The 57,671-nt window shown below is 61.2% G+C and carries 51 protein-coding genes (2 of these 51 cut by a window edge); 25 read left to right on the forward strand and 26 right to left on the reverse strand.

The features are described 5' to 3' along the window. Window positions 1-26: the start of an argininosuccinate synthase gene (locus tag AC07SU_RS17445; RefSeq protein WP_010212738.1), read on the reverse strand. 1,192 nt of this gene lie to the left of the window's left edge; only the first 26 of its 1,218 coding nucleotides appear in the window; its start codon is at window positions 24-26; the stop codon falls past the left edge of the window. Between the two features lie 129 nt (window positions 27-155). Next, a complete protein-coding gene (locus tag AC07SU_RS17450; RefSeq protein WP_176994856.1) occupies window positions 156-1,064 on the reverse strand; it encodes a flagellar protein MotY in 909 nt (302 codons plus the stop codon). A gap of 156 nt (window positions 1,065-1,220) precedes the next feature. On the opposite strand from AC07SU_RS17450, the gene pyrC reads away from it, so the two are divergent. Together pyrC and rnt are read left to right on the forward strand one after the other, a co-directional pair. Further along, on the forward strand, window positions 1,221-2,267 hold the full coding sequence (gene pyrC, locus AC07SU_RS17455; protein WP_176994857.1) for a dihydroorotase: 1,047 nt from the start codon (window positions 1,221-1,223) through the stop codon (window positions 2,265-2,267). Next, complete coding sequence (gene rnt / locus AC07SU_RS17460) at window positions 2,264-2,935, forward strand: ribonuclease T (protein ID WP_016970751.1); 672 nt, start codon at window positions 2,264-2,266, stop codon at window positions 2,933-2,935. Before pyrC ends, rnt begins: the two co-directional genes overlap by 4 nt. 65 nt (window positions 2,936-3,000) lie before the next feature. On the opposite strand, the gene AC07SU_RS17465 is transcribed toward rnt, so the two are convergent. Beyond that, a complete protein-coding gene (locus AC07SU_RS17465) occupies window positions 3,001-3,603 on the reverse strand; it encodes a peroxiredoxin (protein WP_003172097.1) in 603 nt (200 codons plus the stop codon). 244 nt (window positions 3,604-3,847) lie between these two features. Here AC07SU_RS17465 and AC07SU_RS17470 point away from each other — a divergent pair, with 244 nt between their 5' ends. Both AC07SU_RS17470 and bfr read left to right on the forward strand, forming a co-directional pair. Beyond that, window positions 3,848-4,066 carry a bacterioferritin-associated ferredoxin gene (locus AC07SU_RS17470; protein WP_176994858.1) on the forward strand — a complete coding sequence of 73 codons (219 nt, stop codon included), beginning with the start codon at window positions 3,848-3,850 and terminating at the stop codon, window positions 4,064-4,066. 201 nt (window positions 4,067-4,267) lie between these two features. Beyond that, window positions 4,268-4,738 carry a bacterioferritin gene (gene bfr, locus AC07SU_RS17475; protein WP_494997725.1) on the forward strand — a complete coding sequence of 157 codons (471 nt, stop codon included), beginning with the start codon at window positions 4,268-4,270 and terminating at the stop codon, window positions 4,736-4,738. A 150-nt stretch (window positions 4,739-4,888) separates the two neighbouring features. On the opposite strand, the gene grxD is transcribed toward bfr, so the two are convergent. Further along, window positions 4,889-5,233 (reverse strand): Grx4 family monothiol glutaredoxin, encoded by a 345-nt coding sequence (gene grxD / locus AC07SU_RS17480; protein WP_494997726.1) that lies wholly within the window; start codon window positions 5,231-5,233, stop codon window positions 4,889-4,891. Window positions 5,234-5,319: 86 nt separating this feature from the next. Beyond that, entirely contained in the window at window positions 5,320-7,428 is a 2,109-nt protein-coding gene (locus AC07SU_RS17485; RefSeq protein WP_494997727.1) for a molybdopterin oxidoreductase family protein, read from the reverse strand. 434 nt (window positions 7,429-7,862) lie between these two features. On the opposite strand from AC07SU_RS17485, the gene argF reads away from it, so the two are divergent. Both argF and AC07SU_RS17495 read left to right on the forward strand, forming a co-directional pair. Next, on the forward strand, window positions 7,863-8,783 hold the full coding sequence (gene argF, locus AC07SU_RS17490; protein ID WP_494997728.1) for an ornithine carbamoyltransferase: 921 nt from the start codon (window positions 7,863-7,865) through the stop codon (window positions 8,781-8,783). After that, window positions 8,780-9,889, forward strand: a complete 1,110-nt coding sequence (locus AC07SU_RS17495) for an ABC transporter ATP-binding protein (protein ID WP_176994861.1) — start codon at window positions 8,780-8,782, stop codon at window positions 9,887-9,889. Before argF ends, AC07SU_RS17495 begins: the two co-directional genes overlap by 4 nt. 128 nt (window positions 9,890-10,017) lie before the next feature. Here the strand turns inward: AC07SU_RS17495 and ybaK are convergent, their stop codons facing one another. Then, window positions 10,018-10,488 carry a Cys-tRNA(Pro) deacylase gene (ybaK, locus tag AC07SU_RS17500; RefSeq protein WP_176994862.1) on the reverse strand — a complete coding sequence of 157 codons (471 nt, stop codon included), beginning with the start codon at window positions 10,486-10,488 and terminating at the stop codon, window positions 10,018-10,020. Window positions 10,489-10,815: 327 nt separating this feature from the next. On the opposite strand from ybaK, the gene AC07SU_RS17505 reads away from it, so the two are divergent. From AC07SU_RS17505 to glpD, 4 genes are all read left to right on the forward strand, one after another. Next, the gene (locus AC07SU_RS17505; RefSeq protein WP_178922054.1) at window positions 10,816-11,673 is read left to right on the forward strand and encodes an MIP/aquaporin family protein; all 858 of its coding nucleotides are present in this window, start codon (window positions 10,816-10,818) and stop codon (window positions 11,671-11,673) included. A gap of 78 nt (window positions 11,674-11,751) precedes the next feature. Beyond that, complete coding sequence (gene glpK / locus AC07SU_RS17510; RefSeq protein ID WP_176994864.1) at window positions 11,752-13,257, forward strand: glycerol kinase GlpK; 1,506 nt, start codon at window positions 11,752-11,754, stop codon at window positions 13,255-13,257. A gap of 95 nt (window positions 13,258-13,352) precedes the next feature. Further along, window positions 13,353-14,108 carry a DeoR/GlpR family transcriptional regulator gene (locus AC07SU_RS17515; RefSeq protein ID WP_176994865.1) on the forward strand — a complete coding sequence of 252 codons (756 nt, stop codon included), beginning with the start codon at window positions 13,353-13,355 and terminating at the stop codon, window positions 14,106-14,108. A 259-nt stretch (window positions 14,109-14,367) separates the two neighbouring features. Continuing rightward, window positions 14,368-15,906, forward strand: coding sequence for a glycerol-3-phosphate dehydrogenase (gene glpD / locus AC07SU_RS17520; protein ID WP_494997729.1), 1,539 nt, complete (start codon window positions 14,368-14,370; stop codon window positions 15,904-15,906). A gap of 47 nt (window positions 15,907-15,953) precedes the next feature. Here the strand turns inward: glpD and AC07SU_RS17525 are convergent, their stop codons facing one another. Next, window positions 15,954-16,664 carry a tetratricopeptide repeat protein gene (locus AC07SU_RS17525; protein WP_494997730.1) on the reverse strand — a complete coding sequence of 237 codons (711 nt, stop codon included), beginning with the start codon at window positions 16,662-16,664 and terminating at the stop codon, window positions 15,954-15,956. A gap of 194 nt (window positions 16,665-16,858) precedes the next feature. Here AC07SU_RS17525 and AC07SU_RS17530 point away from each other — a divergent pair, with 194 nt between their 5' ends. The 8 genes from AC07SU_RS17530 to AC07SU_RS17565 all read left to right on the forward strand — a co-directional run bounded on the left by AC07SU_RS17530 (window position 16,859) and on the right by AC07SU_RS17565 (window position 26,508). Next, window positions 16,859-19,114 (forward strand): TonB-dependent receptor, encoded by a 2,256-nt coding sequence (locus AC07SU_RS17530; protein ID WP_494997731.1) that lies wholly within the window; start codon window positions 16,859-16,861, stop codon window positions 19,112-19,114. Window positions 19,115-19,490: 376 nt separating this feature from the next. Then, the gene (locus AC07SU_RS17535) at window positions 19,491-20,417 is read left to right on the forward strand and encodes a glutamate/aspartate ABC transporter substrate-binding protein (RefSeq protein ID WP_176994869.1); all 927 of its coding nucleotides are present in this window, start codon (window positions 19,491-19,493) and stop codon (window positions 20,415-20,417) included. 194 nt (window positions 20,418-20,611) lie between these two features. Beyond that, a complete protein-coding gene (locus AC07SU_RS17540) occupies window positions 20,612-21,358 on the forward strand; it encodes an amino acid ABC transporter permease (RefSeq protein ID WP_010212762.1) in 747 nt (248 codons plus the stop codon). Further along, window positions 21,358-22,029, forward strand: a complete 672-nt coding sequence (locus tag AC07SU_RS17545) for an amino acid ABC transporter permease (protein ID WP_010212763.1) — start codon at window positions 21,358-21,360, stop codon at window positions 22,027-22,029. The genes AC07SU_RS17540 and AC07SU_RS17545 overlap by 1 nt, the downstream gene beginning before the upstream one ends. Continuing rightward, complete coding sequence (locus AC07SU_RS17550) at window positions 22,026-22,760, forward strand: amino acid ABC transporter ATP-binding protein (protein ID WP_176994870.1); 735 nt, start codon at window positions 22,026-22,028, stop codon at window positions 22,758-22,760. The genes AC07SU_RS17545 and AC07SU_RS17550 overlap by 4 nt, the downstream gene beginning before the upstream one ends. A 174-nt stretch (window positions 22,761-22,934) precedes the next feature. Then, window positions 22,935-24,836: a two-component sensor histidine kinase AauS gene (aauS, locus tag AC07SU_RS17555; RefSeq protein ID WP_176994871.1), complete on the forward strand. Its 1,902-nt coding sequence runs from the start codon at window positions 22,935-22,937 to the stop codon at window positions 24,834-24,836. Then, a complete protein-coding gene (aauR, locus tag AC07SU_RS17560; protein ID WP_176994872.1) occupies window positions 24,833-26,170 on the forward strand; it encodes a two-component response regulator AauR in 1,338 nt (445 codons plus the stop codon). Before aauS ends, aauR begins: the two co-directional genes overlap by 4 nt. Next, window positions 26,170-26,508, forward strand: a complete 339-nt coding sequence (locus AC07SU_RS17565) for a GlpM family protein (RefSeq protein ID WP_176994873.1) — start codon at window positions 26,170-26,172, stop codon at window positions 26,506-26,508. Before aauR ends, AC07SU_RS17565 begins: the two co-directional genes overlap by 1 nt. Before the next feature lie 273 nt (window positions 26,509-26,781). On the opposite strand, the gene AC07SU_RS17570 is transcribed toward AC07SU_RS17565, so the two are convergent. The 6 genes from AC07SU_RS17570 to AC07SU_RS17595 are packed head-to-tail and all read right to left on the reverse strand — an operon-like array spanning window position 26,782 to window position 34,050. Continuing rightward, on the reverse strand, window positions 26,782-28,179 hold the full coding sequence (locus tag AC07SU_RS17570) for a sigma-54-dependent transcriptional regulator (protein ID WP_494997732.1): 1,398 nt from the start codon (window positions 28,177-28,179) through the stop codon (window positions 26,782-26,784). After that, a complete protein-coding gene (locus tag AC07SU_RS17575; protein WP_494997733.1) occupies window positions 28,169-29,947 on the reverse strand; it encodes a sensor histidine kinase in 1,779 nt (592 codons plus the stop codon). Before AC07SU_RS17575 ends, AC07SU_RS17570 begins: the two co-directional genes overlap by 11 nt. Next, window positions 29,947-31,071 (reverse strand): GNAT family N-acetyltransferase, encoded by a 1,125-nt coding sequence (locus AC07SU_RS17580; protein ID WP_494997734.1) that lies wholly within the window; start codon window positions 31,069-31,071, stop codon window positions 29,947-29,949. The genes AC07SU_RS17575 and AC07SU_RS17580 overlap by 1 nt, the downstream gene beginning before the upstream one ends. 15 nt (window positions 31,072-31,086) lie before the next feature. Next, entirely contained in the window at window positions 31,087-31,953 is an 867-nt protein-coding gene (locus tag AC07SU_RS17585; protein ID WP_176994877.1) for an alpha/beta hydrolase, read from the reverse strand. Then, a complete protein-coding gene (locus AC07SU_RS17590) occupies window positions 31,950-33,344 on the reverse strand; it encodes an aspartate aminotransferase family protein (RefSeq protein WP_494997735.1) in 1,395 nt (464 codons plus the stop codon). The genes AC07SU_RS17585 and AC07SU_RS17590 overlap by 4 nt, the downstream gene beginning before the upstream one ends. Continuing rightward, the gene (locus tag AC07SU_RS17595; protein ID WP_176994879.1) at window positions 33,337-34,050 is read right to left on the reverse strand and encodes an MtnX-like HAD-IB family phosphatase; all 714 of its coding nucleotides are present in this window, start codon (window positions 34,048-34,050) and stop codon (window positions 33,337-33,339) included. Before AC07SU_RS17595 ends, AC07SU_RS17590 begins: the two co-directional genes overlap by 8 nt. A 230-nt stretch (window positions 34,051-34,280) precedes the next feature. Here AC07SU_RS17595 and AC07SU_RS17600 point away from each other — a divergent pair, with 230 nt between their 5' ends. Then, complete coding sequence (locus tag AC07SU_RS17600) at window positions 34,281-35,051, forward strand: MipA/OmpV family protein (RefSeq protein WP_176994880.1); 771 nt, start codon at window positions 34,281-34,283, stop codon at window positions 35,049-35,051. A gap of 151 nt (window positions 35,052-35,202) precedes the next feature. Further along, the gene (locus AC07SU_RS17605; protein WP_494997736.1) at window positions 35,203-36,075 is read left to right on the forward strand and encodes a fatty acid desaturase family protein; all 873 of its coding nucleotides are present in this window, start codon (window positions 35,203-35,205) and stop codon (window positions 36,073-36,075) included. Between the two features lie 139 nt (window positions 36,076-36,214). Here the strand turns inward: AC07SU_RS17605 and AC07SU_RS17610 are convergent, their stop codons facing one another. From AC07SU_RS17610 to AC07SU_RS17630, 5 genes are all read right to left on the reverse strand, one after another. Next, window positions 36,215-36,631: a DMT family transporter gene (locus tag AC07SU_RS17610; RefSeq protein WP_494997737.1), complete on the reverse strand. Its 417-nt coding sequence runs from the start codon at window positions 36,629-36,631 to the stop codon at window positions 36,215-36,217. Next, complete coding sequence (locus tag AC07SU_RS17615; RefSeq protein WP_176994883.1) at window positions 36,628-37,008, reverse strand: DMT family transporter; 381 nt, start codon at window positions 37,006-37,008, stop codon at window positions 36,628-36,630. Before AC07SU_RS17615 ends, AC07SU_RS17610 begins: the two co-directional genes overlap by 4 nt. Beyond that, complete coding sequence (locus AC07SU_RS17620; RefSeq protein WP_494997738.1) at window positions 37,005-37,925, reverse strand: arginase family protein; 921 nt, start codon at window positions 37,923-37,925, stop codon at window positions 37,005-37,007. Before AC07SU_RS17620 ends, AC07SU_RS17615 begins: the two co-directional genes overlap by 4 nt. 203 nt (window positions 37,926-38,128) lie before the next feature. Next, window positions 38,129-38,782 (reverse strand): DsbA family oxidoreductase, encoded by a 654-nt coding sequence (locus AC07SU_RS17625; protein WP_494997739.1) that lies wholly within the window; start codon window positions 38,780-38,782, stop codon window positions 38,129-38,131. Between the two features lie 55 nt (window positions 38,783-38,837). Further along, the gene (locus tag AC07SU_RS17630; RefSeq protein ID WP_494997740.1) at window positions 38,838-39,857 is read right to left on the reverse strand and encodes an alpha/beta fold hydrolase; all 1,020 of its coding nucleotides are present in this window, start codon (window positions 39,855-39,857) and stop codon (window positions 38,838-38,840) included. 186 nt (window positions 39,858-40,043) lie between these two features. Here AC07SU_RS17630 and metR point away from each other — a divergent pair, with 186 nt between their 5' ends. Beyond that, window positions 40,044-40,961: a transcriptional regulator MetR gene (gene metR / locus AC07SU_RS17635; RefSeq protein WP_494997741.1), complete on the forward strand. Its 918-nt coding sequence runs from the start codon at window positions 40,044-40,046 to the stop codon at window positions 40,959-40,961. Window positions 40,962-41,072: 111 nt separating this feature from the next. On the opposite strand, the gene AC07SU_RS17640 is transcribed toward metR, so the two are convergent. The 6 genes from AC07SU_RS17640 to AC07SU_RS17665 all read right to left on the reverse strand — a co-directional run bounded on the left by AC07SU_RS17640 (window position 41,073) and on the right by AC07SU_RS17665 (window position 46,360). Continuing rightward, window positions 41,073-41,579, reverse strand: coding sequence for a GNAT family N-acetyltransferase (locus AC07SU_RS17640; RefSeq protein WP_494997742.1), 507 nt, complete (start codon window positions 41,577-41,579; stop codon window positions 41,073-41,075). Further along, window positions 41,576-41,983, reverse strand: coding sequence for an NUDIX hydrolase (locus AC07SU_RS17645; RefSeq protein ID WP_494997743.1), 408 nt, complete (start codon window positions 41,981-41,983; stop codon window positions 41,576-41,578). The genes AC07SU_RS17640 and AC07SU_RS17645 overlap by 4 nt, the downstream gene beginning before the upstream one ends. 166 nt (window positions 41,984-42,149) lie before the next feature. Next, window positions 42,150-43,490: a response regulator c-di-GMP phosphodiesterase, NosR family gene (gene nosR, locus AC07SU_RS17650; protein ID WP_494997744.1), complete on the reverse strand. Its 1,341-nt coding sequence runs from the start codon at window positions 43,488-43,490 to the stop codon at window positions 42,150-42,152. A 168-nt stretch (window positions 43,491-43,658) separates the two neighbouring features. After that, window positions 43,659-43,931: a type B 50S ribosomal protein L31 gene (locus AC07SU_RS17655; protein ID WP_176994891.1), complete on the reverse strand. Its 273-nt coding sequence runs from the start codon at window positions 43,929-43,931 to the stop codon at window positions 43,659-43,661. A gap of 100 nt (window positions 43,932-44,031) precedes the next feature. Beyond that, window positions 44,032-45,357 (reverse strand): APC family permease, encoded by a 1,326-nt coding sequence (locus AC07SU_RS17660; RefSeq protein ID WP_494997745.1) that lies wholly within the window; start codon window positions 45,355-45,357, stop codon window positions 44,032-44,034. A 181-nt stretch (window positions 45,358-45,538) separates the two neighbouring features. Next, on the reverse strand, window positions 45,539-46,360 hold the full coding sequence (locus tag AC07SU_RS17665; RefSeq protein WP_176994893.1) for a carbon-nitrogen hydrolase family protein: 822 nt from the start codon (window positions 46,358-46,360) through the stop codon (window positions 45,539-45,541). Window positions 46,361-46,453: 93 nt separating this feature from the next. On the opposite strand from AC07SU_RS17665, the gene AC07SU_RS17670 reads away from it, so the two are divergent. The 3 genes from AC07SU_RS17670 to AC07SU_RS17680 all read left to right on the forward strand — a co-directional run bounded on the left by AC07SU_RS17670 (window position 46,454) and on the right by AC07SU_RS17680 (window position 50,277). After that, window positions 46,454-47,218, forward strand: coding sequence for a helix-turn-helix transcriptional regulator (locus AC07SU_RS17670; protein ID WP_494997746.1), 765 nt, complete (start codon window positions 46,454-46,456; stop codon window positions 47,216-47,218). Window positions 47,219-47,324: 106 nt separating this feature from the next. Then, on the forward strand, window positions 47,325-48,944 hold the full coding sequence (locus AC07SU_RS17675; protein ID WP_494997747.1) for an FMN-binding glutamate synthase family protein: 1,620 nt from the start codon (window positions 47,325-47,327) through the stop codon (window positions 48,942-48,944). Window positions 48,945-49,110: 166 nt separating this feature from the next. After that, entirely contained in the window at window positions 49,111-50,277 is a 1,167-nt protein-coding gene (locus AC07SU_RS17680; RefSeq protein ID WP_494997748.1) for an OpgC family protein, read from the forward strand. Here AC07SU_RS17680 and AC07SU_RS17685 read toward each other — a convergent pair. Then, on the reverse strand, window positions 50,269-51,687 hold the full coding sequence (locus AC07SU_RS17685) for an amino acid permease (protein WP_176994898.1): 1,419 nt from the start codon (window positions 51,685-51,687) through the stop codon (window positions 50,269-50,271). The two genes, AC07SU_RS17680 and AC07SU_RS17685, sit on opposite strands and share 9 nt — an antisense overlap. A gap of 380 nt (window positions 51,688-52,067) precedes the next feature. On the opposite strand from AC07SU_RS17685, the gene AC07SU_RS17690 reads away from it, so the two are divergent. Then, window positions 52,068-55,208, forward strand: coding sequence for a transglycosylase domain-containing protein (locus tag AC07SU_RS17690; protein WP_494997749.1), 3,141 nt, complete (start codon window positions 52,068-52,070; stop codon window positions 55,206-55,208). On the opposite strand, the gene AC07SU_RS17695 is transcribed toward AC07SU_RS17690, so the two are convergent. Next, window positions 55,143-57,671: the 3' portion of a hypothetical protein gene (locus AC07SU_RS17695; protein WP_494997750.1), read on the reverse strand. The gene runs 2,028 nt beyond the window's last position; only the last 2,529 of its 4,557 coding nucleotides appear in the window; the start codon falls outside the window, past its right edge; it ends in the stop codon at window positions 55,143-55,145. The genes AC07SU_RS17690 and AC07SU_RS17695 overlap by 66 nt on opposite strands.

Below are 57,671 nucleotides of genomic sequence, written 5' to 3' on the forward strand. Positions count from 1 at the left end.
AGAACGACCTTGTTTACGTCGGCCATGCCATCACTCCACGGGGTTGTACGGAAAGGCGTCGATTCTACCGACCAAAACCGTGAATTTACAGAGGCGCGACAGCAAATGAAGATAAAGCGACAGATTATGTCGAGCGGGCGACCGATGGTCGCACCTTACGACGTGTGCGCGGGGTTGCTCGGGCCGGTGGCCGTGGGCGCCGGTTTCTCGGGGGCTGCCACACGCTCAAGCTGAATGTTGACGCGGCGATTGCGGGCCCGGTTTGCCGCGTTGGTATTGGGCGCCAATGGGTAGCTTTCGCCATGAAAGCGCAAGGTGATCTGCGATTCCTGGATACCGTTGGCCTTCAGGTAATCCATTACTGCCAGGCCGCGACGGCGCGAGACATCCCGGTTGGTCAAACGGTTGCCGCTGTTGTCCGAATGGCCATTCAATTCGATATGGTTGACCGTGGGGTCGGCTTTCATGAACGCGAGTATCACATCCAGCTTCTTCTTGGCGGCCGCGTCCAGTTCGATGCCACCCCCGGGGAATCCGACTTCGGTCTGCTTGACCTGGTCGTAATTCATCGGCAACAGCTTGGTGGTGCACAACTGGTAGTCGTTGTAGGCCTTGCTGAATTTCACCGGCAACAGGCGAATTTCCGAGTACCCCCCTTCGCGCCCGTAATGTCGGACCGTCGGGCTGCGCCCTTCAAGCAAACCGGTGAACAGTCGCCCGGCCTGGGCCTGGGAGCTGTTGAACAGCACATCGCCACTACCTGCACGTACGGCGCCAAGGTTGATATCACCGCGCCCCGGCTGCCAGGGCGCCGCAGCGGCCAAGAGTGTCGCGGAACCTGCGCCCAGCGAGCCGTTATAGGCTTTCAGGCGGAACGTCGCCTGCTCACCGGCCCGGCGCACGAACTCACCCGAACCGAAATCCGTGATCGGCTGGGTCAGGCGGCACTCGAACTGGTCGCCTTCCACCTTCCACTCAATATTCTCCAGACGTGTCTGGAACGTGAGGGCCATCGCAGGCAGGCTGGCGAACACACTGAGCAGGGCTAGATAATGCTGGCGCACGGGAGGCTCCACTGGTTTCTACAACACTTCAAAGCGTCATACATCGATAAGGCATACAAAAGGCTATCGGATGCATCCCGCAAAACTTGATAGCGAGTGCCTGATAGAGTCTTTTCCGGTAGCATTCCCACCAGATTGACCCGCCTGGAATCCCCAATGTCCGACCGCCTGACCCTGCTGCGTCCCGACGACTGGCATATTCATCTTCGCGATGGTGCTGCGTTACCCCACACCGTGGCCGATGTAGCGCGCACGTTTGGCCGCGCCATCATCATGCCTAACCTGGTACCTCCGGTGCGTAACGCCGAGCAAGCCGATGCCTATCGCCAGCGAATCCTCGCTGCACGACCGGCCGGCAGCCGCTTCGAACCGTTGATGGTGCTCTACCTCACCGACCGCACCCAGCCCGAAGAGATTCGTGAAGCCAAAGCCAGCGGTTTCGTGCACGCCGCCAAGCTGTATCCGGCAGGCGCGACCACCAACTCCGACTCCGGCGTGACCAGTATCGACAAGATCCTGCCGGCGATCGAAGCCATGGCCGAAGTTGGCATGCCGCTGTTGATCCACGGTGAAGTCACCCGTGGCGACGTCGACGTGTTCGATCGTGAAAAAATCTTCATCGATGAGCACATGCGCCGTGTGGTCGAGCTGTTTCCGACCCTGAAGGTGGTGTTCGAGCACATCACCACCGCCGATGCCGTGCAGTTTGTCACCGAGGCCTCGGCCAACGTTGGCGCAACCATCACCGCGCACCACTTGCTGTACAACCGCAACCACATGCTGGTGGGCGGGATTCGGCCGCACTTCTATTGCCTGCCGATCCTCAAGCGCAACACCCATCAGGTGGCGCTGCTGGACGCCGCGACCAGCGGTAATCCGAAGTTCTTCCTCGGCACCGACTCCGCGCCTCATGCCCAGCATGCCAAAGAAGCCGCGTGCGGTTGTGCCGGTTGCTACACGGCATTTGCTGCCATCGAGCTGTACGCCGAAGCGTTCGAACAACGTAATGCGCTGGACAAGCTCGAAGCATTCGCCAGCCTCAACGGCCCGCGTTTCTACGGCTTGCCGGCGAACACCGACCGCATCACCCTGGTTCGTGAAGACTGGACCGCCCCTGCCAGCCTGCCGTTTGGCGAGCTGACTGTCATCCCGCTGCGCGCCGGTGAAACACTGCGCTGGCGCCTGCTGGAGGAAAGCAAGTGAGTGAAGACCATTACGACGACGAACACGAGCACAGTGGTGGCGGTTCCCGTCACCCGATGGCCGAGCGGTTTCGCGGCTATCTGCCGGTTGTCATCGACGTAGAAACCGGTGGCTTCAACAGTGCCACCGACGCCCTGCTGGAAATCGCTGCGACCACCATCGGCATGGATGAACAGGGCTTTGTGTTCCCGGAACACACCCACTTCTTCCGCGTCGAGCCGTTTGAAGGCGCGAACATCGAAGCGGCCGCTTTGGAATTCACCGGGATCAAGCTCGATCACCCGCTGCGCATGGCCGTGAGCGAAGAAGCGGCGCTGACCGACATCTTCCGTGGCGTGCGCAAGGCGTTGAAGGCCAATGGCTGCAAACGTGCGATCCTGGTGGGTCACAACAGCAGCTTCGACCTGGGCTTCCTGAACGCCGCCGTGGCGCGGCTGGACATGAAACGCAATCCGTTCCACCCTTTCTCCAGCTTTGACACGGCCACCCTCGCCGGCCTGGCGTATGGCCAGACCGTGCTGGCAAAAGCCTGCCAGGCAGCCGGTATCGACTTTGACGGTCGCGAGGCCCACTCGGCTCGCTACGACACCGAGAAGACGGCCGAGCTGTTCTGCGGCATCGTCAACCGCTGGAAAGACATGGGCGGCTGGGAAGACTTCAACGATTGAGATCGTTTCCCGCGCATAAAAAAACCGGCCTTCTCAGGCCGGTTTTTTTGTACCGCTAACGTGGCTTACAGCTTGCCAGCGTTCTCGGTCAGGTAAGCCGCAACGCCTTCTGGCGAAGCGTTCATGCCTTTGTCGCCTTTTTTCCAGTTGGCTGGGCAAACTTCGCCGTGCTCTTCGTGGAATTGCAGGGCGTCAACCAGACGGATCAGCTCTTCCATGTTACGGCCCAGTGGCAGGTCGTTGATGATCTGGGAGCGAACCACGCCTTTGTCGTCGATCAGGAATGCGCCACGGAAAGCCACGCCGCCTTCGGATTCAACGTCGTAGGCCTTGGCGATGTCGTGCTTCATGTCGGCAGCCATGGTGTATTTGACTTTGCCGATGCCGCCATCGTTGATGGCGGTGTTGCGCCAGGCGTTGTGGGTGAAATGGGAGTCGATGGAAACGGCGACCACTTCAACGTTGCGCGCCTTGAAATCGTCCATGCGGTGGTCCAGAGCGATCAGCTCCGAAGGGCAGACGAAAGTGAAGTCCAGCGGGTAGAAGAACACCAGGCCGTATTTGCCTTTGATGGCTTCAGACAGTTTGAAGCTGTCTACGATTTCGCCATTGCCGAGAACGGCGGGTACGTCGAAATCCGGGGCTTGTTTGCCGACGAGTACGCTCATTGGGTATCTCCTGATGTGAGGGTGACGATTGAAGTAAAAGGACCGCCTCCAAGTCTGCCGTGTGTAAGCGACAGCCCTGTGACGCAGTCACGCTTCGTGAAGACCGACCATCATACACTGAAAAAACCGTTCGTCAGCGCACGGGCAACGTCGGTGAATACCCTACGATTCTACTTTGACAATCATTCTCGTTAACATTAAGATCCATCGCACTTAAGCCTTAAACCCGCGACGGTTCTCCCTTATGTATGTGTGCCTGTGTACTGGCGTCACCGACGGACAAATCCGCGAAGCAATCTATGAAGGTTGCTGCAGCTACAAGGAAGTGCGTGAAACCACCGGCGTTGCCAGCCAGTGCGGCAAATGTGCTTGCCTTGCCAAGCAAGTGGTACGGGAAACCCTGACGCAGCTGCAAACAGCCCAGGCCGCGATTCCCTTTTCAGCAGAATTTACACATGCTTAATTGAGCGTGTTTTAAAGAACCGGACTTAGTGTCCGGTTTTTTTATGCCCGTAATTCAATTAGTTAGCGTCAAGACGCGGAACACAAACATTCTTATTCCGATTAATTTTCATTTATTATTCAATAACTTAGGTTTGACACTCAGGATTTCGCCGCTCAAACTCCGCCTTATACACAGCTATTACAGGGCAGGACCCCAGTCATGAAAGGCGACATCTCAGTCATCCAGCAACTCAACAAAATCCTTGCCAATGAACTGGTCGCGATCAATCAGTACTTTCTGCATGCGCGCATGTATGACGATTGGGGCCTGGAAAAGCTGGGCAAGCGTGAATACAAAGAATCCATCAAGGCCATGAAGGACGCCGACGCGCTGATCAAGCGTATCCTGTTCCTCGAAGGCCTGCCGAACGTGCAGGACCTGGGCAAGCTGAACATCGGCGAGCACACCCAGGAAATGATCAGCAGCGACTTGAAGTTCGAGCACAAGAGCCACAGCGACCTGAAAGCCGCTATTGCTCATTGCGAAACCAAGGGTGATTTCGGCAGCCGCGAACTGCTGGAAGATATCCTGGAAGACCAGGAAGAACACATCGACTGGTTGGAAACCCAACTGGGCCTGATCGACAAGGTCAACCTGGAAAACTACCTGCAGTCGCAGATGGGCGAGTAAGCCCAAACGCACCGGTATAAAAAAGCCCCGCTCTCTTATGAGAAGCGGGGCTTTTTATTGACCGCAGATTATGTAGGAGCCCGGCTTGCCGGCGATGGCGGTTTCAGAGTCACCGCTTGGCTCAAGGCCCTATCGCCGGCAAGCCGGCTCCTACAGATTACGCGTCGGTCTTGGCAGCGCGTTGGCCGCGGCTTCTTTGATCAGCGCTTGCAGCGAGCCATCGGCCGCCATCTCAACGATGATATCGCTACCGCCGACCAGCTCACCGGCGACCCACAGTTGTGGGAACGTTGGCCAGTTGGCGTATTTCGGCAGGTTGGCGCGAATTTCAGGGTTTTGCAGGATATCCACGTAAGCGAATTTCTCGCCACACGCCATGATGGCCTGGGAAGCCTTCGCGGAGAAACCGCACTGAGGAGCGTTTGGCGCGCCCTTCATGTAAAGCAGAATGGTGTTGTTGGCAATCTGCTCTTTGATCGTTTCGATGATATCCATGGAACACCTCGGCTGGAACTTTGCGACTCACAGGTCGGCACGGTGGCGCATTGTAACGCAAAATCCCAGCGTGGTGCTCAGGCTCCTTATGCGGCCGCCACCTGCACGGGAACCCCGTTCAGCGCGGCATTTCCGGACAATTCGTCCAGTTGCCGCTCGTCGGTCAAGTCATTCGCGCTCGCCCCGGGCTGCCCGCTGGCAATCGTCATCTGCACCCCTGGCCGGCCGTGGCCCCACCCATGGGGCAGGCTGACCACGCCGGGCATCATGTCCTGGCTGGCCACCACTTCCACCTCGATCATGCCGATACGCGAACTCACGCGCACACGCTGCCCATCAACCAGTTGCCGACTCGACAGGTCATCGGGGTGCATCAGCAATTGATGGCGCGGCTTGCCCTTCACCAGCCGGTGATAGTTATGCATCCACGAGTTATTGCTGCGCACGTGTCGACGGCCGATCAGTAGCAGTTCGCCCACCTGGGGCACGGGCTGCGCTGCAAACCGCACCAGATCCGCAAGGATCACCGCCGGTGCAGCCTGGATGTGGCCATCGGCGGTTTTCAACCGCGCAACGAGATTGGCCCGAAGTGGCCCCAAATCCACGCCATGCGGGTGATCGGCCAACATCGCCACCGACAGTTTGTGCTCGGAGGCATCGCCATAAACCCCGGCACGCAGGCCGAAGTCGATCATCTGGGCCGGCGCCATGGTCGGCTTGAGCGTTGCGCCGGTGCGCGCCGCGAACGCCTGGGCCAGGCCGACAAAGATTTCCCAGTCATGCAGCGCGCCTACGGGCTTGGGCAGGATCGCCCGATTGAAACGGGTGACATTACGCACCGCGAACATATTGAAGGTGGTGTCGTAGTGATCATTTTCCAACGCTGACGTGGACGGCAGGATCAGGTCGGCATATCGCGTGGTTTCGTTGATATACAGGTCGACGCTGACCATAAACTCCAAGCTTTCCAGGGCTTGTTCCAACTGGCGGCCATTGGGCGTCGACAACACCGGGTTACCGGCCACCGTCACCAACGCACGGATTTGCCCTTCGCCTCCGGTAAGCATTTCCTCGGCCAAGGCCGACACGGGCAATTCACCGCCGTACTCAGGGCGCCCGGAAACCCGGCTCTGCCAACGATTGAAATGCCCACCACCGGTAGACGCCACCAAGTCCACCGCTGGCGTAGTACACAAGGCGCCGCCCACCCGATCCAGGTTTCCGGTCACCAGGTTGATCAACTGCACCAGCCAGTGACACAACGTGCCGAACGCCTGAGTCGATACCCCCATGCGCCCGTAACACACGGCCTTATCCGCACCTGCAAAGTCGCGTGCCAACTGGCGGATCTGCTCGGCCGGCACCGCGCACTGGCCGCTCATGGCCTCGGCAGTAAACCCGGCGATCGCCTGGCGCACCTCATCCAGCCCCGTAACCGGCAAATGCGTGGCACGGGTCAGGTTTTCGGCAAACAGCGTATTGAGCACCCCGAACAACAGCGCTGCATCACCACCCGGGCGAACGAACAGATGCTGATCAGCAATCGCCGCCGTTTCGCTGCGTCGCGGGTCAACCACCACCACTTTACCGCCCCTGGCCTGGATAGCCTTCAGGCGCTTCTCCACGTCGGGCACAGTCATGATGCTGCCGTTGGAGGCCAATGGGTTGCCGCCCAGGATCAGCATGAAGTCGGTGTGATCGATATCCGGGATCGGCAGCAGCAAACCGTGCCCATACATAAGGTAACTGGTGAGGTGGTGGGGCAGTTGATCCACGGACGTCGCGGAAAAGCGGTTGCGCGTCTTGAGCTGGCCCAGGAAATAGTTGCTGTGGGTCATCAGGCCGTAGTTATGCACGCTGGGGTTGCCCTGGTACACCGCCACGGCGTTTTGCCCATGCTGCGCCTGGATGCCCGCCAGCCGTTCGGCGACCAGCGAGAAGGCTTCATCCCACGGGATCGGCCGCCACTCGCTACCTTCGCGCAGCATGGGCTGGTGCAAGCGATCCGGGTCGTTCTGGATATCCTGCAGCGCCACGGCCTTGGGGCAGATGTGACCACGGCTGAAAGTGTCCAGCGCGTCGCCCTTGATCGAGGTGATCGCCAGGCTGCCGTCGTCGGCCTCGGTGGTTTCCAGGGTCAGGCCGCAAATGGCTTCGCACAGATGGCAGGCACGGTGGTGGAGAGTCTTGGTCATGGCCAGTCTCTTTATCAGGGCTTTGATTGCACTATGGGCCGCGACAGGAGCGGGCACCAGTATCGTTCGCCCCGTGAATCCAAGCCCATCAGGCCAAACCATGGGCAAGCGTGAGCAAATGTTTCAGAACCCTGCGTACAGCCCCTGAAACCGACACAGCCTGGCCTGGGCCCGCCCCCACACATTGCAAAAGGTCTCGGCGCCAGTGTACAAATGGCCCGCTGCTGTCTGGAAATCGTCTTCAAAAGCGCTCTGGCGCCCTTCTTGAACACCCTTAAAAACCGTAGCCCTATTGGTAAGACGCGACATTTAATTATAAGATCGCGCCTTCCCCTATTTCGTCGCCCCGTGCGGCTTTCGCCGCAGGTCTCGCCCGTTGTCACAATAAACAAGGCTTTGAGTATCTGCGGTCTGTTGCAAAAAGGTAGTTAATGATGAGCGCAAGGCACTTTCTCTCCCTGATGGATTGCACGCCCGAAGAGCTGGTCAGCGTGATCCGTCGAGGCATTGAGCTTAAAGACCTGCGTAACCGCGGCGTACTGTTCGAGCCTTTGAAAAACCGTGTGCTCGGCATGATTTTCGAGAAGTCCTCGACCCGCACCCGCGTGTCGTTCGAAGCCGGCATGATCCAGTTGGGTGGCCAAGCCATCTTCCTGTCCTCGCGCGATACCCAACTGGGCCGTGGCGAACCGGTGGCCGACAGCGCCATCGTGCTGTCGAGCATGCTCGATGCGGTGATGATCCGTACCTTCGCCCACAGCACCGTCACCGAATTTGCCGCCCACTCCCGCGTACCGGTGATCAACGGCCTGTCCGATGACCTGCACCCGTGCCAGTTGCTGGCCGACATGCAAACCTTCCTTGAACACCGTGGCTCGATCCAGGGCAAGACCGTGGCCTGGATCGGCGACGGCAACAACATGTGCAACAGCTATATAGAAGCGGCGATCCAGTTCGACTTCAAACTGCGCGTCGCCTGCCCGGAAGGTTACGAGCCCGACGCGCGCTTCCTGGCGCAGGCCGGTGACCGCATCACCCTCGTGCGCGACCCACGTGACGCCGTGACCGGCGCTCATCTGGTAAGCACCGACGTCTGGACCTCCATGGGCCAGGAAGACGAAACCGCCAAGCGCCTGGCGCTGTTCGCCCCCTACCAGGTGACCCGCGCCCTGCTCGACCTGGCCGCGCCGGACGTGCTGTTCATGCATTGCCTGCCCGCGCACCGGGGCGAAGAAATCAGCCTCGACCTGCTGGACGACCCACGCTCGGTCGCCTGGGACCAGGCCGAAAACCGTTTGCATGCACAGAAGGCCCTTCTGGAATTCCTCGTGCCGCCGTCGTACCACCACGCATGAGCCAGCCTTTACTGCTGAACCTGCGCAATCTGGCATGCGGCTATCAAGATCAACGGGTGGTGCAGAACCTCAACCTGCACCTCAATGCTGGCGACATCGGTTGCCTGCTGGGCTCTTCGGGTTGCGGCAAGACCACCACCCTGCGCGCGATTGCCGGGTTTGAACCGGTGCACGAAGGCGAAATCAGCCTGACGGGCGAAGTGATCTCCAGCGCCGGGTTCACCCTGGCACCCGAGAAACGTCGTATCGGCATGGTGTTCCAGGATTACGCGTTGTTTCCCCACTTAAGCGTGGCGGACAACATCGCCTTTGGCATTCGCAAGCACCCGCAAAAAGAGCGCGTGGTGGCCGAGTTGCTGGAACTGGTGAACCTGAAGAACCTGGGCAAGCGTTTTCCCCATGAGCTTTCCGGCGGTCAGCAACAGCGTGTTGCCCTCGCCCGCGCACTGGCGCCGGAACCGGCACTGTTGCTGCTGGACGAACCGTTCTCCAACCTTGATGGCGAACTGCGCCGCAAGCTCAGCCACGAGGTGCGCGACATCCTCAAGGCCCGGGGCACCAGTGCGATCCTGGTGACCCATGACCAAGAAGAAGCGTTTGCCGTGAGCGATAAAGTGGGCGTGTTCAAAGAGGGCCGCCTGGAGCAGTGGGACACACCCTACAACCTCTATCACGAACCACAGACGCCCTACGTCGCCAGCTTTATCGGCCAGGGTTACTTCATCCGTGGCCAATTGAGTTCGCCGGAGTCTGTGATTACCGAATTGGGTGACCTGCGCGGTAATCGTGCCTACACCTGGCCTACCGGTGGCGCGGTGGATGTGCTGCTACGCCCGGATGACATCGTCTACGCGCCGGACAGTGCGTTGAAAGCACGGATCGTCGGCAAGACGTTCCTCGGTGCGTCAACCCTGTATCGCTTGCAATTGCCGACGGGCGCGCAATTGGAATCGATCTTCCCGAGCCATGCCGACCATCAGGTTGGGGCGGATGTAGGGATTCGTGTTGCCGCCGAACACCTGGTGTTGTTCCAGGCTTCGGGCAGCACGGCGGCGCAGATTCCGCAGTCCGAATCAGGCGTACGGCGTTACAGCCCGGCCCACTGACCGCACCGGATCACAAAATGCAGGCGCTGGCTCGCCAGCGATGCCGGCACTTCGGTCTTCCAGTGACACCGAGGGGATGCTATCGCCGGCAAGCCGGCTCCTACAGTTAGATTCCAGTCAAAATTGGTTCAGGGCCGGCCAATCGGGGCGAACTTGGCCTGGGTGTGCTCGGCCAGCACCGCCGCTGGCAATTCAACTTCCAACCCCCTTCTCCCCGCGCTCACAAAAATCGTCGCAAACGGTTGCGCCGTCTCATCGATAAAAGTACGCAAGCGCTTCTTCTGCCCCAACGGGCTGATACCGCCCAGCAAATAACCCGTAGAACGCTGCGCTGCTGCCGGGTCGGCCATCTCGACTTTTTTCACACCCGCCGCATGGGCCAACGCTTTCAAGTCCAGGCTTCCGACGACCGGCACCACGGCAACCAACAATTCACCTTTTTCACTGCTGGCCAGCAGGGTCTTGAACACCTGCGCCGGGTCCAACCCCAATTTTTCCGCGGCCTCCAGGCCATATGACGCAGCTTTGGGATCGTGCTCGTAACTGTGGATACGATGTTCGGCGCGAACTTTTTTCAACAGGTCCAATGCGGGGGTCATGACGTCTCCGGGCGTGGCAAACAGATGGCCAATTCTAGGCCAAGCCCACCTAAAAGACTCTAGTCCGCCCACTCTTAAGGTGCACGCGTAATGTGACAAGCGTGATCATTCACCAGACCAATAGTTTGAAAGTGACTGACAGTTCACTTTCGACCTTTGACAGCCGTCATTCTTGTCTATATTTTTTCGTTTCCGAATACTGTAGGAATAGATCTACAGCACTCGAGCAGCAAGCCGCGACCGGGATGGGGATCCTTGCCACGGTGAAAATCGCGCAACAACCCGTTGAGGTTGTGCGCCAGACAAGAACAACAACTGAGGTTTTCCATGACGACTGCTCTTCAACAGCCTTCACTTTCGAGCCAATGCATGGCCGAGTTCCTGGGGACTGCGCTTCTGATCTTCTTCGGTACAGGATGTGTCGCTGCGCTCAAGGTTGCCGGTGCCAGCTTCGGGTTGTGGGAAATCAGCATCATCTGGGGGGTGGGCGTCAGCATGGCGATCTACCTGAGCGCCGGTATTTCCGGGGCGCACCTCAACCCTGCCGTCAGTATTGCCCTGTGTATTTTCGCCGACTTCGAAAAGCGCAAACTGCCCTTCTATATCCTTGCCCAAGTCGCCGGCGCCTTCTGCTCCGCCGCGTTGGTCTACACCCTGTACAGCAATCTTTTTTTCGATTACGAACAAACCCACCATATGGTTCGTGGCACACAAGCGAGCCTGGAACTGGCCTCGGTCTTCTCCACCTACCCTCACCCACTGCTGAGCACGGCCCAGGCCTTCCTGGTGGAAGTGGTGATTACCGCGATCCTGATGGGTGTGATCATGGCCCTGACCGACGACAACAACGGCCTGCCGCGTGGTCCATTGGCGCCCCTGCTGATTGGCTTGCTGATCGCCGTGATTGGCAGTGCCATGGGCCCGCTGACCGGCTTCGCGATGAACCCTGCACGGGATTTCGGGCCGAAGCTGATGACCTTTTTCGCAGGCTGGGGTGAAATGGCTTTCACTGGCGGCCGAGATATTCCTTACTTCCTGGTTCCGATTTTCGCGCCAATTGTTGGCGCATGCCTCGGTGCTGCGGCCTATCGCGGGCTGATCGCCCGTCATCTGCCGAGCGCCGCACCTGCTATAGCTGAAGAAACACCTGACACGGCTGTCAACGGCAAGACCCGTATTTCCTGATAGCGCCAGCCTGGACGCACCTGCCCTTTTTGTGGCCCAGGCTGATTACCGATTTTCTTATTTTCCAAGGCATTCGACATGACCGATCTTCAGAATAAGAACTACATCATCGCCCTTGACCAAGGCACCACCAGCTCGCGAGCGATCATCTTTGATCGCGACGCCAACGTGGTGTGCACCGCCCAGCGTGAATTCGCCCAGCACTACCCGCAAGCCGGTTGGGTTGAACATGACCCGATGGAAATCTTCGCCACCCAGAGCGCCGTGATGGTCGAGGCCCTGGCCCAGGCTGGCCTGCACCATGACCAGGTCGCCGCCATCGGTATCACCAACCAGCGTGAAACCACTGTGGTGTGGGACAAGGTCACCGGCCGCCCGATCTACAACGCCATCGTCTGGCAGTGCCGTCGCAGCACCGAGATCTGCCAGCAGCTCAAGCGCGACGGCCACGAGCAGTACATCAGCGACACCACGGGCCTGGTCACCGACCCGTACTTCTCCGGCACCAAGCTCAAGTGGATCCTCGACAACGTCGAAGGCAGCCGCGAGCGCGCACGCGCCGGCGAACTGCTGTTCGGTACCGTCGACAGCTGGCTGATCTGGAAATTTACCGGCGGCAAGACCCACGTCACCGACTACACCAACGCCTCGCGCACCATGCTCTTCAACATTCACACCCTGGAGTGGGATGCGAAGATGCTGGAGATCCTCGACATTCCGCGCGAGATGCTGCCGGAAGTAAAGTCGTCCTCCGAAATTTACGGCCGCACTAAGAGCGGCATCGCCATCGGCGGTATCGCCGGCGACCAACAAGCCGCCCTGTTCGGCCAGATGTGTGTCGAAGCCGGCCAGGCCAAGAACACCTACGGCACCGGTTGCTTCCTGCTGATGAACACCGGCGACAAGGCGGTGAAATCCAAGCACGGCATGCTCACCACCATCGCCTGCGGCCCGCGTGGCGAAGTGGCCTACGCCCTGGAAGGTGCCGTGTTCAACGGCGGCTCCACCGTGCAGTGGCTGCGTGATGAGCTGAAAATCATCAACGACGCCCACGACACCGAATACTTCGCCGGCAAGGTCAAAGACAGCAACGGCGTGTACCTGGTACCTGCCTTTACCGGCCTGGGCGCGCCCTACTGGGACCCGTATGCCCGTGGCGCGCTGTTCGGCCTGACCCGTGGCGTACGCGTGGATCACATTATTCGTGCGGCCCTGGAGTCGATTGCCTACCAGACCCGCGACGTGCTCGACGCCATGCAACAGGACTCCGGCGAGCGCCTCAAAGCCCTGCGCGTGGACGGCGGTGCAGTGGCCAACAACTTCCTGATGCAGTTCCAGGCCGACATCCTCGGTACCCAGGTCGAGCGCCCGCAAATGCGTGAGACCACGGCACTCGGCGCGGCTTATCTGGCGGGCCTGGCGTGCGGCTTCTGGGGCAGCCTGGAAGAACTGCGCGGCAAGGCCGTGATCGAGCGCGAATTCGAACCGCAGCTTGAAGAAAAGGAAAAAGAAAAGCTGTACGCCGGCTGGCAGAAAGCGGTCAGCCGCACCCGTGACTGGGAGCCCCACGAAGGCGCTGAATAAGCCAAGCGCCGGACCCATGTAGGGTTGTAACTGGCAGGGAGCGGATTCCTGCGTCATCATGGGCCACTTTTGTATGGCAGCCCAAAGGACGCCCCATGAATCTGCCTCCCCGCCAACAACAAATCCTCGAGTTGGTCCGCGAGCGCGGCTACGTCAGCATCGAGGAAATGGCGCAGCTGTTCGTTGTCACCCCGCAAACCATCCGCCGCGATATCAACCAGCTGGCGGACGCCAATCTGCTGCGCCGCTACCACGGCGGCGCGGCTTATGACTCCAGCGTCGAGAACACCGCGTACGCCATGCGTGCCGACCAGATGCGCGACGAGAAACAACGCATTGGCGAAGCCATCGCCGCCCAGATCCCTGATCACGCCTCGCTGTTCATCAATATCGGCACCACCACCGAATCCATCGCCCGTGCGCTGCTCAACCACAGCCACCTGAAAATCATCACCAACAACCTCAACGTCGCCACCATGCTCAGTGCCAAGGACGACTTCGACGTGCTGCTGACCGGCGGTAACGTGCGCCGTGACGGCGGCGTGGTGGGTCAGGCCAGTGTGGATTTCATCAACCAGTTCAAGGTCGACTTTGCGCTGGTGGGCATCAGCGGCATCGATGAGGACGGCAGCCTGCTGGACTTCGATTATCAGGAAGTGCGCGTCTCCCAAGCGATCATCGCCAATGCGCGCCAGGTGATCCTGGCGGCGGACTCCAGCAAGTTCGGGCGCAATGCCATGATTCGCCTGGGGCCGATCAGTCTGGTGGATTGCCTCGTGACCGATCAGCAGCCGGTGCCGGCGTTGGTGCAGCTTTTGAACCAGCATAAGGTTCGTCTGGAAGTCGTGTAGCGCCTGTTCTGCCGCCTTCGCGGGCAAGCCCGCTCCCACATTGGAATGCGATCACCTGTGGGAGCCGGGCTTGCCCGCGATGGCGATCTGCCTGTCCCCCATTGCCCTGACCTTTTGTTCACAAATTTTCCTTTCTTGGTCTTTCGATGAGTTTTTTCAATCGAAGGCAGGTGGCTGCGCGCGCGTTTATCAGCTACCATTTTCGCAAATGAACATTAATGTTCGAATTCCAAGACGAAAAAGATCGCGAGGCCAGCCGATGACCCCTTCCACCTTGCCTGCTCCACCGCTTGCCGAAGTCTATGACGTTGCCGTTATCGGTGGCGGGATCAATGGCGTCGGCATTGCAGCAGACGCAGCCGGTCGCGGGTTGTCGGTATTCCTTTGCGAAAAGGACGACTTGGCCAGCCACACCTCTTCGGCCAGCAGCAAGCTGATCCACGGCGGCCTGCGCTACCTCGAACATTACGAATTCCGCCTGGTGCGCGAAGCCCTGGCCGAACGTGAAGTGCTGCTGGCCAAGGCGCCGCACATCGTCAAGCAGATGCGTTTCGTGTTGCCACACCGCCCGCACCTGCGCCCGGCGTGGATGATCCGCGCCGGTCTGTTCCTGTACGACCACCTCGGCAAGCGCGAAAAACTCGCCGGTTCCAAAAGCCTCAAGTTTGGCGCAGACAGCCCGCTCAAAAGCGAAATCACCAAAGGCTTCGAATACTCCGATTGCTGGGTCGATGACGCGCGCCTCGTCGTGTTGAACGCCATGGCCGCCCGTGAAAAAGGCGCACATATCCACACCCAGACCCGCTGCGTAAGCGCTCACCGCAGCAAAGGCCTGTGGGAAATGAACATGGAACGCGCCGATGGCAGCCTGTTCTCGATCCGCGCCCGGGCGCTGGTGAACGCGGCAGGCCCATGGGTCGCCAAGTTCATCAAGGACGACTTGAAGCTGGACTCGCCTTACGGCATCCGCCTGATCCAGGGCAGCCACTTGATCGTGCCGAAGCTGTACGAAGGCGCCCACGCGCACATCCTGCAGAACGAAGACCAGCGCATCGTCTTCACCATTCCGTACCTCAACCACCTGACCATCATCGGCACCACCGACCGCGAATACACCGGCGACCCTGCAAAAGTCGCGATTACCGAAGGTGAAACTGACTACATGCTCAAAGTGGTCAACGCGCACTTCAAGAAACAGCTGAGCCGTGACGACATCGTGCACACCTACTCCGGCGTGCGCCCGCTGTGCAACGACGAATCGGATAACCCGTCGGCCATTACCCGCGATTACACCCTGGCGCTGTCTGGCGGAACGGGTGAAGCACCGATCCTGTCGGTGTTCGGTGGCAAGCTGACCACCTACCGCAAACTCGCCGAGTCGGCGATGGCGCAACTGGCCCCGTACTTCACGCAGATGCGTCCGAGCTGGACCGCCAAGGCCAGCCTGCCAGGCGGTGAAAACATGAGCACGCCAGAGGCATTGGCCGACGCCATTCGCAGCAAGTTCGATTGGGTGCCGAGCGAGATCGCGCGCCGCTGGTCCATCACCTACGGCAGCCGCACCTGGCGCCTGCTGGAAGGTGTTCAATCGTTAGCCGATCTGGGTGAGCACCTGGGTGGCGGCCTGTACACCCGCGAAGTCGACTACCTGTGCGCCGAAGAATGGGCCACCCAGGCTCAGGATGTGCTGTGGCGCCGCACCAAGCTCGGTCTGTTCACCACGCCGGACGAGCAAGAAAACGTGCAGCGTTATCTGTCCCAGGTTGAGCAGAATCGCGGCAAGATCCAGGCAGCCTGATCACCGCTGCCAAACAAAGCCCCCGTGCCGAAAGGTCCGGGGGCTTTTTATTGGGGATCTGATTGCTGCTGGTAGCGCAGCCCCATCTCACGGATGGCGCTAGAGGCCGACGCGAGCAAAACAGGGTATGCCGCTTCCAGAAATCCCGGCGTCGCTGTCTTCAAGGCGCGCTCTAGCCACATGCACGCCTGCTGTTCATCGCCCGCCTGGGCCAGTTCCGCAGCATGGTTGTATTGGCCGCGAAAATCCCCGGCCTCGGCGGCGCGCAAATACCACTGCCGCGCCAGTGGAACGTCCTGGGGCACCACAACACCTTCATGGTGGAAACGCCCCAGCAGATTCATCGACTTGGCGTGCCCCTTGGCGGCGGCCAGACGGAACTGTTCGTACGCGGCCACCAGGTCTTGCCCCACGCCACGACCACGGCTCAGCAATTGGCCGTAGTTGTAGAGCCCCCAATCCAGCCCCAAGTCGGCAGCCTGCCGGTAATGCTGCGCCGCATCAGCCAGGTCGATCACGCAACCCCAGCCGTTCTCCAGGCAACGTCCGACCATATTAATCGCCATCGGGTGACGCTGGCGGGCAGCGATTCGAAACCAGCTCAGCGCCAACGACGCGTCTTTCTGCACGCCACGGCCATCGAGCAACAACTGGGCCAGGGTCGCCTGTGCATCCACATCCCCCAGCTGCGCGGCATGCATGACCCAGCGCACATACGCACGCGGGTTGTCCGCAATTTCTGGCTGCCCACTCTGCATTGGCGCTTCTCATCGGCTGATAAAACTGACTGAAATTTCATGAATCATTTCGTTACAAAGTATTACATTTGAGATCCGTTATCAATTACGATCGCATCTCACTTCTACCAACAAGAGACTATTCAATGGCTACCGGGATCAGTTCTGCCCCCCTCTCATCGCGGCATTTGCTCGCGTCGGCTGTGGGTTTGGCAGTGGCTGCGCAAGGAGGATTCAGTTACGCGGCGGAGACCGCAACGGATGACAACACAGGCGTGATTCAACTGGGTGCAACCAGCATCGAGGGCCAAGCCCCGAGCCAGAGCGCCTACAACCCTGTGGCTCCTTCATCCCCCAAGTACACCGAGGCACTGCGCGATACCCCGCAGACCATTACGGTCGTCCCCAAGGAAGTCATTCATGACCAGAACCTGCTGACCCTGCGCGATGTGCTCAGCACCGTGCCAGGCATCACCTTCGGCGCCGGCGAAGGCGGCAGCGGCTATGGCGACAGCATTAACCTGCGCGGCTTTTCCGCCAGCGGTGATATCTACGTGGACGGCGTGCGTGACAGTGCGCAATACAGCCGCACCGACCCGTTCAATCTGGAACAGGTAGAGGTGGTCAGCGGCGCAAGCTCGGTGTATTCAGGCTCGGGCGCGGTCGGCGGCACCATCAACCTGGTGAGCAAGACCCCGGAGTTGCGTGACAAAACCACCATCAGTGCCGGCATCGGCACCGACAACTACAAGCGCACCACGCTTGATACCAACCAGATGCTCAACGACACCACCGCGTTCCGGCTCAACCTCATGGCCCATGGTAACGACGTGCCGGGGCGCGATTATGAAGATTACGAACGCTGGGGCATTGCGCCTTCCATTGCGTTCGGCCTGGGCACACCGACGCGCGTCACCGTCAGTTACGAACACCAGAAAGACGACAACACCCCGCAATACGGCATCCCCATCTACAACGGCAAACCCATGCCGGGCGTGGGTTGGAGCGACTTCTACGGCTACCACAACATCAATGACCAGCAGATCACCTCGGACGCGTTCAGCCTGAAGCTCGAACACGACTTCAACGACGCCGTGTCCGTGCGCAACTTCACCCGCGTCGAGCGCGTGCGCCAAGACTTGCGCGCTTCCGGCCCCGAAGGCGCGCAGGCCGGCTGCCTGGCCAGCGGCACCCAGATCACCGGCGCCCCGTGCGCAGCCGGTCTGAACACGGGCTTCTTCCAGCCAAGCGGCGGTTCGCTGGGTAACGAGCGCAACACCCAGAACAAGATGTTCACCAACCAGACTGACGTGACCAGCCGCTTCAGCACCGGCTTCATCGACCACACGCTAGTGACCGGCATCGCCATCAGCCGTGAGGAATACGAGGCGGATACCGGCAAATGGCTGACCAACAGCAACGGCACCGCGATCGTCCCGCCGCCGGTCAGCTTCAGCGACCCGGACTCCTACTGGGCTGGCCCGGTCAACTTCACCCGCGCGGCCCACGTCGACGGCGCGCTGAACAACCGAGCGGCCTACGCCTTCGACACGCTCAAGCTGAACCCGCAGTGGGAAATCAACGGCGGTCTGCGCTACGAGCACAACGCCGGCAGTTCGGTGACCAACGCCTACTCCACCAGCGGCGTGGAAACCCCGGGCCAGCGCTACGGCCAAGCCGACGACCTGACCTCCTATCGCCTGGCCCTGGTCTACAAGCCAGTGGAAAACGGCAGCTTCTATGTCGCCTACGGCAACAGCAAGACGCCATCCCAAGCGAGCGTGAACGGTGGCTGCTTCACCCCGGCCAAAAGCTCCAGCATCGCCACCAACAACTGCAACGTCGCCCCGGAAACCGCCGTCAGCTATGAAATCGGCACCAAATGGGACTTCCTCGACAATGCCCTCTCGGTTACCGGCGCGATCTTCCGCAACGACCGCACCAACTACAAGGTTGCCGACCCCGACCCTACCAACCTGAGCGGTACGCAGTCCCTCGACGGCAAGGCACGGGCGGACGGCGTGGCACTGGGCCTGAGTGGCGCGATCACCGACCGGTGGAAGGTCTTCGCCAACTACACCTACCTCGACACCCGCGTCCTGCGCAGCGCCAGCGACTTTACCCTGGCCAACACCGGCTTCGACGCGCAGAAAGGTGAACCCCTGCCCTTCACGCCAAAACACGCAGCCAGCCTGTGGACGGTGTACGACCTGCCCTACGACTTCCAGGTGGGCTACGGCATCACCGCGCAGTCCAAGCAATACCTGGTCAGCGCCGCCGGGGCACCGACGGCGCCCGGCTATGCGGTGCAGCGCGCGATGCTCGGCTATAAGGTCAACAAACAGTTGAACCTGCAGTTGAACGTCAACAACCTGTTCGACAAGGACTACCTGACCCGCATCCGCAACAACGGCTGGGCTGTGCCAGGCGATGGCCGCGCAGCCATCGTTTCCGCCGACTACACCTTCTAACCCGCCCTGTAGGAGCTGGCTTGCCAGCGATGGCATTACCTCGGTCACTCTGACAAACCGAGGTGCCTGAATCGCAGGCAAGCCAGCTCCTACATAAAAGCGTCGCCTAAAACACCATCAGCGCCATTCGGTTTTCCGAACGCCACCCTCTCCCCTATTCGGTTTGCCGGATCCCTCGCTTAAAAATCCCCCGTCACACAAAGTTAATCTATATATAAATCAGATAGTTAACGGTTTGTTTCCGGTATGGCACGACTCATGCTCTACACTCCCTGACGATTGCCTGAGACGCCTCAGGAGCCGTCATGGGCATTCGCTGTACAAAGAGAGCCGTTTAGCCGGCTTCATAAAAAAAACAAATGTCGAGGAAGTATTGATGCGCATCGTTCCCCATATCCTGGGCGCAGCTATCGCTGCTGCTCTGATCAGCACTCCAGTTTTCGCCGCCGAACTCACCGGCACACTGAAGAAAATCAACGACTCCGGCACCATCACCCTCGCGCACCGCGACAGCTCCATTCCGTTTTCCTACATCGCGGACGGTTCGGGCAAACCTGTGGGCTACTCCCACGACATTCAGTTGGCCATCGTTGAACAACTGAAAAAAGACCTGAACAAGCCCGACCTCAAGGTCAAATACAACCTGGTGACCTCGCAGACCCGTATCCCGTTGATCCAGAACGGCACTGCGGACGTTGAGTGCGGTTCCACCACCAACAACGCCGAACGCGCCCAGCAAGTTGATTTCACCGTCAACATCTTCGAAATCGGCACCCGTCTGCTGGTCAAGAAAGACAAGGATGGCAAACCGTCCTACGCTGACTTTGCCGACCTGAAAGGCAAGAACGTCGTGACCACCGCGGGCACCACGTCCGAGCGCATCATCAAGGCGATGAACGCCGACAAGCAAATGGGCATGAACGTCATCTCCGCCAAAGACCACGGCGAATCCTTCCAAATGCTGGAAAGCGGCCGTGCCGTTGCCTTCATGATGGACGACGCCCTGCTGGCCGGTGAAGAAGCCAAGGCCAAGAAGCCGGACGACTGGGTCATCACCGGTACTCCGCAATCCTTCGAAGCCTACGCGTGCATGGTGCGTAAAGACGACCCAGCCTTCAAGAAGGCTGTCGATGACGCCATCGTCGCCCTCTACAAATCCGGCGAGATTAACAAGATCTACAGCAAATGGTTCGAGAGCCCGATCCCACCAAAAGGCCTGAACCTGAACTTCCCGATGAGCGACAAGGTGAAGGAGCTGATCGCCAACCCAAGCGACAAGCCAGCGCCTGACGTAAAAATCTGATACCTGACTAAGCTTATCTCCTGAGGGAGCCAACCCTCCCTCAGGCGTCTGTTACTACCTGCTGGCTTTAATGTGGAACACTCGACCTGGCGGTTTTCGAGCCGATCGCGTGTGCCTGGCGTTCACCGCCAGGCGGGAAAGGATCTTCCCCAAGCGGGTGCTTGTACATCGATCGATCTCGAGGGGAGACCCTAATGAATTACAACTGGGACTGGGGCGTGTTCTTCAAGTCCACCGGCGTTGGCAGCGAGACTTATCTCGACTGGTACATCGCCGGCCTGGGCTGGACCATCGCCATCGCTGTCGTGGCATGGATTATCGCCTTGCTGCTGGGGTCCATTCTGGGCGTCATGCGCACCGTGCCAAACCGCATCGTATCGGGCATCGCGACCTGCTACGTGGAACTGTTTCGTAACGTGCCGCTGCTGGTTCAGCTGTTCATCTGGTACTTCCTGGTACCGGACATGCTGCCGCAGAACCTGCAGGACTGGTACAAACAAGACCTGAACCCGACCACCTCGGCCTACCTGAGTGTTGTCGTGTGCCTGGGCCTGTTCACCGCCGCTCGCGTGTGTGAGCAAGTGCGCACCGGTATCCAGGCGCTGCCACGGGGCCAGGAATCCGCTGCTCGGGCCATGGGCTTCAAGCTGCCGCAGATCTACTGGAACGTGCTGCTGCCCCAGGCCTACCGGATCATCATTCCGCCGCTCACCTCGGAATTTCTCAACGTCTTCAAGAACTCCTCCGTGGCGTCCTTGATCGGCCTGATGGAATTGCTGGCGCAGACCAAGCAGACCGCCGAGTTCTCGGCCAACCTGTTTGAAGCCTTCACCCTGGCCACGCTGATCTACTTCACCCTGAACATGAGCCTGATGCTGCTCATGCGCCTGGTCGAGAAGAAAGTCGCCGTGCCCGGCCTGATCTCCGTGGGGGGTAAATAATGGACTTCGATTTCAGCGGCATCATCCCCGCCATCCCGGGCCTGTGGAACGGCATGGTCATGACCTTGCAGTTGATGGTCATGGGCGTGGTCGGCGGTATTGCCCTTGGTACGGTCCTGGCGCTGATGCGCCTGTCGTCCAGCAAACTGCTGTCCCGCGTGGCCGGCGCCTACGTGAACTACTTCCGCTCGATCCCGCTGCTGCTGGTGATCACCTGGTTCTACCTGGCGGTGCCGTTCGTGCTGCGCTGGATCACCGGCGAAGACACCCCGATCGGCGCGTTCACCTCCTGCGTCGTGGCCTTCATGATGTTCGAAGCCGCGTACTTCTGTGAAATCGTGCGGGCCGGCGTGCAGTCGATCCCTAAAGGCCAGATGGCGGCGGCACAGGCCATGGGCATGACCTATGGCCAGACCATGCGCCTGATCATCCTGCCCCAGGCGTTCCGCAAGATGACCCCGTTGCTGCTGCAACAGTCGATCATCCTGTTCCAGGACACCTCGCTGGTCTACACCGTGGGCCTGGTGGACTTCCTCAACTCCGCCCGCTCCAACGGCGACATCATCGGCCGCTCCAACGAGTTCCTGATCTTCGCCGGTGTCGTCTACTTCATCATCAGCTTTTCCGCCTCGCTGCTGGTCAAGCGTCTGCAAAAAAGGTTTGCCGTATGATCTCTATCAAGAACATCAACAAGTGGTATGGCGACTTCCAGGTGCTGACCGATTGCAGCACCGAGGTTAAAAAAGGCGAAGTGATCGTGGTGTGCGGGCCGTCGGGCTCGGGTAAATCCACCCTGATCAAGTGCGTCAACGCGCTGGAACCGTTCCAGAAGGGCGACATCGTGGTCGACGGCACCTCCATCGCCGACCCGAAGACAGACTTGCCGAAGCTGCGCTCCCGCGTGGGCATGGTGTTCCAGCACTTCGAGCTGTTCCCGCACCTGACCATCACCGAAAACCTGACCATCGCGCAGATCAAGGTACTGGGTCGCAGCAAGGAAGAGGCCACCAAGAAAGGCCTGCAACTGCTCGAGCGCGTCGGCCTGTCGGCCCATGCCCACAAGCACCCGGGCCAGCTGTCCGGTGGCCAGCAACAACGTGTGGCCATCGCCCGCGCCCTGGCCATGGACCCGATCGTCATGCTGTTCGACGAACCGACCTCGGCGCTGGACCCGGAGATGGTCAACGAAGTGCTCGACGTGATGGTGCAACTGGCCCACGAAGGCATGACCATGATGTGCGTGACCCACGAAATGGGCTTCGCCCGTAAAGTGGCCGACCGTGTGATCTTCATGGACGCCGGCAAGATCATCGAGGATTGCCCAAAGGAAGAGTTCTTCGGCGACATCAGCGCCCGCTCCGAGCGCGCGCAGCACTTCCTCGAGAAAATCCTGCAGCACTAAAACAGCGATGATCTCCGTGTGAGAAACGGGCTCGTGTAGGAGCTGGCTTGCCAGCGATAGGATCACCTCGATGTCACTGACACACCGAGGTGCCTGCATCGCTGGCAAGCCAGCTCCTACAGGAACCTTGTTCGTCACGGGGCCAGCAGCGCTGGTTGACCCAAGGCATCTGTGATGAAATGCGACCCCAACCCCTATCGCGCCGCGCCGCCATCACTTGCCGTGAAGCCTCGTCTGATTCGCCAACTGTTCCTGCCGCCGTTGATCATCGCCCTGATGATCGGCTTGGGTTATATCGGCTTCTGGGTCAGTGAGTACTATGGCATCCGCACCCTCAGCGACAACGGCGAACGCCAGTTGGAGCTGCACGCTCGTACCGTCGAAAGCGAACTGAGCAAATACACCTACCTGCCCAGCCTGCTGGAACTGGAGTCCAGCGTGTCGACGCTGCTGGCAGACCCGAACCAGGAAACCCGCAAGACCGTCAACGATTACCTCGAAGGCCTGAACCGACGCAGTCGCAGCCGGGCCATCTACGTGATGGACACCACCGGCCGTGTGCTGGCCACCAGTAACTGGCGCGATGCCGACAGTTACCAGGGTGAAGACCTGTCCTTTCGTGCCTATTTCCAGAACGCCGTGCGCGGCCAGCCCGGCCGTTTCTACGGCATCGGCAGCACCAACGGCGAACCCGGCTACTACCTGGCCCATGGCCTGGAGGAGCACGGCAAGATCATCGGCGTCGCCGTGGTCAAGGTGCGCCTCGAAGCCCTTGAAGAACGCTGGCAGCGCGCACGCCTCGAAGCCTTCGTGAGCGACGAGAACGGCATCATCATTCTGTCCAGCGACCCGGCTCGCCGCCTCAAGGCTGTGCGTCCGTTGAGCGACGACACCAAGGAACGCCTGGCCCACAGCCTGCAATATTACTGGGCGACGCTGAACGAGCTTGAGCCCCTGGCCCGCGAGCGCCTGAACGAAGGCACCGAAAAACTGACCTTCCCGGCCAACAGTGAAGTGGTCAACGACGAGCACGAAGTCAGCTACCTGGCACAAACTCGCCCGCTCAATGACACACCGTGGAATTTCACCCTGCTCACCCCGCTCAACGACCTGCGCCGGGCCGCCATCAACCAGGGCATCCTGGTGGCCGTGGCCTTTGGCCTGGTCGCGTTCCTGCTGATCGCCTGGAACGAGCGGCGCAAAGTTATCGCCACCCGCCTCGCCGCGCGGGAAGCCTTGCAGGAAGCCAACAGCCAGCTGGAACGTCGGATTGCCGAACGCACCGCCGACCTGCGTGCCAGCAACGAACGGCTCAAGGGCCAGATCCGCGAACGGCGCCAGGCCGAGGAAACGTTACGACGTGCCCAGGATGAACTGGTACAGGCCGGCAAACTGGCTGCTATCGGCCAGATGTCCACCAGCATCGCCCATGAACTGAACCAGCCACTGGCCGCGCTGCGCACTTTGTCCGGCAACACGGTGCGCTTCCTCGAACGTGGGGCTCTGGACACCGCCAGCGCCAACCTAAAGACCATCAACGAACTGATCGACCGCATGGGCCGCATCACCGCCAGCCTGCGCTCCTTTGCCCGGCGCGGTGATGACCAGGGCGAAGCCAGCCTCGCCAAGGCCGTGGATGCAGCCTTCCAGGTGCTCGGTGCACGCCTAGACAGCTTGCCGCTGACCCTGCACCGCGACTTTGCCAACGCCCAACTTCAAATCGACCAGACACGCCTGGAGCAGATCCTGGTCAATCTGATCGGCAACGCCCTCGACGCCATGCAGGCACAACCGGCGCCCCAGCTGTGGCTCGAAGGCAGCAGCAGCGACGGCAAATACCGCCTGCAAGTACGCGACAACGGCCACGGCATCGACCCCGAGGCGCGCAAGCATTTGTTCGAACCGTTCTTCACCACCAAGCCCGGCGAACAAGGCCTGGGACTGGGCCTGACCCTTTCCGCCAGCCTCGCGGCGGCCACCGGCGGCAACCTCGCCGTGGAGCACCCGGCCAGTGGTGGTACTGCCTTTGTCTTGTGCCTGCCGTTGGTGGGCGCTCAAAAAGCTGAGTCGACATGAATATAGATCCCAAAGACCTTACCGTCCTGATCGTCGAAGACGACCCCCATGTGTTGCTCGGCTGCCAGCAAGCCCTGGCGCTGGAAGACATTCCCAGCGTGGGCGTGGGCAGCGCCGAAGAAGCGCTCAAGCGCATCGGCGAAAACTTTGCCGGCATCGTCATCAGCGATATCCGCCTGCCGGGCATCGATGGCCTGGAGTTGCTGACGCGCCTCAAGGCTTTGGATAAAAGCCTGCCAGTGGTGTTGATCACCGGGCACGGCGACATTTCCATGGCCGTCGGCGCCATGCGCAACGGCGCCTACGATTTCATGGAAAAACCCTTTTCTCCCGAGCGTCTGGTGGACGTGGTTCGCCGCGCCCTGGAGCAGCGTGGGCTGGCCCGGGAGGTCTGGTCGCTGCGCCGCCAGCTGGCTGAACGCGACTCCCTGGAAGGCCGCATCATCGGCCGCTCACCGGCGATGCAGAACCTGCGCGAACTGATCGCCAACGTCGCCGACACCTCGGCCAATGTGCTGATCGAAGGTGAGACCGGCACCGGCAAGGAGCTGGTCGCACGCTGCCTGCATGATTTCAGCCGGCGCCACACCCACCAGTTCGTCGCCCTGAATTGCGGCGGCTTGCCGGAAAACCTGTTCGAAAGCGAGATCTTCGGTCACGAGGCCAACGCCTTCACCGGCGCCGGCAAGCGTCGTATCGGCAAGATCGAGCACGCCCATGAGGGCACACTGTTCCTCGATGAAGTGGAAAGCATGCCGATCAACCTGCAGATCAAACTGCTGCGGGTGCTGCAGGAACGCACCCTCGAACGCCTGGGTTCGAACCAGAGCGTTGCGGTGGATTGCCGGGTGATCGCCGCCACCAAGTCCGACCTCGACGAACTGAGCCGCGCCAGCCAATTCCGCAGCGACCTGTACTACCGCCTCAACGTGGTCACCCTGGAACTGCCGCCCCTGCGCGAGCGCCGCGAAGACATCCTGCAACTGTTTGAACACTTCCTGCAGCAGTCGTCCCTGCGCTTCGACCGCACCGCGCCAGAGCTGGATAACCAGACCCTGTCGAGCCTGATGAGCCATGACTGGCCGGGCAACGTGCGTGAACTGCGCAACGTCGCCGAACGCTTTGCCTTGGGCTTGCCCGCCTTCAAGAAAAGCGGCACCGGCAGCGGCAACCATGGCCTGGCGTTTACCGAAGCGGTGGAGGCGTTCGAACGCAACCTGCTCAACGATGCACTGCAACGCAGCGGCGGCAACCTGACCCAGGCCAGCCTGGAACTGGGCATGGCCAAGACCACGCTGTTCGACAAGGTCAAGAAATACGGGTTGAGCCACTGATGGATCTGTTACTGAAGGCCGCCCTGGGCGCAGCGGTCGTGCTGATCCTGGCCGCGCTGGCCAAGACCAAGAACTACTACATCGCGGGCCTGGTGCCGCTGTTCCCGACCTTTGCGCTGATCGCCCATTACATCGTCGGCAAGGGCCGTTCGGTGGACGATTTGAAGACCACGATCCTGTTCGGGATGTGGTCGATCATTCCGTACTTTGTGTATTTGGCGACGCTGTATGTGATGGTCGACCGGATGCGGCTGGAGGCGTCCTTGGCCGTCGCAGCAGTAGCCTGGCTGATGGCCGCGACCGTGCTGGTCAGCATCTGGGTCCGCGTCCATTCCTGACCCAATGTGATCAAGACTGTGGGAGCTGGCTTGCCTGCGATGGCGGTGTGTCTGTACCCAATGCGCTGCCTGATACACCGCTATCGCCGGCAAGCCGGGCTCCTACAGGCGATACCAGAAGCTGCGCTCCGATATCCGCCGCTGCCGTCTGACACAACGCGAATAAAACTGTGGGAGCTGGCTTGCCTGCGATGGCGGTATGTCAGTACCCGGTGAGCTGGCTGTTACACCGCTATCGCCGGCAAGCCGGGCTCCTACAGAGGATGTGTCGGGTCAGCGGACGATCTTGTCGACCTGGATGCCCAGCTTCTTCAGGCGATACCAGAAGCTGCGCTCCGAAATCCCGATCTTCGCCGCTGCCGCCGCCTGCACTCCGTTGCTCTCTTGCAGGGCCGCCAGGATGTAAGCCTTTTCCACCTCGGCCAGCGCCGCGTCGAGGTCCCGGGGAATCCCCGGGCCGTCACTGAGGATCGTCGCCACCCCGCCTTCGCTCGGCTTGGAAGCGAACAGATAACCCGGCAAGTCGATGTCCTCGATCACCGGCGATGCCGCCACAATGGTCGCGCGTTCTACACAGTTCTGCAGCTCACGGATATTGCCCGGCCAGCTGTAGGCCGCCATCGCCTGCAAGGCCTCGGCACTGAAGCCGGTGATGCGCTTGCCGGCCGTGGCACTCAAGGTTTGGGCGAAGTGGCGCGCCAAGGGCGCGATGTCTTCCACACGCTCACGCAGGGCCGGCAGCGGGATCGGGAACACGTTGAGGCGGTAATACAGGTCTTCGCGAAATTCTTTATTGGCGACCGCGTCCATCAGGTTCTTATTGGTGGCGGCGATCACCCGCACATCGACCTTGCGCTCACGCGGGTCGCCCACCGGTTCGATCACCCGCTCTTGCAGCGCACGCAGGATCTTGGCCTGCAACGCCAGGGGCATGTCGCCCACCTCGTCGAGAAACAGCGTGCCTTTGTCAGCCTGCATGAAGCGCCCTACCCGATCCGCCACAGCGCCGGTGAACGCGCCTTTGCGGTGGCCGAACATTTCGCTTTCCAGCAGGCCTTCCGGGATCGCGGCGCAGTTGACCGCCACAAAGGGTTTGTCGGCGCGGCTGCCATGCTTGTGGATGGCGCGCGCGACCATTTCCTTGCCGGTGCCACTTTCGCCGGTGAGCAGGATAGTCGCGGTGCTGTCGCGGACCGAATCCACCGCCTGCAGCACTTTGCGAAACGCCGGGCTGTCGCCCACCAGGCTGTCGAACTGGGCATGCTCGTCCAACTCGGCGCGCAGGCGAGCGTTGTCGCGCATGATGTCGCGAAACTGCAGGGCCTTGGCCACGGTGATGTCCAGTTCATCGATATCGAACGGCTTGGCGATGTAGTCATACGCGCCGTTGCGCATCGATTGCACGGCGTTTTTCACCGTGCTGTAGGCGGTCATCACAATCACCGGCAAGTGCGGGTAGCGCACCTTGATCTCGGCCAGCAGCGCCGGTCCGTCCATGCCCGGCATGCGCCAGTCACTGATCACCAGGTCGATGTCTTCCTGTTCCAGCACCTTGAGCGCATGCAGGCCGTTGCCTGCGGTGAACACCTGGATGCCGCTCTGGCTCAGGGCCGACGACAACAAGTCACACAGCTTGGGTTCGTCGTCGACCACCAATACGTTATGCGTCATGACCTTCCTCATCATCCCCGTCGTCTTCGCGGTTAGCCGGAATGTACAGGCTGAACGTGGCGCCGGCATCTTTCTCACTGGCACATTCGATGCTGCCGTCGTGACTTTCCATGATCGAATAGACTTTGGCCAGGCCCAGGCCGGTGCCCGAGGCCTTGGTGGTGACAAACGGTGTGAAGATGCGCTCGATCATGTCCGCCGGGATACCTTGGCCGGTGTCGGCAATGCTGATGATCGTGTTGTCGTCCTCGCTGCGGATGCCCAGGGTCAGGCGACCGCCTTCAGGCATGGCGTCGATGGCATTGAGGATCAGGTTCAGGCACGCCTGCTTGAGCTGCTTGGCGTCGGCGTAGATCGTCGCGCCGGGCGCCTGGTCATCGATCTGTGCATCGATGTTATGGGTAGACAGCTCCGGGCCGCAGAAGCCGAGGATCTCTTCCACCACCGGGCGCGCCGCCTGCAGCGTGCGCAACGGTGGGTTGGGCTTGGCGAAATCGAGGAACTCGGTGATCAGGTCGTTGATGCGGCTGACTTCGCTGATCACGTATTCCAGATGGCGCTTGTCGGTTTCCGCCAGGTCGGCACGCCGGTGCAGCAGTTGCGTGGCGGTCTTTATGATGCCCAACGGGTTGCGGATTTCATGGGCCAGGCCCATGGCGACTTCGCCCAAGGCATGCAGGCGGTCACGCCGGCGCAGTTGGGCTTCAAGGTGATGCAACTCGCCCAGGCGCTCGGTCATGTGGTTGAACGTGCTGCTCAATTGCGCCAGCTCGTCGCCGCCACTCACCAGTACGCGGTGTTCATAGTTGCCCGAGATCACCGCATTCACGCCCTGGGACAAATCCCGCAAAGGCTTGGTCAGGCGCCGCGACACCAGCACCCCCGCCGCCAGGGACAGGGCCGAGCTAAGCAGGAAGATCAATACGAACAAGTTGCTCTGGTTCACCAGCCCCACCAGGCTGGTATGGCGCAGCAAACCACTGAAAATCACGCCTTGCAGTTCGCCGGCATCGTTGAAGATCGGCCAGTACAACCCACTGTACTTGCTGGTGAATTGCTCGCTGGGCTGCTTGGTGCTGCGCAACGCCGCTTCAACCCCCTTGGGGATGCGCGAGGGGTGATCTTCGAAGCGCTGGGTTGAGAAAATCTCGGAAAACCCCGTGGGGTTGGCCAGGTAGAGACGCAGGTCCAGGGAGTGCACATCGGCCACGCTGGTGAGGAAACTGCTGTCCAGGTAAGTGGCGACCAGCAGCAGGTAATCCTCTCCATCGCGATTGGTCTCGAAGGTCGAGACCACCAACCCCGTACTGACGCCGGCCACTTGCACCGTCTGCAACACCGCGTTGCTGGTCAGGTTAATCTGCTTGACGATGTCATCGGCGGCGGTGCTGAACACCACCTTGTGGTCGCTGACGCGAATAAGCGCCACCACATCGATGTCCGTGGCATCGGCAATGTCGGCGGTGAGCCGATCATGCCGGGCAGCCTGTTTGGATGAGGGCGGGCTGGTGTAGCGCAAGAACAGCTTGGCCATGCGCGCGTTGTCGTGAAGGATGTCGCCAATCTCGTCCTTGACGATCTTGGTCGACTCTTGCAGCCAGATCCGTACGTTGCTGTCGAAAATCTGCGACAACGTGGTGGCGGCCAGCTCGGCCGCGATCATGGTGGGAATAACGCTGACCAGCCAGAACGCCAGCACCAGCTTGCGCTGGACGCTCCAGCGCGAGATGGCAAAGGGGCGGGCTTTCTGGCGGGTCTTGGTGATCATCAGGTTTCGCTTATCGCAGCAGCCATGGCAGGGTCGGAACGATCCGGTCGGAAAAACATTTTCACTACTTTGAGCAGCCCATTGACCAACCGATTGCGGTGGCGGAAGAACATGCTGTTGCCCTGGAACTCGCACCCCAGTCGCAGCTTACTGGCATACCCCGCCTGCCCGCACTCGTACAACGCGATATTGTTCTGGATACAGTAGTCGACGTTGGTCAGCCAGCTGCGGAAGTACAGGTTGTACTCACGGGTGAACTCCACGTCGTGCCCGAAGAACTTGTCGATCAAGCGGTGCTCATCCACCAGCACCAGGTTGAACGCCACCAGGCTATCGTCCACCCAGTAAAGTACACAGACCGCGCGCTCATCAAGGCGTTCGAGCACGCCGGTGAAGTAGCTGGCGGGCAAGCGTTCGAACTGCAAATCGGAGCGCGTCAGGGTGGCTTCGTAGAGGCGCATGATCTCGGGCAACACGTCGTCGATGTTGCGTCGCCACTCCACGCGCGGCCCCGGCGCACGCAGCTTGCGGCGCAGGTCCTTGCGGGTGGATTTGCCCAGCGACCCCAGGTAGGCGTCCACCGACCCGTAAGGCAACGGCAACAGCCCGGTGGGCAGGCTCGGCATGCTTTGAAAGCCTGCGGCGCGGCAGCTGTCTGCCCAGTCCGGGTCTTTGGTCGGTGCATCCTTGACCGCCACCAGGCCGATGCCGAACTCGTCGGCATCCTGGCGTGCAGCCTGCAGCAAATGCTTGAGCAACAGCGGACGGCGTTCGCTCGGGACATGGCTGGCCACCCCCGCGTCGCAACGCTCGGCCACCGGCGAACCGATGGCGTACAAACCCAACTGCAAAACACCCGGCCACAGTCGCTCCAGGCGCTCGGTCAAGCGCTTGCCGGCACCCGACACCGTGGTGTCGAGTCGATAATGAGTGATGAAGGCGGCGGCCACAGCCACCAGCACTCCATCGTCGTAAACAGCCAGGTAACGCCACTGAAAATCATCGATCGCGGCGTTTTCCACGGCCACGTAATAGTCCCAGTCCTCCAGGGCACCGGGAAAACAGTCATTCCAGGCACTGCGCTGGATAGCCCGGATGGTCGGGAAGGCTTGGGCGGTAATCACGTCTGTTCCTTAGGCTTACGCCCGCTGTCGATAATCTTCGGGCGCCTCGATGGCATGGGTGTGCTGCTCGACGAACTCGGCACTCAACTCGATCACACGGCGGTATTGCAGGTCGACGGTGATCATGTGATAGCAGTTGTCCAGCAGGATCTTGGTCACGGGGCCGCCGAGGTGGCGTTCCACGTAATCGGCGTTCCAGCGGCTGGTGATGTCATCTTCGATGGAGTGCAACACCAGGGCCGGCACCTTGACCTCGGGCATGCGCTTCTTGACCACGGCGTTCATGCGGTGCAACTCGCGCACCGTGATGCCTTCCATGGTCAACAAGCCCGCCTCGCTGCTGTGCCCTTCCTTCATCTGCCGTTCAACAATCGCCCGCAGGCGCTCATTCTTGATGCCGTAAGGCGGCTTCTCTTCGAAGCGGCAGATGTGCACGCCGAACGGGATCTTCATCAGCAATGGCGTCAGGAACGCCAGCTTGTGAATGCTCCAGCCGTCGTACTTCAAGGTGGTGGAATACATCAGCAACCCGGCAACCTGCCCGGGGTGTTCGGCGGCCACGTACATCGACATCACCGCGCCCATGGACAAACCACCGACGAACACCTGCTCGTGGCGCTGCTTGACCTGTGCGAAGGTCTTGCGCACACCTTCGTACCAGTCCAGCCAGCCGGTGGCCTGCAGGTCGCTGTTGCCCCCGCAATGCCCGGCCAGCGTCGGCACGTACACCGTGCAGTTACCCGCCTTGGCCAGGCCCTTGGCGACCTGGCGCAATTCCGTCGGGGTGCCGGTCAGGCCGTGGATCAACAGGATCCCGACCGGACCTTCACCGAGAACGAAGCCGGCATCACCTTCACCGAGGTCGATCTCGAGGCTGTTCACCGTTTGGTTGCCCGTACCAGCAGTTGCTCCAGGAGTTTCAGGCCCAGGTCGATTTCCGGGTAGCTGATTTCCAGGGACGGTGCCAGGGTGATCACGTTTTTGTAGTAACCGCCGACGTCGAGGATCAGGCCGAGTTTCTGGCCATCAACGATCATGTCGCCTTTCATGCCTTCTTCAACCATGTAGTCCAGGGTCGCCTTGTCTGGCGTGAAGCCGTCCGGGCCGCAGATTTCGCAGCGCAGGGCCAGGCCCAGGCCGTCGACGTCGCCGATGATCGGGAAACGTTTCTGCAGGTCTTGCAGGCCTTCCAGGAAGTACTTGCCCTTGGCCATGACCATCGCGCCGTAGTCGACTTCGTTGGTCATCTTGAACATTTCCAGGCCTACCGCCGTCCCCAGTGGGTTGGAGGCGAAGGTGGAGTGGGTGGAGCCTGGCGGGAAGATCTTCGGGTTGATCAGCTCTTCACGGGCCCAGATGCCGCCCAGTGGGTTCAGGCCGTTGGTCAGTGCTTTACCGAAGACGATCACATCCGGTTGTACGTCGAAGTGTTCGATCGACCACAGTTTGCCGGTACGGTAGAAGCCCATCTGGATTTCGTCGGACACCATCAGGATGCCGTGCTGATCCAGCACTTGCTTGAGTTCGCGGTAAAAGTTCATCGGCGGGATCACGTAGCCGCCGGTGCCCTGGATCGGCTCGACGTAGAACGCTGCGTATTCGCTGGAACCGACTTTCGGGTCCCACACACCGTTGTATTCCGTCTCGAACAGACGGGCGAATTGCTGCACGCAGTGGCTGCCGTACTCTTCCTTGGTCATGCCTTTAGGGCCGCGGAAGTGGTACGGGAACGGGATGAACTGCGCACGCTCGCCGAAGTGGCCGTAGCGACGACGGTAGCGGTAGCTGGAGGTGATCGACGACGCGCCGAGGGTACGGCCGTGGTAGCCGCCTTCGAAGGCGAACATCAGGCTCTTGCCGTTGGTGGCGTTACGCACGACCTTCAGGGAGTCTTCGATGGACTGCGAACCGCCGACGTTGAAGTGCACGCGACCGTCGAGGCCGAACTTCTTCTTGGCGTCGACTGCGATCATTTCCGACAGCTCGATCTTGCCTTTGTGCAGGTACTGGCTGGCGATTTGCGGCAGGGTGTCGATCTGCTGTTTCAGCGCGTTGTTCAGGCGTGGGTTGGCGTAGCCGAAGTTAACGGCCGAGTACCACATTTGCAGATCGAGGTACGCCTGGTCTTCGGTGTCCCACACGTAGGAGCCTTCGCAACGGCTGAAAATACGCGGTGGCTCGATGTAGTGAACGGTGTCGCCGTACGAGCAATATTTGGCTTCTTTATCCAGAAGAATCTGGTCTTCGGCGGTAGCGATACGGATATCAGACATGGTGGAAGAGTTCCTGATTTTCAACAGAGAGGTCAGTAGCAGTGAAGGTGGTGGCGTTGGCGGCGATGCCCAGAGGCAACTTGGCCAGCAGCGCGGGCACTTCGGCAAAGGTGTCGAAGCGCGCGTAAGGGATGTTGTGGGTCTCGCAGTAGTCAGCCAGGCTGCCTTTGGCGAAGACGAAATCGGCAGTGGAGGCCACGCACATGTCGGACTTGCCGTCACCGATCACCAGCACGCGCTTGTTGCGCGGGGTGGATTTGCACTTGCAGTTGCCGGACGCGGCACGGCAGGCATCGCTGGAGTACGGGAAGTCGATGCGCCAGCTGTTCTGGTCGACCTGACGCAAGCGATTGGCGAGGATCGGCAGCAAGGTCACGTAGTTGCGCGACAGGATGCGTGCGATGCCTTGTTCGATGCCGTCGCTGACCACTTCGATGGTCGCGCCCAGGCCCATGACGTGGTCGACGAAGTCCGGGAAGTCCGGGTCGATCTCGACGCTGTCGAAGTACGCCAGCAGTTCGGCAGGTGTGGCCTTGATCAGCGCCAGTTGACGGCTCAGGCATTCGCGGGAGCCGATATGCCCATCCAGCCATTCCTGTTCGATGGTTTCCCATTCGGGGCCGGCGAAGCGTTGGAGGACGTTGTCGATGACATCGGTGGGGGTAATGGTCCCGTCGAAGTCACACACGATATGCCAGTGGATCATCTGCGTTTACCTTGAAGGTGGAGCGCGCTGCATGCGCTTGCCCAACCGGTAGAGCAGGGAGCGTGCCAACTGGCCGAAAGCCAGCGGGGCTGGGGGTTTGCCGTGTCACGGTGGTGATATGTGTCGCCCAAGCTACAATTTTTGTAGCTTGCTACAAACAAGATGAGTGCTTGCGCCAGGGATGCCCTTCGCGCGTTCATGCGCACGTAATCAATCAAGGAACCGTGACCATGTTCAGGATCACATGTGCTGCATTCGCCGGTTTGCTTGGCTTGTGGGGCTTTTCAAACGCCGCCCAGGCTGAGGGCATTACCGGTGAAGTGGGCGCAGGCGTCAGCTATCAGCCCCGCGAACCCACAGGCAGCCGCTATCAGATCACCCCTATTCCCTACTTCGATCTGGACTGGGGCAATGTCAGCCTCGGGACCGACGATGGCTTGACCTGGAGCGCCCTGAATACCAACGGGTTCAGCGCCGGGCCTTACGTCAATTACATTTCGGGCCGCACGGCCAACGGTGCGCTCGCCGGCCTGCGGGATGTCTCGAGCATGGCCGAGGTGGGCGGGTTCGTGCAGTACGCGCCGGCCGAGTTCTGGCGGGTCTACGCCCAGCTGGGCCGGGCCGTGGGCGGTGGCCACGACCAAGGCGGCGTGCTCGGCAAGGTTGGTGGCGAGCTGGGTTACCCGCTGGGCGGCGGGATCATTGGCAGCAGCGGCCTGATGGCGCATTTCGCCGACGACCGCCAGACCAACACGTTTTTCGGCGTGGATGACAACGAAGCCGCGGCCTCGGGCTTCAAGCCCTACAACGCCAGCGGCGGCTTCCAGAACCTGACGTTTACCCAGAGCTTCGAGTTCCCCCTGGCGGCGAAGTGGTCGCTGCTGACCAGCGCCAGCTGGGTCCATCTGGTGGGCTCGGCGGCGGACAGCAGCATCGTGCGCCAGACCGGCGAAGTGAATCAGGGCCAAGTGCAGACCGCCATCAGCTACAAATTCGACTGATCCCCCTGTAGGAGCCGGCTTGCCGGCGATGAGGCCCTTAAAAACGCCATCGCCGGCAACCCGGCTCCTACAGTTGGGTTTCGTGAGTGCCGACGAAGTTGGTCTAAGCCTTGCAGTAACGCCCTGGAATCCACTGTTCAGGACGTTCTTCATGGCTCGCCCCGCTTACCGCCTGTTGCACCATTCGCTGTGGGACCTGGTCCCTATCGCCATGGGCCTGGCGCATTTCGCTTTTGTCATCTGGCTGGTTGCCGCGTTTCATAGCTTGAGCTGGTGGGCCTTGGTCCCGCTCGCACTGGTTTACGCGGTCAGTATGTCGTGGAGCATCAACAGCATCTCCCACAACCAGATCCACAATGCCTACTTCACCCACCGCGCCATGAACCGTGCGTTTGACCTGCTGCTGTCTGTCACCATCGGGTTCTCCCAGACGCTCTACCGCGATATCCACAACCGCCACCACCGTGGCAATGCCGACCTGCCGGGCCCGGACGGGCAAACCATCGACCCGCTGTCGATCTACCAACGCGGCAAGGACGGCCAGCCGGAAAACCCGTGGGCCTACACGTTCCTCAGTTTTTTCCGCGACGATCCCAAGCCGTTCTATGACGAAATGAAGCGCAAGCGCCCGGCTGACGCGCGTTGGGTCAAGGTGGAGATCTGCGTGACGGTGGTGTTCTACATCGCTCTGGCGTTCTACAACTGGCAGGCGGTGCTGTGGCTGTTGCCGTTCTGGTACCTGGGCCAGTGCCTGTCATCGCTCAATGGCTACTACGAGCACTTTGGCGGCAACCCGGACCTGCCGATTGCCTGGGGCGTGAGTTCCTACAGCGTGTTGTACAACCTGATCTGGATGAATAACGGTTACCACGCCGAGCACCACTACCGGCCGAAGATGCACTGGACCAAGGTGAAGGCGTTTCATCGGGAGATTGCCGAGCAGCAGCGTGAGGCGGGCGTCAAGGCGCTTCCGGTGTCCCATGGCTTAGGCTTCCTGGTGGCACACCGCAAATCCCAGGGCTGACCCCAATTTGTAGGAGCCCGGCTTGCCGGCGATGGCGTCCTCAAGGGCCCCATCGCTGGCAAGCCAGCTCCTACAAGGGGTGGTCGTAGGAGCCGGCTTGCCGGCGATGAGGCCCGCACGGACGCCATCGCCAGGGTTCTCAGTTCTCTTCGCCTTCAGCCAGCAACGCAATCCCGCCGATAATCACCGCAACGCCCACCCAGTGCAGCAGGCTGATGTGTTCCCCCAGCCCCAGCCATGACCCCAGCAGCACCACCACGAACACCAGCGAACTCAGCGGAAACGCCAGGGACAGGCTGCTGCGCCGCAGGATCAGCATCCACACGAAGAAGGCGCCGATGTAACTGCCGATCGCCGCCAGGATCCCCGGGTTGCGCGCCACGTCCGCCAGCCACTGCCAGTTGAAATCCATCTGCCCCAGTTGGTCACCCGCCACCTTGGTAAACAACTGCCCGGCGCTTTCAAAACCGATCAGCAACGCCCACAGCACCACGGTACCCAGGCGCCCGTGCAGCCAGCCGCTGGGCCGCTCTGCCACAACATTCTGCGAACTCATGCCTGACTCCCCGCAATGGCCACCAACATCACACCAAAAGTAATCACCAGCGTGCCCAGCCAGCGACGCCGGCTGACGGTTTCCTTGAGCACCAGCTTGCCCGCCAGCACCACGCCGCAGTAGGCCAGTGCTGCGGCCGGGAACAACAGGCTCAATGGCGCACGGGACAAGGCTTCAAGCCACACGAAAAACTCAATGGCATAGGCGCCGATCCCGGCCCACAGCAACGGCGCATTGAACACTTGGCCCCAGAACGCATTCAGGCGAAACCCGCCTTCCAGCTCCGGCAGCCGGTCCAGGCCGATTTTGAAACACAGCTGGCCGATCACATCGAGCACGATGGAAAACGCCACCAGCATCACTACGAGCAAGGTCACGGGAACAACTCCTCAAACAGGTCGATCAGGGCTTCATTGGTCGCGGCGTTACGCTGAATATCCTCCGGGCTCCAGCGCTCGGGCGGCGGCTGGTCGGACTTGGCTTCCCAACGCTTGAACGCGTTGCTGAATGCCGGGGTGGCAAACTCGCCGCACACGTCGATGCCGATGATGCGCTTGCGCGCCGCCAAGGCCCGCAGGGCCTCCAGCAAATGGGTCAGGCGCATGCCGCCCTGATCCCAGTTGGTGGCGGCGTCTTCGCTGGCCAGCACGTCTTTGTCGATGGTGATCCAGATCGCCTCGGTGGGCAGGCTGCTGATCATCTGCTCCAGAAACGCGGTCCAGTCCAACTCGGACAGATTGCGCCAGTGCAGGTGGTTCTCCTGCTGTTGATGACCGGCGCCATCGCCTACCCGGCCCCAGACTTTCGACGGCGGATGCTGCCACGGAAACAGCTGCAATTGCCCGCGCTTGAGGGCGCCGAGGTTGCCGCCACGCAGTTGCGGGTTGTGCAGGTCGTCGCTGCACGGGCCAAGCGTGACGATGCGTTTGACGGCCGGCATTTTCAACGCACGGTTGACCCAGGAACCACAGTGGCGCTTGGGCGCAAAGCGCACCCAGTCGGGGTGGTTGTCGAAATGGATCAGGCTGATGGGTTCCTTGAGGTCCGCCAGGAACGCCGGCGTGAGGTGGTGGTAATCGCCGGAGCCGACAAACAGAATTTCCGGGCGTGCGTCCACCGGCCGTGGCCGTTTGGCCAGGCGCTCGGCGAATGACTTCCAGGTTTTTTCGGTTGACCACAGGCGCAGTTTCGGGCCCAGGTCCAGTAAGTCGAGGCGCGTGGCCTGGCCGCTGGCCAACCGCCGGGCAATCGGTGCCTGGCCGGTAAGGCTGTGGTCGAGGTCAAGAATATTCAAGGCAGTGTTGCCCCCTAATAACAGCGCCCATCCGGCTGCCGGATGGGCTTTGAGGGGGTAATGCAAGGGACGGGCCAGCACCTGTTTTGAAAACAACGCGCAACAATTGTAGGAGCCGGCTTGCCGGCGATGGCGGTGGGTCAGCCAGCCTCTCTATCTGCTGATAGACAGCTATCGCCGGCAAGCCGGCTCCTACAGGGGGGTCAGGCTTTGGCTTCGTTGATGATCTGGCGGATGGCGCCGACAAACGCTTCGGCCGGCTGGCCACCGCTGACGGCGTATTGGTCGTTGAACACGATGGTCGGCACCGAGCTCACACCACGGGAAATCCACAGTTGTTCCTGCTCACGTACGTCCGCGGCGTATTCATCGCTGGCGAGAATCTCGGCGGCGCGCTTGAGGTCCAGGCCGACGCTTTCGGCAATGATCGCCAGTGTGGCGTGGTCGGACGGGTCCTGGCCATCACTGAAGTACGCCTTGAACAGCGCTTCCTTGAGGTTGTACTGCAAACCTTCAAGCCCAGCCCAATGCAGCAGGCGGTGGGCGTCGAAGGTGTTGTAGATGCGGCTCTGGCCATCGGTGCGAAAGGCAAAACCCAACGCGGCGCCCATGTCGCGGATGCGCTCGCGGTTGGCCTGGGACTGCTCGGCGGTAGAGCCGTATTTCTCGGTGATGTGTTCGACGATGTTCTGCCCTTCGGCAGGCATGTTCGGGTTCAGCTCGAACGGCTGGAAATGGATCTCGGCCTGCACTTCGGCGCCCAGTTGGTCCAGGGCCTCGGTCAGGCCGCGCAGGCCGATGATGCACCAGGGGCAGGACACGTCGCTGACGAAATCGATTTTCAGGGGAGTACTCATGGTAGGCAACCTCGCTGGCATTCACGCGCCGGAAACCTCGCACGATACACCAATGTCACAGCACCTTCGAAGGCTCACCCAGGTCAATCTGCGCCCAGTGCGCGGCATCTTCACGGTGGGCTTTGAGATACGGCAGCACCGCCGTCAGCAGTGGCGCCTTGAACGCCTCCTGGAAACGATGGGCCATGCCGGGAATCAGCTTCAACTGGCTGCCCTGGATATGCGCCGCCAGGTGCACGCCGTGCATCACCGGCAACAACGGATCGGCGGTGCCATGTACCACCAAGGTCGGCACCCGCAGTTGGTTGAGCAGCGGTACACGGCTGGGCTCGGCAAGGATGGCCATGATCTGGCGTTTCACACCGTCGGGGTTGAAGGCGCGGTCATAGGACAGCGCCGCCTGGTGCAGCAACGCCTGGCGATCGTCTTTCACATAAGGGCTGCCGAGGGCGGCCAACAGGTCGGCCTGTTGTTCGAGCGCCACTTCGCGATTGGGCGCACTGCGCCGCGACAGCAACTGCACCAGCGCCGCGTTCGGGGCGGGCAGGCCTTCGGCGCCGGAACTGGTCATGACCAGGGTCAGGCTTTCCACCCGCTGTGGTGCCATGGCGGCCAGGTGCTGGGCGATCATGCCGCCCATGCTCGCGCCCAGCACGTGGAATTGCTGGATCTGCAGCGCGTCCATCAGGCCCAGCGCATCGTCGGCCATGTCGCTCAGCGTGTAGGGCGCTGCGACCGGCAGGCCGAGCTTGTAGCGCAGCACTTCAAAAGTGAGGTTGGCGCTGGCCGGCGCCTGGCGCCAGGTGGACAGGCCGACATCACGGTTGTCGTAGCGGATCACCCGGAAACCTTGCTGGCACAGGGCGACCACCACCTCATCCGGCCAATGGATCAATTGCCCGCCAAGGCCCATCACCAGCAGCAAGGCCGGGTCGGACGCACGGCCGATGCTCTGATAGGCGATGCTCACCTTTTCCAGGTCGACCGTTTGAGTCGGGACATTGACGTCACATCGAGAAGCCGCAAAAGACGGCAGGCCGAACAAAAGAGCGGCCAGTAAAAACAACACGCGCATGAAAAACACCGAAACGCAGAACCCCAGTAGAGCGCGAGTCTGATGAAGTTTGTTCAAGCGCGCTGCCACAGTTCCATGACAGTTTGATGAAGAGTGCCAAGTGGTCACCTTTTGTCGACAGGCGCGCCAACATGAGACAAACTCACGCCATTCCGATTCTCTACAAATTGTATTCATGGAGAGCCCGTGCTCGAGATCCGTCACCTCAAGACCCTGCACGCCCTGCGCGAAGCCGACAGCCTGGTGGAAGCCGCCGAGCGACTTCACCTGACGCAGTCGGCGCTGTCCCACCAGTTCAAAGAACTGGAAGAGCGCCTGGGCATGCCGCTGTTCGTGCGCAAGACCAAGCCGCTGCGTTTCACCAGCGCCGGTTTGCGCCTGCTGCAATTGGCCGATGCCACCCTGCCCTTGCTGCGCGGCGCCGAGCGGGATATCGCGCGATTGGCCGGCGGCACCGCCGGCCGCTTGCACATGGCCATCGAATGCCACAGCTGCTTCCAGTGGCTGATGCCGACCATCGACCAATTCCGCGATGCCTGGCCGGAAGTCGAGCTGGATTTGGCCTCGGGCTTTGCCTTCGCGCCGTTGCCGGCCCTGGCCCGGGGCGACCTGGACCTGGTGGTGACCTCCGACCCGCTGGAGCTGCCGGGCATCACCTACGTGCCGTTGTTCACCTACGAAGCCATGCTGGCGGTGGCCAACCAGCACCCGCTGGCGCACAAGCCGTACATCGTGCCGGAAGACCTGCTGACCGAAACCCTGATCACCTACCCGGTGGAGCGCGACCGCCTGGACATCTTCACGCGCTTCCTCGAACCCGCCGATGTGGAACCCGCCCAGGTGCGCACCTCGGAGCTGTCGGTGATGATGATGCAACTGGTGGCCAGCGGCCGTGGTGTGTGTGGCATGCCCCATTGGGCACTGCACGAATACAGCTCGCGTGGCTACGTGAAGGCCAAGCGCCTGGGCGAGAAAGGGTTGTTTGCGACGTTGTATGCGGCGATCCGTGCCGACATGCTGGATGCGCCGTACATGCGCGACTTCCTGCTGACGGCCAAGGACACGTCGTTTTCAACGTTGGATGGGGTTAGCGCCGTACGCTAAAACCTGCGCAACCTCACAGACGATGAGATCAAATGTGGGAGCTGGCTTGCCTGCGATAGCGGTGCATCAGACAGACCGCTATCGCAGGCAAGCCAGCTCCCACAGGGGAAATCACTGGCCTTTCAATTCGCGCCACATATGGATCTTGTCGAAATAATCCTCCCCCACCCGCACCGCCAGCGGCTCCAGGCCGTACTGGATGAATCCGCAACGCTGGTACAGCGCAAAGGCGGCGTCGTTGCCGGCGGTGACGGTCAGTTGGATCAGCTTGAGGCGCGGGTGACGGCGTGCCTCATCGAGTGCCGCCTCCACCAACTGGCGACCCAGTCCTTTGCGTTGATGGGCCTCGGTCACGTACATGCCGAACAGCGTCACCTTGTGCCGCGCTTTTTCCCGGGGCTCGAAGGCCAGGCCGACAATGCCCGCCAGTTCATCCCCTTCAAACGCGCCGAGCAAACAGTCCAGTGGGCTGCTCACGCGCTTTTCCCACCAGCTCAACGGCATCGCCGCACGCTCGGCCACGCTGGAGGTGAAGGCCTGGGGGTAAGCGCCATACGCTTCAAGCATCAAAGCCCGATAGGCCTCGGCGTCGCCCGCCCCCAGGGTGCGAATGATCATGCGGGCAGCGAGGCGCGGTAGAACGGCAGGATCAAATCGCGCGTCAACGGCGCCAACGCCAGGCCGCCGTCACCGGCCGGGTCGATCCAGCGCACTTCTTCGATTTCTGCAGCCGGGGTTACCGGTACATCGATCCGTACCTGGAACAATTCCGCGTGTACGGTGAAGCCGGGTTCGTTGGCGGCCGGGGCCGAGAAGTGGCCGAGGTAGAGCGCATCTTCAGGATTGATCCGCAGGTTCAGCTCTTCGTGCAGCTCACGGGCCAGCGCTTCGGCGGGTTGCTCGCCCGCATCGATCTTGCCGCCCGGCTGCATGAAGGCCTGGGTGCCGCGCTTGCGCACGAGCAGGGTCTGGCCGTCGCTGCCGATCAGGAGGGCGGCGGCGATGCGGATGGTAGACGTCATGAAAGGTTACCTTGAACACAAAGGCGCAAGGATCACATGACCTACAGCCGCACCGCAATCCAATGTGGGAGCTGGCTTGCCTGCGATGGCGGTGTGTCAGTTGAAACAGTGTTTGCTGATGGGCCGCCATCGCAGGCAAGCCAGCTCCCACAGTTTCAGAGTGTGTTCAGCCTGTGGTTACGGCGGTGTCCTTGATGAACACGCTGTAGCGCGCACCTTCCATGGTTTCGAAGGCGATCAGCTTGTCCACCAGGGGCAAGTTCAAGACTTTGCCGGCATTGAGCAGCAACATGCCGTTATCGGCGTTGAGATTGCGCGCCAGGATCATCCCCTCCTCCAGCTCGCGAGTGCCCAGCACCTTGACGTTGGGGTCGCCCAGGGTCACGTCATTGAGGTAGGTGGCGCACACCAGCACAAAGTCCTCGACCATCAGCGGGTCATACAGCCGCCCGGCGTATTTGCGGATGTACAGCAGCGCTTCGTCGCTGTTCATCTGCCGTTCCAGGATCAGGCCTTTTTGCAGTTCGATGAAGTCCACCGCCAGTTTCAACAGGCGCGAACCGGCCGGAATCGCCTCGCCCTTAAGGTGGTCGGGAAAGCCCGAGCCGTCCCAGCGCTCCTGGTGATGACGGATCAGCCGTGCGGCGTCTTTCATCGGCTCCAGGGTCATCAGCAGCGACTCACTCTGGGCGGCATAGGCGCGATAACGCTCACGGTCGCTGCTGTGCAGCAGGTCCGAGGGCGAGGCCATCATGCTGTCGCTCCAGCTCAACTTGCCGATATTGTAGAGCGCGGCGGCCATGGTCAGGTCGCGGTTGCTGGCCTCGTCCACGCCATGGGCCACGCACCAGGTGCGCACCAGTTCGATGATCTGGCGGTTGGTCTGCTTGGCGCGGGGCAGGCGCAGGTTGGCCAACAGCGAGAACACTTCGGTGCCAGTGGCGTAGCTGTGCTTGAGCTCTTCGTAGGCCAGGTCGAGCATGTCGGCGGTTTGTTGCAGCTCGCTGGTGCGCGACGCCACGCGCTTTTCCAAGGTTGCATTGAGCTGCTTGAGTGCCTCGTTTTGTTGCAGGATCAGTTGTTCCAGGCGCAGGCGCTCACGCTCCGAATGCTGGTGGGCCAGGGACTGGCGCAGGGCCAGCAGCAGTTCTTCGTCCTTCCAGGGCTTGCTGAGGTAGCGGTAGATCTCACCTTCGTTGATGGCTTTGACGATCAGGGTCAGGTCGGTTTCGCCGGTGAGCAGGATGCGCACGGTGTGGGGATAGTGCTGGTGGATATGCGCCAGCAACGTAGCGCCGTCCATGTCCGGCAAACGCGCGGCGCTCATCACCAGGTCGATGGGTTGGCAGGCGAGAATGGCCAGGGCATCGGCGGCACAGGTGGCGCTGTGAAGGTCGAAGGGTTCCAGCCGCAGCAGGTGCGTGAGGCTGTGCAGCACATCGGGATGGGCGTCGATCAACAGCACGGCGGCGCGGTCGGCATCGCTGAAGGTTACGGACTCTCCCATGGAACACCTCGGATCGTCGATGTGCGCTCCTTACGGTCGGGACCTGCCTCCTTGGCGTTTACTGAGTAGTTTAGTCGGTTTTCGACAAGATGATGGCCTTACGATATCAACGCATAAAAAAAGCCGCTCCAGAAACCGGAGCGGCCTTCGAGGTGAAACGGGGTGCCTTCACGCGTCGGCTTTTTTCGGGCTTGAACCGAACGAAGCAAAACGCTTGTTGAACCCGGCAATCCGGCCTTCGGCCTGGGTCTTGCGCTGTTGGCCGGTGTAGATCGGGTGCGAGGCGCTGGACACGTCCAGCGGGATATACGGGTAAGTGTTGCCGTCGCTGTGCGTGTGGGTGCGGTCGCTGTCGGCGGTAGAGCCGATCAGGAAGAACACGTCGGCGGCGGTGTCGTGGAACAGCACGGTGCGGTAGTCAGGATGGATACCAGCTTTCATAAGGCCTCCGGGGCGTCTGGGTGCAAAATATGTGTTACACAGTAACATAAATCATGCACCCAAACGAGAACCGATTGCAATAAGAATAGGCCCGGCTCTTCTATGCCGCTTCCTGGAAGTCCATTTCCGGTGGCTGTGTCGAGAAACCGCGAGTCAGGAAACCCAGGTAAACCAGGCCAATCGCCAACCACACCAGGCCCAGGTAAATCGCCAGGTGATCCAGGCTGACCATCAGCCACACATCCGCTGCCAGGCCAATCGCCGGGAATACCAGGAACAGGATCAGCTCACGCACGCCGCGCTGTTTTGCGCCAATCCAGTAGTGAAAGATCACCGAGAGGTTCACCAGGCTGAACGCCAGGAACGCACCAAAGTTGATGAACGAGGTGGAGGTGGTCACGTCCAGCTTCAGTGCCAGCAACGCCACGACCGCACACAACAGGATGCTGTTGACCGGCGTACCGAAGCGCGCATGCAAGGTGCCGAAGAACGACTTGGGCAACACGCCGTCACGCCCCATGGCAAACAACAGCCGCGAACCGCTGGCCTGGGCCGACAGCCCCGAGGCGAACTGGCCGACGATCAGGCCAATCAAGAAGATCGACACAAACAGGTCGCCACCGATATTGCGCGCGATTTCGTACGCCGCCGAATCCACATCGGCAAATTCAAACGACGGGTGGGCCACCTGCACGAAATACGACACACCGACAAAAATCAGCCCGCCAATCAAGGTGATCAGCATGATCGCCCGTGGAATGGTGCGGCGCGGGTCGCGGGTTTCTTCGGTCAGGGTGCTGACCGCGTCAAAGCCCAGGAACGAATAGCAGGCGATGGCCGCACCGCTCATGATCAAGGGCATTTGCATCTGGCCGTTGAAGAACGGGGCGGTGGTCCAGAGTGGCTTGCTCGCATCACCACCGATGTAGTGGATGCACAGCGCGACGAACGCGATCAACACCAGGAACTGCACGAGCATCAGCAGCGCGTTGATGCCGTTGGCCAGTTTCAGGCCGATGATATTGATCACGGTGGTGATGCCGATGAAGGCCAGTACCCACACCCACTGCGGCACGGCCGGGAACGCCGAATGCAGGTACGCCGCGCCGATCAGCCAGATGGCCATAGGCAGGAACAGGTAGTCGAGCAACACCGCCCAACCGGCGATAAAGCCCAGCTTGGGGCTGATGGCCTTGCGCACGTAGCTGTAGGCGGAACCGGCCACCGGAAAGGCCGAGGCCATGCGCCCGTAACTCATGGCGGTGAAGAACATCGCCACCAGGGCGGCCAGGTAAGCGGCGGGGACCATGCCCGCCGTGGATTGCGCCAGGATACCGAACGTACCGAGCACAATGATCGGCGTCATATAGGCGATGCCAAACAGCACCACCGACCCTAACGACAGGGTGCGTTGCAAACGAGCCATGAGCGATTCTCCGCGCAATTATTAGATTTATGGCAGAACTGAAGTCGGTGAAGCGAGTGCATTAATTCTTATGGGTGCAGCGCCCCCTGTAGGAGCCCGGCTTGCCGGCGATGGCGGTCTTAATGCCGCCATCGCCGCGGTGCGACGACTCGACAAGCCGGGCTCCTACAGGAGGGTGGTGTCAGGCTTTGGGGATCAGCAGTTCGCGCGTCCCGTCGCTGCGCTCGATCACCTCGCCCGGCAATTTCAAGCGCTGGTCGTCCAGGTAGCGGTAGTCCTTGCGCGCCGCTGCCAGTTGGTCGAGGTCCAGCTCGACGGTGAATTGCCCTTCTTCACGTCCGGCTTCAAACAGCAAGGTGCCGAACGGGTCCACCAGAGCACTGCCGCCGGCGAACACCAATTCGCCATCGCCGTCTTCCACACGGTTGACCATCAGCGCAAACGCCTGGTTTTCCTGGGCGCGGGCCATGATCGCGGTGCGGTGGGTGGGGCCGTACGGGTCCATGTTGCCATTGGTGACGAGCAGTAATTGAGCCCCCAACTGCCCCAATGCGCGGGCGGATTCGGGAAATTCGATGTCGTAGCAGATCAACAGGCCGACGCGTACGCCCTTCCACAGGCAGGTGGCATAGCGATCACCGGGACTGACCACGCCGCGCTCCAAAGGCCACAGATGGGTCTTGCGATAACGCAAGGCGATGCCTTCGGGGGTGATCAGCAGGGTGGTGTTATAGAACTGGCCGCCGTCGTTCTCGATCATGCCGATCACCACGGCAACATCGCGCGCACCGGCAGCCTGGATAATGGCTTGCACGGTGGGACCGTCCAGCGGCTCGGCAACAGCGGCGACGGTTTCAGCCGAGGGGAAGCCCGTCAGGTGGGTTTCCGGGAAGACGATCAGTTGGGTATCGTCGGCGCAGGCTGCAATTGCCGCCAAGGCGCGCTCAAGGTTGTAAGCTGTATCGTTATCACGACCTGCCAACTGGGCAAATTCGACCTTCATGGGTATTCCTTGTTCTTTATCTGTGCCGCAGTATGCGCAGCGATAACCGGCCAGGGAATTACGCGGCGGGGGTAACCCGATAGGGGTAGATCAATGACCATGTCGCTGGAAGACATCGCCTGGCACCGTTCGGTGGGGCAAATGATAGACGCCCTGGACCAGGCCAATTTCTGGACCCAACTGGTGCGCTTGCTCGACCAGTATGTGCCGTCCGACAGCTGGGTGGCCCTGCTGTTCAGCAGCGAACACCGGCCGCTGGTGTTCGCCGAATGCCCGGGCGCGGACGGCACGCCCGACCATCTGTTCCAGGATTACCTCAACGGGCTGTACCTGCTCGACCCCTTCTACATCGCCAGCCGCGAGCACGCCCACACCGGCCTGTTGCGCCTGGCCGAGGTGGCGCCGGAGCACTTCGAACTCACCGAGTATTACCAGCGCTACTTTCGCCTGAATGTGGTGGCCGACGAAATCCAGTTCAATTGCCACCTGCCGGATGGGCGTACCTTGTGCCTGTCCCTGGGATCGAAGCAACGTTTTGACCCGGCACAAATTGCCCTGCTGTCGTTGATCCAGCCCTGGGTACTGAGCCTGCTGCGCCAGCGCCTGCCCTATGAGCTCAACCAGGTCAGCGCGCCACAACCGCCCGTGCAGAACGATGAATGGGGCGCACAACTGACCGCCCGCGAGCTGGATGTCGGCCGTTTGATGCTCAGCGGTTGCTCCAGCAAGGAAATCGCTCGTAAGCTGGAAATCTCTGTTGAAACCGTGAAAGTCCATAAGAAACACATGTACAGCAAGCTAGGGATCAAATCCCAGTCTGAGCTGTTCTCGATCTTCCTTCAGGCACAAACCGCCTGATTGAGCCCCGTAGGAGCCGGCTTGCCGGCGATGGCGATCTTGAAGGCGTCATCGCCGGCAAGCCGGGCGCCTACGGGTCCTGATGAGTGAACCCAAGGAAAACCGTATGAGCCTGTCCTTGTTAAGCCGTTACGCCTTCTTTGCCGTGTGCGTCATTTTCACCCTCGCCAGCCTCCCCTTTATCCAGCATGAATGGCTGTGGCCCATCACCGTGGTCACCGGCATCCTCAGCCTGATTGGTATCTTCGACCTGCTGCAAAGCCCCCACGCGGTGCGCCGCAACTACCCGATCCTGGGCAATATCCGTTACCTGGTGGAGGCCATCCGCCCGGAAATCCGCCAGTACCTGCTCGAATCCGACAGCGACGCCCTGCCCTTTTCCCGGGCCCAGCGTTCGCTGGTGTATTCACGCGCCAAGAATGAAAGCGCCGACAAACCCTTCGGCACCCTGATCGACGTGTACCAGTCGGGCTTTGAATTTATCGGCCATTCCATGCGCCCTGCACCGTTGAGCGACCCCAGCGCCTTTCGCGTGATGGTCGGCGGCCCGCAGTGCAAGCAGCCGTACTCGGCGTCGGTGTTCAACATCTCGGCGATGAGCTTCGGCTCGTTGAGCGCCAATGCGATTCGCGCATTGAACCAGGGCGCCAAGCTGGGCAACTTTGCCCATGACACCGGCGAGGGCAGCATCAGCCCCTACCACCGCGAAAACGGCGGCGACCTGACGTGGGAGCTGGGCAGCGGCTACTTCGGCTGCCGCACCAGCGACGGCCGTTTCGACCCGGAGCGCTTCGCCGTGCAGGCCCAAGACCCGCAGGTGCGCATGATCGAAATCAAGATGAGCCAGGGCGCCAAGCCCGGCCATGGCGGCATCCTGCCCAAGCACAAGGTCACCAAGGAAATCGCCGAGACGCGCGGCATCCTGATGGGCGAAGACTGTATCTCGCCGTCGCGCCACAGCGCGTTTTCCACGCCGATTGAAATGATGCATTTCATCGCCCAGCTGCGCGAGCTGTCCGGCGGCAAACCGGTGGGTTTCAAATTCTGCCTGGGCCATCCGTGGGAATTCATGGGCATCGCCAAGGCCATGCTCGAGACCGGCATCCTCCCGGACTTCATCGTGGTCGACGGCAAGGAAGGCGGCACCGGCGCCGCACCGGTGGAGTTCACCGACCATATCGGTGTACCGCTGCGTGAAGGCCTGCTGTTCGTGCACAACACCCTGGTGGGCCTGAACCTGCGCGACAAGATCAAGCTCGGCGCCAGCGGCAAGATTGTCAGCGCGTTCGACATCGCCAGCGTCCTGGCCATCGGCGCCGACTGGGCCAACTCGGCACGCGGCTTCATGTTTGCCATTGGCTGCATCCAGTCCCAGTCGTGCCACACCAACAAATGCCCGACCGGCGTCGCCACCCAGGACCCGCTGCGCCAACGCGCACTGGTGGTGCCCGACAAGGCCCAGCGCGTGTTCAACTTCCACCGCAGCACGCTCAAGGCGCTGGCGGAGATGCTCGCCGCTGCCGGTCTTGATCACCCTTCGCAACTGTCGGCCAAGCACCTGGTGCGACGCATGTCGGCGACCGAGATCAAGTTGTTCTCGCAGCTGCATGTGTTCCTCAAGCCCGGTGAACTGCTCACTGGCGAAGTGAACGGCGAGTTCTATTCGCGCATGTGGCAGATGGCACGCGCGGACAGTTTTGAGCCCAATGAGGTCGCAGCCGCCTGACGCCCCCTGAGGCCTGCCCGGAACCGGGCAGGCTTTACATTCAGTAATATCCCGCCTTTGCAATTGCTTACAAATACCGCCAACCTGCGCCCGCCCGACGTGCGGCGTACGACAACACGCGCATTCGCCTGTCTTTATTAAACCTTTTGTTCAAGAGCCCGCTGCCATGCTGAACGGACGCGACCCGCGCATCGATTTTTTTCGGGGCCTGGCGTTGATCTTCATTTTCTGGGATCACGTCCCCCACAACCCCCTCGGCCAGATCACCCTGCGAAACTTTGGTTTCAGCGATGCGGCGGAGGTGTTCGTGTTCCTCGCCGGTTACGCCGCCGTCCTGGCTTACGGCAAGATTCTGCAACGTGATGGCTATTGGATTGCCTCGCTGAAAATCCTGCGCCGCACCTGGGTGCTGTACGTGGTGCATATCTTCCTGTTGGCAATGCTGATGGGCATTGTGTTCTTCGCCAACAGCCACGTGGAAACCCGCGACCTCGTCGAAGAGATGGGCCTGACGCATTTCGTCACCCACCCACAGCAAGCGCTGACCGATGAATTGCTGTTGCGCTTCAAACCCAACCTGATGGACCCGCTGCCGCTGTACATCGTGCTGCTCGCTGGCTTGCCGCTGGTACTGCCGCTGATGCTGCGCAAGACCGCGCTGGTGGTCACCCTCTCGGCCACGGTGTATTTTCTCGCGCCGTGGATGGGCTGGAACCTGCGGGCAATTGCCGACGGCGTGTGGTACTTCAACCCGGTGACATGGCAATTCCTGTTTGTGCTGGGAGGCGCTGCTGCGCTGTACAGCGGGCAAGAACGCCCTGTCGAAACACGGCCTCTGCGTCACCAGCCGCTGTTTGTCGCGGCGGCGATTTATGCCGTGATGGCCGGAGTACTGACCCTGTCGTGGCGCTGGCCTGAGATCCACGATGCGCTGATGCCCTCGGTGATCAGCGACCTGATCTACCCCATCAGCAAGACCGACTTGTCCCCCTTGCGCCTGCTGCACTTCCTCGCCCTGGCCTATGTCACCGCCAAGCTGTTACCGGGCCGAGGCTGGACCGAAAACGCGTTGGCGCAACACGTTTGCCGTATGGGCCGTTATTCGTTGGAAGTGTTTTGCCTGGGCGTCGTGCTCGCGCCGCTGGCCGATATGGTCAACGCCCTGGCCGGGGATGCCGTGGCGATGCAACTGCTGACGGCCATGATCGGCGCCGCCTTGATGGTGATGCTTGCGCTGTGGCTGGAGTTCAACAAGCGCCTGGACCAGTCGCTCAAGTCGAGCGCAGGAGGAAGGCCCGCTGTGCGCAGCGAGCCTTCCCGCGTATCAGGCTGAACGCACCTGTGCCGAGGTCGCGCCGTTCGGCTGCAGCTTGAACACGTAGAACAACACGGTCAGCAACACCAGGAACGCCGGACCCACATACAGCGCCACACGGGTGTCCGGGAAGTACGCCATCAGGCCGACGACCAGCACCAGGAAGGCCAGGGCCAGGTAGGAACTGACCGGGTACAGCCACATACGGTACTTGAGCCCTGCCTGCTCGGCCGGGCTCAAGCCTTTGCGGAATTTGAGCTGGGCCAGCAGGATCATCAGCCAGGTCCAGATCGCACCGAAGGTGGCAATGGACGTCACCCAGACGAACACCTGGTCCGGCACCAGGTAGTTGAGCAACACGCCCAGCAGCAGCGCGAAGATCGACAACAGCAGCGCCTTGCGTGGCACACCGTTGCTGGAGGTCTTGGCGAAGGTGGCCGGAGCCTGGCCGTTCTGCGCCAGGCTGTACAGCATGCGCCCGGTACTGAAGATGCCACCGTTGCACGACGACAGCGCGGCGGTGATCACCACGAAGTTGATGATGCCTGCGGCGGTCTTGATGCCCAGGCGCTCGAAGGTCATGACGAACGGGCTGCCCTGGGTGCCGATTTCATTCCACGGGTAGATCGACAGGATCACGAACAGCGCACCCACGTAGAACAACAGGATGCGCCAGAACACCGAGCCAATCGCGCTCGGAATAGTCTTCTGCGGGTTGCGCGCTTCACCGGCGGTGAGGCCGATCATCTCCACACCGAGGTAGGCGAACATCACCATTTGCAGGGACATCAGCACGCCCTGTACGCCATTGGGCATGAAGCCGCCATGGCTCCACAGGTTGGAAATGCCCAGCGCCACGCCGTCGTTGCCAAAGCCGAACGCGATGATGCCGACACCGCCGATGACCATCGCAATGATGGTGACGATCTTGATCAGCGCGAACCAGAATTCGAACTCACCAAAGGCCTTTACCGCGATGAGGTTGATCGTGCCCATGCTGATCAGTGCCGCCAGGGCCCAGATCCAGCGCGGTGTATCGGGGAACCACACGCCCATGTACACCGCCACAGCGGTGATCTCGGCCACACAGGTCACCAGCCACAGGAACCAGTAGTTCCAGCCGGTGAGAAAGCCCGCCAACGGGCCAAGGTAGTCTTGGGCATAACGGCTGAACGAGCCGGCCACCGGGTTGTGCACGGCCATTTCGCCGAGTGCGCGCATGATCACCAGGATCGCCAGGCCGCCAATGATGTAGGAAAGCATGATGGCGGGACCGGCCATCTCGATAGCCTTGGCCGAACCGAGGAACAGCCCGACACCGATACAGGCGCCTAGGGCCATGAGGCGAATATGGCGTTCACCAAGTTCGCGTTTGAGCGGGCCGCCTTGAGCGGTCTCGCCATGGGGCAGTGGGTTGCCGACGGGCATAAGGGTACAACCTCATCTTGTTATTGGATTGTCCGTTGAGTTTCCAGGGCGCAGGCCGGTAAGCCTGTGCCCTTGCCGAAACCGGGGCCGCCTCTTGGGCCGGCCCTTCTTGCCGGGCAAGATCAGCGGGGCGAGCAGTATAAAAAGCCCAGGTCAGGGTCTTTCACTATAAAAGCGAGGCAATTTAGGGCAATCGCTCGCCTAAATGCAATTTAACAGGAGCATCTATCCTGCCTGGCGCGACAAAACGTCACGCAGCGCACCGAACGGCGTAGCTATCAGGAGATTCTGGCCGGGAAAATACATTTCCCTCACAGGCAGCCCTCAGCGACTACGCTTCTAACAAGTCCGATCAATCTGCGTGTAGGGATCAATCGACTATGGGCGCACTGTGGCAAACCGATTCGACCAAGGCTGCGAAAGTACAAGGCAGTCCGGACACAGCGCCTTTACCCAAAAATAAACCCAGGCCCCGCTACGGCCGTCGGCTGTTCTGGCTGATCGTGTTGATGGGGTTGATTGCCCTGGGCTTCGCCACCGCCAAAGAGATGCGCACCTCGCGTCTGCAAGCCCAGGAACTCAGCCGCCTGGCCCGCGACCTCACCTACCAGGTAAAACCCGGCGCCAGCGACGCCATGGTCTATCCGGGCGCCGGCCCGTTCGACCGGCGCCTGGGCTACAGCGACCTGGGTACGTTCCTGCCGCGTCTGCTCAAACGTGGTTATGTCATCCAGGCCCAGTCACGTTTCTCCCCGGAACTGATGGACTACAGCGCCAAGGGCCTGTTTGTGCCCTATGCAGAAAAAATCCAGGCCGGGCTGTCGATCACCGATTGCCGCGCCGTGCCGCTCTATCAATACAACTACCCGCAGCAGCTGTACGACAGTTTCGCCGCCATCCCGCCACTGGTGGTCAGCAGCCTTTTGTTTATTGAAAACCGCGACCTGCTCGACCCCGCCCAACCCCAGGCCAACCCTGCGGTAGACTGGCCACGCTTTGCCAAGGCCGCCTGGTCACAAGTCGCCAAGCTGCTGCACCTGCCCGGCCAGAGTGCCGGTGGCAGCACCCTGGCGACGCAGCTGGAAAAGTATCGCCACTCACCGGACGGCCTCACGGTTTCAGGCAGCGAAAAACTGCGGCAGATGTTTTCCGCCGCCGTGCGCGCCTACCACGATGGCCCCGACACCCTGCCCGCCCGCAAGAACATCCTGCGCGATTACCTCAACAGTGTGCCCCTGTCCGCCGTGCCCGGGCATGGCGAAGTGCACGGCATGGCCGAGGGTTTGCGGGTGTGGTACGGCGCCGATTTCAACCAGGTCAACCAGGCGCTGCGCGGGCCGGTGAACGCCGAACAGGGCCTGGCCTTGCGCCAAGTGTTGTCGTTGATCATCGCTCAGCGTCGCCCCTCCCATTACCTGGCCAAGGGGCGCGATGAACTGGCGCAGCTCACCGACAGCCACCTGCGCCTGCTGGCCCAGAATGGCGTGATCACACCGGCGTTGTTAAAGGTCGCGCTGGCGAGCAACGTCACTTACCGCGACTGGGTGCAGCAACCCACGGTGCAGCCCGTCGAAACCAACAAAGGCATCAGTGTGGCCCGCAGCCGCCTGGCCGCCTTGCTCGACCGACCGCTGTACGACCTCGACCGCCTGGACCTGTCCGCTACCACTACCTTGCAAGCGCAATTGCAGGGCCAGGTCAGCGACTACCTCAAGCACCTGGCCGACCCCGACTACGCGCGCCAGCTCGGCCTGCTCGGCGAGCGCTTGCTCACCCCGGCCAGCACCGCCCAGGTCCGCTACAGCTTCACGCTCTTCGAGCTGACGCCAGACGGTTCACGGGTGCGTGTGCAGACCGACAACACCGACCAGCCCTTCGACATCAACGAAGGCAGCAAGCTGGAACTGGGCTCCACCGCCAAGCTGCGGGTGCTCACCACCTACCTGCAAATCATCAGCGAGCTGCACGACAAGCACGCCGCCAAAGCGCCCGCCGAGCTAAGAAAAGTCCCGGTGGACGAACAAGACCGCCTCAGCCGATGGGCCCTGGACTACCTGATCCAGACCCCGGACAAATCGCTCGCCAAAATGCTCGACGCCGCCCTCGACCGTACTTACTCAGCCAGCCCTGGCGAAAGTTTCTTTACCGGTGGCGGCCTGCACCACTTCCATAACTTCCGCAGCCAGGACAACGGCCGCAGCCCCACACTGCGTGACGCGTTGCGCGAGTCGATCAACCTGCCCTTCATCCGCCTGATGCGCGACGTGGTGCGCTATGTGACCTACTCCGGCGAAAACAACAGTGCCGAGTTGCTCAAGGACGACAACGACCCGCGCCGCCAGGAATACCTCGCCGGTTTTGCTGACCGTGAAGGCACCACCTTCCTGAGCAAGTTCTGGAAGAAGTACCAGAAGAAGGACACCCAGGCGCGCCTCGAAACCTTCCTCGACAGCCTGCGCCCCACGCCCATTCGCCTGGCCGCCGTGCACCGCTACCTGCTGCCCAACGCCAGCCAGGAGAGCTTCAACCTGTTCGTGCGCTCGCACTTGAACGGGGTCAAAACCAACGAAAAACTCACCGATGAGCGTCTCGAAAAACTCTATAAAAACTACGGCCCCGGCACTTACGACCTGCCCGACCAAGGCTACATCGCCAAAGTCCATCCGCTGGATTTGTGGCTGCTCGGCTACCTGCTCAATCACCCCGACGCGACCTTCAACGAGGTGGTCAAAGCCAGCCAGTTCGAACGCCAAGAGGTCTACAGTTGGCTGTTCAAGAGCCGCCATCAGAGCGCCCGTGACAGCCGAATCCGCACCATGCTGGAGATCGAGGCATTCCTGGATATCCACCAACGCTGGCGGGCCGTTGGCTATCCGTTCGATCATCTGGTGCCGTCCCTTGCCACAGCCATCGGCAGTTCCGGCGACCGCCCGGCAGCGTTGGCCGAACTGATGGGCATCATCCTCAACGACGGTGTGCGCCCCAAAGTGCTGCGCATCGACACCCTGCGCTTTGCCGCCGATACACCTTATGAAACCCAAGTCGTCAACGACCCGGCACCGGGCAAGCAAGTGATTCCGGTAGAGGTGGCCCGGGCCTTGCGTGGTGCCTTATCCCAAGTGGTGGACGCCGGTACCGCCAAGCGCGTGGCCGGCAGTTTCAAGCTGGCCGACGGCACACCACTGGCCATGGGCGGTAAAACCGGTACCGGGGACAACCGTATCGAGGCCATCGGCGCCGGTGGGCGCATCCTCAGTTCCAAATCCATCAACCGTACCGCCACCTTTGTGTTTTACTTGGGCGAACACCATTTCGGCACATTGACGGCGTTCGTCCCCGGTCAATCGGCCGAGCATTTCACCTTCACCTCGGCATTGCCGGTGCAGGTGCTCAAGGGCATGGCCCCCATCCTGATGCCGTACCTGCAACCCGGCGACCACACCTTGTGCACGCCATCAGTCGACGCTGAAAAACAAGCGCCGGGCCAGGGCCAATCCGATCTGCGCGCGGCGGATCTGTAAGGTCTGCACCGCACGGCCGCCCTGACCACTGCGCATTTGCGCAAATGCCAAGGCTTCGGCCTGCGCCTGGGCCTGTCGGCCGAGGCGCTCCTGCTCGGGGCTCTTGAGGTGGGCGGCGGTGAAATGATCATCCGGACCTTCACGCCGGGCGTAATGAAAATGCGCAAAACACACCGGCTTTGCGCTGTGCACGTCGTTGACTGCGTACACCTGCAAGTAGTCGTCGCGCCGGCCCTTCAGCGCCACCCGTGGCCCTTTGCGAACAATGCGGACTTCACCCTGGCTGTGCAGGAACGCCACATCCTCCTGGCTGACGGGCCGCAACAGAGTGGCGCGAATGCGTGCGCTCAAGCCGGCTTGCTCCAACTTGGCCACTGCGGCGCGAAGCTGGGTTTCGGCGGCCCGCGCATTGGCCTGCTGCACGGCGGCCAGGCGCGTACCACCCGATTCACGCAACTTGCGCGCGATCGCATCGGCGGCCCAGGTCCGGCTGCGCGCCTCAGCCTGGAGCAACTCTTGAAGCGACGCCGGATCGTTAGCCCGTTCGACCATGCCTTCAACCCGGGAAATGGCTTTGTCCACGTCGTGCAACAACACCCCGGACTTTTTCATCAGTGCCCCCAGTTCGGGGTCCGGGCGCAAGGGTGCGGGGTTGACGCGCTGATCCCAGATGCCGTCATCGGCTTCGGTGAACGTACCGATCACACCACCCTCTGCGTCATGCACCTGTACCGTCTGCACGGTCATGGGTTCCGGGCTCAGGCGCGCGACCAAGAGGTCACGATTACGCGTACGAATGATCTTGCCACCGCGACCAGCAGCTGCAGGTGCCTTGACCACGGACGACTCGCTGGCGTCAGGTTGCAACAGCGACTCCAACTGCGTCTGCACTTGCCGGTGCAGAGTGGCCAGCAACTCCTGCAGCTGTTGCAGATAATCAAGATCAAATTTGTCAGGTTCCATGGCACGCCAGAATTCGATGCGGTCATCGGTCTGCGCAAAAACGTGGTCAATGCTGTCGAGCAGCTCGACGCGTTCGGTAGACCCGGCACTCAATTGCGGTAGATCGGCAAAGGCGCGACTGGCCCACCGGGCGCGGTCAACCGTGGCACTCAGGTTCGCGTAGAAATCGTCCTCCAAAGACGGGCTTGGCACATCGATGGCAATGCCCCACAACGTGGTCAGTTGCAGGGATTGCAGGTCTGCTACTGATGGACGCACGGGCATGACGTTGGCCAACGCCTGGGCTTTGTCCCGGCCGACGCGCGGCACCCCACGCAGCTCCTCAAGGTAGCGCTGCTCGAGCATGCGCCAACGAATGGCGCTGTCGTGGATCGCCGCCAGCTCACGCATGCCCTTGTTCAGTTCCGTGTGGCCAGACGCCTGCGGGTCGGTTTGCAACGTTTCCAGCAGTGGCCGCAGGCGCTCATTACCCTCTTGCAATTGCCTGCGCACCATCGCATCCAGTAACTGCGTGGTCAGCACGGTCGACTCCAACACCTCGCTCAACTCGTCCTCGTAACGCGGCCGCGGCGCCAGCTCGCGCAATTGTCGTAACAAGTGCAACTCGTCCTGGCAAAACTGCAGCTTTTCCGTCAATGCCTTGAAATAACGGGACTTGAGCTGGCTACGTTGGCGTTCATCCACCACGCCCTCAGGCCCGTTGAGCAGGCTGCGTGCGACTTCCAGGCTGGCTTGGGCGCGCGCGCGATCACGCCGAGCCTGTTGGTAGTGCTGTTCCAGCTGCGGGCGCTGGTCGGCGGTCACTTGCACAACCCTATCGCCCGCACCGCCGCTCAAGCGCAGTTGCAAATCCAGATCCCAGCGGCCCTGGCCAAGGTGCTTGAGCCAGGGCCCGGGACGGCTGCCATCAGCACTGATGACCCTGACCCGCCCGCGCTCCACCCTTACCCGGAACTGCTGGCCACGGACCAGCGCCTGCCATTGGTTTGCACTGTGCAACAAACCTTGCCAGGGCCCGGAGGTTTCGGCGCCCGGCAACAGGGCCGGCCAGGGCTCAGCGAAGGTTTTCAGGCTCAAGGCCCGCAGTCGCCCTGCAAGCTCCGGGGTCAGGGTATGACGTGCATTGGCCCACCCTGCCGGGGCGGTGAACTGCGCGGGTGGCGGGATGCGAACAGGCGGCAACGGCGCCGGCTCGACAGCCGCCAAGGGGCCGAAAGCGGCGTGTTCGAGTTCGAGGGGATGTTGCGCATCATGGGGCGCTGCCTGGTGCGCAATGACGACCATCAGGTTGGCCAGCAGATCGACCAGCGCAGCATTTCTTGCCTGAGGATCGGTGCCGTGCAGCCCCGCCATGTCCTGCTGCGTACTGTCGATCAGTTGCACCAACCACCCGGCCAACATCAGCGGCCCGCTGAGCAAAGGCTGCACGATGCCAAACAGCAGCCAGCCCAATTGCTTGAAGCCCGCCCAGCGTTGCTCGGCATTCGAGAGGGTCTGCCG

Source organism: Pseudomonas sp. GW821-FHT05H12 (assembly GCF_059419385.1).

Bases quoted from the DNA above. Each gene is read 5' to 3' on its own strand.
- AC07SU_RS17680 (WP_494997748.1), top strand. From the start codon at position 49,111: ATGCTGAACGGACGCGACCCGCGCATCGATTTTTTTCGGGGCCTGGCG.
- AC07SU_RS17655 (WP_176994891.1), bottom strand. From the start codon at position 43,931: ATGAAAGCTGGTATCCATCCTGACTACCGCACCGTGCTGTTCCACGAC.
- AC07SU_RS17645 (WP_494997743.1), bottom strand. From the start codon at position 41,983: ATGACGTCTACCATCCGCATCGCCGCCGCCCTCCTGATCGGCAGCGAC.
- nosR (WP_494997744.1), bottom strand. From the start codon at position 43,490: ATGGGAGAGTCCGTAACCTTCAGCGATGCCGACCGCGCCGCCGTGCTG.
- AC07SU_RS17515 (WP_176994865.1), top strand. From the start codon at position 13,353: ATGAATCTGCCTCCCCGCCAACAACAAATCCTCGAGTTGGTCCGCGAG.
- AC07SU_RS17675 (WP_494997747.1), top strand. From the start codon at position 47,325: ATGAGCCTGTCCTTGTTAAGCCGTTACGCCTTCTTTGCCGTGTGCGTC.
- AC07SU_RS17610 (WP_494997737.1), bottom strand. From the start codon at position 36,631: ATGAGTTCGCAGAATGTTGTGGCAGAGCGGCCCAGCGGCTGGCTGCAC.
- AC07SU_RS17485 (WP_494997727.1), bottom strand. From the start codon at position 7,428: ATGACCAAGACTCTCCACCACCGTGCCTGCCATCTGTGCGAAGCCATT.
- AC07SU_RS17630 (WP_494997740.1), bottom strand. From the start codon at position 39,857: ATGCGCGTGTTGTTTTTACTGGCCGCTCTTTTGTTCGGCCTGCCGTCT.
- AC07SU_RS17595 (WP_176994879.1), bottom strand. From the start codon at position 34,050: ATGATCCACTGGCATATCGTGTGTGACTTCGACGGGACCATTACCCCC.
- bfr (WP_494997725.1), top strand. From the start codon at position 4,268: ATGAAAGGCGACATCTCAGTCATCCAGCAACTCAACAAAATCCTTGCC.
- aauS (WP_176994871.1), top strand. From the start codon at position 22,935: ATGAAATGCGACCCCAACCCCTATCGCGCCGCGCCGCCATCACTTGCC.
- AC07SU_RS17565 (WP_176994873.1), top strand. From the start codon at position 26,170: ATGGATCTGTTACTGAAGGCCGCCCTGGGCGCAGCGGTCGTGCTGATC.
- aauR (WP_176994872.1), top strand. From the start codon at position 24,833: ATGAATATAGATCCCAAAGACCTTACCGTCCTGATCGTCGAAGACGAC.
- AC07SU_RS17690 (WP_494997749.1), top strand. From the start codon at position 52,068: ATGGGCGCACTGTGGCAAACCGATTCGACCAAGGCTGCGAAAGTACAA.
- pyrC (WP_176994857.1), top strand. From the start codon at position 1,221: ATGTCCGACCGCCTGACCCTGCTGCGTCCCGACGACTGGCATATTCAT.
- AC07SU_RS17540 (WP_010212762.1), top strand. From the start codon at position 20,612: ATGAATTACAACTGGGACTGGGGCGTGTTCTTCAAGTCCACCGGCGTT.
- AC07SU_RS17550 (WP_176994870.1), top strand. From the start codon at position 22,026: ATGATCTCTATCAAGAACATCAACAAGTGGTATGGCGACTTCCAGGTG.
- AC07SU_RS17495 (WP_176994861.1), top strand. From the start codon at position 8,780: ATGAGCCAGCCTTTACTGCTGAACCTGCGCAATCTGGCATGCGGCTAT.
- AC07SU_RS17600 (WP_176994880.1), top strand. From the start codon at position 34,281: ATGTTCAGGATCACATGTGCTGCATTCGCCGGTTTGCTTGGCTTGTGG.
- AC07SU_RS17625 (WP_494997739.1), bottom strand. From the start codon at position 38,782: ATGAGTACTCCCCTGAAAATCGATTTCGTCAGCGACGTGTCCTGCCCC.
- AC07SU_RS17505 (WP_178922054.1), top strand. From the start codon at position 10,816: ATGACGACTGCTCTTCAACAGCCTTCACTTTCGAGCCAATGCATGGCC.
- AC07SU_RS17570 (WP_494997732.1), bottom strand. From the start codon at position 28,179: ATGACGCATAACGTATTGGTGGTCGACGACGAACCCAAGCTGTGTGAC.
- glpD (WP_494997729.1), top strand. From the start codon at position 14,368: ATGACCCCTTCCACCTTGCCTGCTCCACCGCTTGCCGAAGTCTATGAC.
- AC07SU_RS17465 (WP_003172097.1), bottom strand. From the start codon at position 3,603: ATGAGCGTACTCGTCGGCAAACAAGCCCCGGATTTCGACGTACCCGCC.
- AC07SU_RS17685 (WP_176994898.1), bottom strand. From the start codon at position 51,687: ATGCCCGTCGGCAACCCACTGCCCCATGGCGAGACCGCTCAAGGCGGC.
- AC07SU_RS17545 (WP_010212763.1), top strand. From the start codon at position 21,358: ATGGACTTCGATTTCAGCGGCATCATCCCCGCCATCCCGGGCCTGTGG.
- AC07SU_RS17670 (WP_494997746.1), top strand. From the start codon at position 46,454: ATGACCATGTCGCTGGAAGACATCGCCTGGCACCGTTCGGTGGGGCAA.
- AC07SU_RS17470 (WP_176994858.1), top strand. From the start codon at position 3,848: ATGTATGTGTGCCTGTGTACTGGCGTCACCGACGGACAAATCCGCGAA.
- AC07SU_RS17665 (WP_176994893.1), bottom strand. From the start codon at position 46,360: ATGAAGGTCGAATTTGCCCAGTTGGCAGGTCGTGATAACGATACAGCT.
- ybaK (WP_176994862.1), bottom strand. From the start codon at position 10,488: ATGACCCCCGCATTGGACCTGTTGAAAAAAGTTCGCGCCGAACATCGT.
- argF (WP_494997728.1), top strand. From the start codon at position 7,863: ATGAGCGCAAGGCACTTTCTCTCCCTGATGGATTGCACGCCCGAAGAG.
- AC07SU_RS17590 (WP_494997735.1), bottom strand. From the start codon at position 33,344: ATGTCTGATATCCGTATCGCTACCGCCGAAGACCAGATTCTTCTGGAT.
- grxD (WP_494997726.1), bottom strand. From the start codon at position 5,233: ATGGATATCATCGAAACGATCAAAGAGCAGATTGCCAACAACACCATT.
- glpK (WP_176994864.1), top strand. From the start codon at position 11,752: ATGACCGATCTTCAGAATAAGAACTACATCATCGCCCTTGACCAAGGC.
- AC07SU_RS17575 (WP_494997733.1), bottom strand. From the start codon at position 29,947: ATGATCACCAAGACCCGCCAGAAAGCCCGCCCCTTTGCCATCTCGCGC.
- AC07SU_RS17640 (WP_494997742.1), bottom strand. From the start codon at position 41,579: ATGATCATTCGCACCCTGGGGGCGGGCGACGCCGAGGCCTATCGGGCT.
- AC07SU_RS17535 (WP_176994869.1), top strand. From the start codon at position 19,491: ATGCGCATCGTTCCCCATATCCTGGGCGCAGCTATCGCTGCTGCTCTG.
- AC07SU_RS17525 (WP_494997730.1), bottom strand. From the start codon at position 16,664: ATGCAGAGTGGGCAGCCAGAAATTGCGGACAACCCGCGTGCGTATGTG.
- AC07SU_RS17660 (WP_494997745.1), bottom strand. From the start codon at position 45,357: ATGGCTCGTTTGCAACGCACCCTGTCGTTAGGGTCGGTGGTGCTGTTT.
- AC07SU_RS17605 (WP_494997736.1), top strand. From the start codon at position 35,203: ATGGCTCGCCCCGCTTACCGCCTGTTGCACCATTCGCTGTGGGACCTG.